The sequence below is a fragment of the Enterococcus sp. 5H genome (assembly GCF_028128615.1).
Taxonomy (GTDB): Bacteria; Bacillota; Bacilli; order Lactobacillales; family Enterococcaceae; genus Enterococcus_L.
This window is the reverse complement of the sequence record NZ_AMDP01000019.1, coordinates 57,672-115,342: the sequence shown is the minus strand read 5'-3', so window position 1 is coordinate 115,342 and position 57,671 is coordinate 57,672. Positions and strand designations below refer to the sequence as shown.

The window sequence follows — 57,671 nt, the reverse complement described above, 5'->3', positions numbered from 1 at the left end:
CCCAAATAAGAATAAATAAAACAAATCCAAACGTCACAAACATTGATGCTGCAGCACTTGAATCATAATACGAATCTGTAAAATTAAAAATACTCAAAGCTACTAATGTTAAAATAATATTCACTACACCGATTACTCCGGCTGCAATTAAAAAGCTTTTATCTCGTAAAAATTTAAATAACTCCATTTTAAAAATCAATTTACCAGTCATTATTGTCTGCCCCCTAATTCAATTTCTCATCTAAAATTTTAACTTTAGATAGTTCAGAAATTTCAATTGATTCGTCTGTTAAACGTTGTTTTACAAGTCCCCAACGTTCATCCGAAATGTCCAGTTTAACACCGTTTTCATCATCTATTTGATAATAGTAATTTACTTCATCTAGTATTTCCTTCAAACGATCATTATTTGTCGTGTCGACACGGCGAATTTGTTTTTCTTTTTCCACATTAATATCAATCGTTTCATTAATACGACCGCGATCAATCACATACACGATATCACATAATGCTTCCAAATCATTTTGGACATGGCTTGAGATCAATAATGTTAATCCTTGTTCTGTCAGCTGCTTCAAATATTTTTTAAACCATTTTACTGTATCGATATCTAACCCTCTAAACGGTTCATCTAAAATTAAAATTTCTGGCGTGTGCATTAAAGCGATAAGTAAAATCAATTTCTTTTGCATTCCATATGAATAACTTTTAACTTTTTGATCTAAAACCGCGTATAAATCTAACTCTCTTGCAAGTTCTTTCGCTTTTTCTTCGTTAAAGCTACCACGCAATCCAGAAAAATATTCAATGTTAAACCAACCTGTACGATTTGTATAGACAGACATTCCATCTAACACAATTCCGACATTCAGCAGAACTTCGTTATGTCGTTTAACTGAAATATCATTGATTAAAACATCCCCTTGATAATCAGAGATGATATTAGTCATACACTTAAATAGTGTTGTTTTACCAGCACCATTGTGACCAACTAAACCATACGAAGTACCTTTTTCAAAATCTAATGAACGAATATTCAACACTTCTGCACGACCATAGCGCATAATTAGATCTCTTACTTTAATTTCCATAGTAAACTCCTTTTATTTTTTTATTATCCTCTTCAATAATACCAGCACCTTAAATAGTAAAAAGGACTAATAACAATAGTTTATCATGTTTCTTAATATATATGGGAAAATTTTCAAAATACAGACTAGCTTAAGGGTTACTTAAATGTTAGCTGCAAATAAAAAAGCAGATAAACGACAACTTTGCCGCACCTGCTTTAATTAGCTTTGTTACTGTTCCAATCTATCTTGTCTGGCAAGATAAATCTCCAAGTACTCACTTAAAAGCTTGTACCCTTCCATTTTTTGTTCTACTTCTTTGGGACAGTAAATCCATTTTCCCATAACTTTACGTTTCTGAGATAAAATGCTGATTTCTTCCAAAAAATCTTTCAAACCATCAATCAGTTGTTGACAGCTTAATTCATTACCTAACAAAATATCTTTTCTTTCTCGTTCAAAAACAGATGCCCAAAGATAAGGTAAAACTTCTATTTGTCGAATATTAGTATAAAAATCATCTTTCGACATCATTCCTTTGTGACCCAGTCCTCTTCCTTTTTGGAAATAAGAATGAATCTCCCATTCTAATTTTTTCAAGCGGCGTAATGATGCCCCTTGCATATCCTCATTTTGGTTGTAATTTTCCTCTACTGCCCAAGCTTTTTTTCCATCCTCCGCGGTCTGTGGATGTTTTTCTGAAACTCGATCAAGCATCTCTTCAATTGCCAATGTGACAGTTGGTCTTTCTTCTTCTGTTTCTGTTGTAGCTCGGATTGGTCTAGAAGCTTGTAAGAAAGTCTCCTTTGTAGGAAAATCTCTACTTGCTGTTATTGTCGGATTTGGTGGTGCTGTAGGTTTAACGACTGTTTCTTGTGATTCAACCATTTTATAATTCGAACGAGTCATTGGTACTGTCTCTTTAACAGCCACTGGTTCTTGTTCTTGTTTTTTTGGTACAGCTGATTGACGCATTTTTTGCTCTAATTCAGCGATTTTCTGATGAGCTTTAATTAACTGAACATCTACTTTGCTAACTGTTTGTGTCAATTTTTTGATTTCAGTAGCATTAAATCTTAACTGTTCTTGATCTTTTTGATGTGCTTCAAGCAAATTTTGTGTTGCTTTGCTCTTAGTTAATTTTACTACTGGGATTTTTTTCTTGGTTTCTTTAGTTTTTTCCAGTTCACTTTCAACAGATTCAAGCTTCAATGTTAGTTGATTGATGACTTGAGTTAATTTTACGGTTTCTGAAACTGTCTCTTGCAATTGACCTCGATCTTTCTCAATTCTTGCGATAGCTTCCAGATCTGGTTTTGTTTCATTTATATTTGTTTCAACGGCATTGAGCTTTTTATCAAATTGTTCCAGCTTTTCAGCAATAGATGTGACTTCTTCATTGGTCGTTGTAAGTTTATTCGCCAGTAAAGTTTGCTCCTGATTGACTTTTTTAGCAATTGAAAAATTTAATTTTGGTCTTTTCTCTGGTTTACTCTTCTCAACTTTTTCATTTAGGTTAGCTATTTGTTGATTAGAGTTAGTAATCTGTTTGTTTAGCGAATCTATATTTTTTAAAGCTTCTTCCAGACGTTCTTCCACAGTCGGACCCGAATCTACGCCTGTCCCAAGTACAATTTTAAACTTAGGCGGTTTTTTAGCTTTTGGCAGATTAGACAATTTTTCATCTATTTGTATTTTGAATTGAGAAAAACTTTCTGCTAATTGTTCAATTTTTTCATTAGCAGTTTGGATTTTTTGAGCATTTTCAGCTTCTTGGGCTTGTTTAGCTGCTGCTTTGCTCTGAACAACTTTAACAACAGGTGGTGTTTTTTTCCCTTTTACCGCTTGAACTTCTTGGTAGATATCATTTAGATTTTCACTAAATTGATTCATCATCTCTGTTAAAAGCAATACTTCTCCGTTTGTTTCTTGAAGCCCTCTTGCCATATCAAAGGAAGCATCATTTGAAAAATGGGATATATGCTCTAATGGTAACTCCGACACCTCTAGTCCGCTAATCCAAGTCCGTAAGTCACTGATTTGTAATTTACTAAGTGGATGTGCCAAAGCAAGGAATAATGTGATATAAACTGCTTTTTGAGTCACACGTAAATAGACATTCCTAACAATACAATCCTCAAATTCATGATTAAATTGTTCTGGAAGGTCCACCAAAAGCTCTTCAAATTGTTCTGGCTGCTCATAATCTTCAGATAGTTCAAATTTTCTTAGTAAATAAACAGAGTACTGGCTTAAAACATCTTCAGAATAAAGTTCTTCTCCTAGTCTGCTTTCATCCATTTCCTTTCTAAAGAAAACTTTTTTACTCGCTATTATATTTTTTGTAAGATTCAACTTATCCATATACTTTAACTGCCCCTTTTTACTTGTATCTTACCTTTTTATTTAGAAAACTCCATTTTAAACAATCATTATCCATTCTACACTAAAACAAACTAGAGTTTCTTTCATAAAATGATTAAATATATAAAAAAATTGATAATATCAGCGAAAAAATATTTGCTAAGAATTGAAATTAACCTATTTTTAATTTTTTTTACAAAAAAATAAAAAGAAGAACTAAACTAGCCCTCCTTTTATTTACTCTTTATATTGTTCTTCGATTCGCTGATCTGGAATAATCCACATGATTAAAATACCAATATTTACAATTAAAACTAAGTACGGATGAATCAAATATCCAAGTACTAGTCCCAAAATATTTAGAAAAATTGATAGGTAGGACTTATTGTACCGATGAAAAAGTTCATTTAAAGTCGATTCTTTCCCGTTTGCACGTATTAACTCTTTTGTTAATAGTAAATAGGCAATATTGGCAAGCAACGTCATGACACCATATGTCAACTGTGGAATTAAGCTATCAATAAAATCACCAACCCAAGCTGTAGCAAATGGCACTAACGTTAATGTAAAAATAAAAAAATTATTTGCCCATAAAACACGTCCGTTGATTCTATCAACTAGTTGAAACATATGATGATGATTATTCCAATAAATCGCCAGCATAACAAAACTGACAATATAGATAAATAATTTATGTTCAATTGCTCCTAAGCCAGCTAATGTATCTGTTTTAGGTTGATGTAACTCTAATACTAAAACGGTCATCACAATGGCAATGATTGCATCTGTAAAAGCTTCAAGTCTAGATTTTGACATAGTCCCCATCCTCTCAATGTTATTTTACGTTCTTTTTAGCCAAATGCAATGAATATGCCCGTCTTAAGGATGATGGAAAATCAGCCTCAAGGTGGATTCTTCCAGTAAAAATTCTTGCTATACTCTATTCATAGAGAACAAGAAAAAAATGGAGGGTTTAAAAATGAGACAACAGTCAATGGTAATGAATATATTAATGGTAATTGGGTTATTTTTTGTAGGTAGTATTATTTTAAGTATCGTACTTGGGATTCTCGGTGGTCTTTTGTGGTTTGCGATCAAAATTTTGATACCTGTTGCAATCGCTGTTTGGCTGGTTCGTATGATTTCAGGACCTTCAAATCGTCGTAGATATTATTAATTCAGTATTTTTGCTCACCAAGACATGTCCTTTTCAAGATTTTCCTTTTTTATACTTAGACGTGAAAAAATTCGTGTTAAACTACAATTTTTTATTATAATAAAATAGAAAAGAGAGCTATGCGCTAACATACCTCTCTTTTGTAGACCGTTTAAGACGGTGACTTAGTTTAATTACTTATAAAAAATAACCGAACTAGCCAAAGTTGACGGTTATTTTTTTGTCGTTTTTAAACATATCTACAATCAGTTTAGTCAATGTTTTGGGAAATCTAATATTTAAAAAAACCGAAATACTATTTTGTATCTTTTTTATTTTCGTTAATTTTGATAGTAACTTTTGACAACCTGATATCCTGATTCTAGCTACTCGATTATATTCGATCGATACTTATAAGTTTTGATAGTTTGAAATATGTAAAAAAATTGCTAACGAATATATAACAACTTTTTTACTATTAAACAACCAATTTATTCTCAGGTATCGAATCACTTAGACTTTAGTCAGCCCTTAGAATATCGTAGTTTATTTCTCCTTCAGATTTCGCAACTACCAGAGCTGTACTTGTATCCCCCATTACATTTAACAGTGTTCGAAACATCCCTGAAAACCAATCTATACCAGCTAATAAAGCTACACTTTCTAAGGGGAAACCTAATGCTGGAACAACTACTGTTAGAGCAACTAACCCTCCCCCTGGAACAACTACTGTTCCTAATGTCGCTAATGTACATAATAAGATAGATTGAATAATCGTTGCGAAGCTAGTTTCAACATTATAAATCTGAGAGAAAGTAATACTTGAAATAGAGAGAAACATCGCTAATCCGTTACTATTTAGCGCTAATCCTAACGGTAAAACTAAATCTGTAACCTTTTCTGATATTCCTAAATTCCTCTTCGCATTGTCCATTGCGACAGGCAATGTAATTGCAGAACTTGTTGTTGTGAATGCAACTAGCATAACATTCCAACTTTTTTTGACCAATTCAAATACACTTATTTTTGTATAAATTGAAACAACAATAAACCACAGTAATAAAAATAATAGTGAAGCAATTCCAAATGTTAATAAGAACTTAGTTAATGGTATTAGTACCTCTATACCAATCTCTCCAGTAACACCAGCCATTAATGCAAAAATCCCTATAGGAGCTAATTTCATAACTAATGTCACCAATTGAATGATTACCTGGTTCAATTCATCAATGAACTTAACCACCGTTTGAATTGTTTCTCGTTTCTTATTCGTACTGATTGCTAACCCAAATAAAATAGAAAAAAGAATTACTTGAATCATATTTCCTTCAGCCATCGATCCAACAATATTTGTGGGGAAAAATTCTAGCAACATATCACTCCAAGAAGAATTAGCTACAGAGTTAATAGTTTCATTCGGAATTGGGATATTAAGATTTAAACCTGGCTTAATCCATAAGGCAAATCCTACTCCAAAAAATGCTGCTATAACCGAGGAAACAAGAAATAATGAAAATGTTTTTGTCCCTAATTTTCCTAAATCTTTGGGATTTAAATTCCCCACCGCTTTAATAACTGCCGTCATTATAAGTAAGATTATAGGCATTTGAATCAGACGCAAAAAGATATCTCCTATAATTTTTACTTCTGTTATGTTTTCACCAAATAGAACACCAATAAATATACCTAAGATAGTTGCTAACATAATTTGATTTGTCATTGAAATTTTTCTCACTTGCTTTTCGCCTCCCTTTTACCTATTCATTTCTTATTTTTCATTTTACCATACTTGATTATAATAACTTACTAATTATAGATAATTAATATTACTACGTTATATTATGTTATTTTTGTAGTGTTCTTCCTTGTTATGCACCTAAAACGAATGTTTTTGGAATAAGAAAAAAAGGAACTGATTTAAGTATCAATTCCTTCATTAACGTTATGGTTTTAAAACCCAGTACCCTGGGATAACTTGTTCTGGTTTGTCAACAATCCATGTTTTGATTTCTTCGTAACTACCTTGATCTTCAGTATGTGTTACAGCTGGGTAGGTAACATCTCCCATATATTCTTGACCCGTAATGGTATATGGAATCCCATTATCCAACAAATATTGTTCGTACTCCATATACGCTTGCACACCAGGATCTGAAAGAAAATCTGGTGAACCTGGTCTACTATTTATTGTAAATGTAGTGCCATCACTAAAAGAGATTATTACATGGCTCCATTCTGAGGCAGTCCGCTCTGGTTCGTCAACAATCGTGACAATATTAGGTACCCAAACTGTTTCGTATTCCCAGTGACCTTCATCTGGAATAACTTGTTCTGCTACCCAACTATATTGGTTCGAATCCGTTGGAGTAGCGGGTGCTTCTGTAACTGGATTGGTTGAATTTACTGGGGTATTAGGTGTTCCTGCAGCCTCGTTCCTCACAATAGGTTCTCCAACATTTTTTGAAGGATCTACTTTATTCGCATCTGTAATGGTTGTTTCATTTATGATTGATCCATCTGCTTCTGCAACAGTCACTTTTTCCCCCCTGAAGTATATTATTCTTCCTACAGGAAGTTGATACTGCTCTCCTGATAATAAATTGATGTTGTTGATTTCAGCAATTGTCGAAACCGTCAAATTAATACGTTGGGAAATCGCCCATAAAGTATCTCCCGAAACCATAGTGTAGCTAGATTGATCACTCGTAATATTAATACTTTCCGGATTATTGGCCCTCCATTCGTCAGCATGAGCTGTAGCCGCACCTCCAACAAATAAAACGACTAACGTTGACAACGCACTGATCCCTAATAACATTTTTTTCATACTTATCTCCTCTTTCTTTTTAAGTTTTTTTATCATTTCAGTCTCTCCGTTATGTACTTTTTTGTCGGGTAATTTTCTTTTTTATATCTTGTATATATCTTTGTTATATCTTTATTATATCGTTAAGATCCTCGTTTGTTTTTCTATAGTCTGTCCAGAGAACAGACAAATTATACAATTACAGTCCAGCAAAACGTCCCTCCCTATGAAGACGTGCTTGTACACACCTACTACCATTGTCAGAAAGAATATCATACTATTTTTTAAATACACTAGCCAGATTTTTTCTTACATGCTTTATGTTGCTATTAAATGAACACGGTCTTCTTTGGGTCCAATAACTTAGAATGATACAAAAATGGTATTTTACCTACACAAAATGGTTTTCTCCTTTTCTTATTTTAAGAAAAGTATAGTAAAACAAAGGAACCCACACAATTCTATTCTTACTCAACATCTATAATAGTGGATTTTTCAGCCATAATTCACAACAAAAAAGTGATCTCTGTTCAGCTACTCAAGATCACTTTTGACCATTCTTAAATTTTGCATAGAAAGGATAAAATAAAAAGATCGTTCTATTCTCTCTCCTCTTTCATCCCATTCATATTCATAACTTTCGTTATTAACAAAATAGGAAAATTCGCTAGAAACATATCTAAACCACTTCGTCTCAAAAGTGTGTCTAGCTCATACTCATTACCTTCTGTAACAAAGTATAGGTAGTGAGTATTTTTGACAAAATCTTCAATCAATCGCAATGCTGAAATATTTCTATAAATGAATTTGTCTTGATCTTCATCGTAACCTTTAGACATCATAATACTTTTTCCATTTTTTGTTGTTTTAAGAATTAAGTAAATAAAAAAGAGGATCACCTTTTGGGTCATCCTCTGTTTAATTTAACTAAATCAACTAGCCTAACTCATCTGTTTTTTTAACAATTTTTTTGATTTCATGAATAGCTTTCTTTTGTTCTAGATAGCTTTTGACTTTATTTTCGTCACCATCAATTTTTCCTAATGTTGTATCTAATTTTGCAATTTCTTCGTTGATTTGATAAACGAGTGATGCTTGATCGTCCATCCAATTCTCAACATCTGCTACTGCTTCATCGTGTGCTTTTTGCTCAGTTTGTTCGATTTTATTTTCTTTACGGATAATGGATTTTACTTCATGCAAAGCTTTTTCTTGTTCGTAGAAGTGTTTGATTTTACTGTCTGTATCCTCCATCTTTTCAAGAGTAACATCCAATTTTTCCATTTCTTTCCCAATTTTTTCTACTAATTTTGCTTCTTTTTTTGCGTAATCTGTCATAGCTTATTCCTCCTTAATCTTATCTAAATGCATAAACAATATGCGTGATACCAAAAAGCATGAAATAAAAACCAACTAGAAAACTTAATGTTAATGCAGAAGATAGTGGATTAAATAAAAGTATGACACCTAAAATAATCCCCAATACATCAACAATTGCTGTAAACCAGAAGTACCCTGTACCAACTGATTTAGCTAAATCTAAAGCAAACAAACCAAATACTGAATCTAAAATAAACCAAATCGCAAAGATAAATGGTAGAGCTGCTACACCAACATTTAGGTTAAATAAGAAATAAATCCCGATAATAATATCAATTACCCCTAAAACAATTGGTCCATAAGATTTATATCCAGTCAATTCTTTCATTCTATTACGTGCAAAGATTTCAAAAATTCCTTTCAAAATCGCAAAAACAGCAAAAACCATTACAATCGCAATTAAATTACCAGCTGGATCTTGGAATGATATTAAGGCTGTTAATACAAATAAAATTCCTAAAAGTAAAGAACCCCAATCGACACCATTTCTTTTTGCTTCATTCATAATTTACCCACTTCTTTCTTAATAAATTCCCTTATGATTTTATGGTACTCCTAAAAATTGTTTCAGTCAAAAATATGCATCGCTACAAAAAATTATAAGGAAATAAATACAAAAAACAGAATAATACGAATTAGATATTACTCTGTTAAAAAATTATGCAGTTCTATTTTTTCTTGCCAATTGATTTAAATGCTCGTTTAATCACATCAAAAAAGCCTAACGACTGGACCATACGATCCGGTTCTACATATTCTTGAATTGCCCGTAAAACTTTTTTAGGTTCTTTTGAAGCAAATGTAAACGTCCCGTTTTTCTTTGTTTGCACTGCGTAACGAGGAATCCATTTCCCTTTAAACATCACAGAAGCGATAATATAATCTACTTCTTCCCACGGAATTTGTATATACTTTCGAGAATCACGAGAGTTATAAAATTCAAAACCTAGATCCCCAATCATAATTTGTCCGTAATCTGTAAGCCCTGTAAAAGCAGTGGCATCTATTACTAAGTCTACTTTTGTATTCAGTGATTGAACCATCGCGTGTGCTCCATTTCCATTATTCTATCTTACTCAATTATACGTTTCTTCTTAGGATTAAGCTATAAAAAAGGTGCTGAGACAAAACTAAGAATAGTTTTATCCCAAGCACCAAATCAGAGTCGACATCAGGATAGAAGTGATCTCTCTTCTAATTTTAATATGAATAAATTATAACAATCCAATTACGTGACCAAGTACACCGACTACGAATAAGCCAAGGATGATAACGATTGGAGAAACTTTTTTCTTCAATAACCACATACATAAGAAAGTAAGTAGCAACGCTGCTAATCCAGGGATCAATTGATCCAAGTTATCTTGTAATGTTGTGACTTTATCAGATGAAAGTGCCATACCAGAGTTAACTTGTTCGAAGGCTTTTTGCATACCTTCGCCGCCGCTTGGTAATTTATCCCATTCAATATAAGCGCCTTTGTCTAATTTAACCGTTGAAACGACTGGCAGGAACTTGATGGATACCCACCGCTGAACGAGGGCTGCCAGTACGAACATCCCAAGAATTGATGCACCTTTTGTAACATCTTGCAACAAACCGCCTGAAAGGTCATCGGTAATTTTAGATCCAGCTTTGTAACCGAATTCTTGTGTATACCACATAAATGACCAACGGATAATATTCCAAGCTAAGAAGAAAATAATTGGACCAAGGATATTTCCGCCAATCGCTAGAGAAGCACCTAATGCTCCTAACATTGGACGAATTGTAAACCAGAATACTGGATCACCAACACCGGCTAATGGACCCATCATCCCAACTTTAACCCCTTGAATTGCTACATCATCAACAGGTGCGCCATTCGCACGTTCTTCTTCCAACGCTAATGTTACACCAAGGATTGGTGAAGCAATATATGGATGTGTATTAAAGAATTCTAAGTGACGTTTTAACGCCGCAGAACGATCTTCTTTTGATTTATATAATTTCTTGATCGCTGGGATCATTGAAAATGCCCAACCACCATTTTGCATACGTTCGTAATTCCAAGATCCCTGAATGAATGTAGAGCGCCATGCAACGGCTAAACGATCTTTTTTTGATAATTCAATTTTTTCTGCCATTTCTCTTCTCCTCCTTCAGGATTAATAATCGTTTAAGATATCGCCAAGCGGATCACCAGTTGATGAAGAACCGCCTCCGCCATTTGAAGAACCGCCCATTTTTGAAAGGTTCAAGTAAATTAATGCTAGTGCGACACCTAAAGCACCTAGTGCGATTAAAGTTAATTGAGAAATCGCAGCTACAACGAAACCAATAACGAAGAATGGCCATACTTCTTTTGTTGCCATCATGTTGATTACTAATGCGTAACCTACGGCAACAACCATTCCTCCACCAATAGCCATTCCTTCAGTTAACCAAGCAGGCATTGATTCTAATGCTGATTGAACTGTTTCTGCTGGAATGAATAAAAGTGCTGCTGCTGGAATTGCAATACGGATACCTTGCATACATACCGCTAAGATATGCAATGCTTCGATTTTTCTAATGTCGCCTTTTTCAGCTGCTGCATCCATCATATGAACGATTGGTACAGCTAATGTACGAACGATCATTGTTAAGAATAAACCTGCAACTGCAAGTGGCACAGCAATCGCGATTGCTGATGGAACACCTTTAACACCTTGACCACCTAAAACTAAAATAATTGCTGATGCAACGGATGCTAATGCAGCATCTGGTGCTACGGCTGCGCCGATATTCGCCCAACCAAGTGCGATCATTTGTAATGTTCCGCCAAGCACGATGCCGGCTTCCAAATTCCCTGTAACTAAACCGATCAATGTACACGCTACTAGTGGTTGATGGAACTGGAATTCATCTAAAATCCCTTCCATACCAGCTAGAAAGGCAACAAAAATTACTAAAATAATTGATATTATAGACATGATAAGCCTCCTATTTTAAGTTGATTTTTTATTATTTTGAGTGTGCTTGTGCTAACTCATGTTTTGCTTTTTTAAGGATGTCATCCATATGAGCTTTAGAATCATTCGGTACTTTACGTACATCGAACTTAACTCCCATACTTTCCAATTTTTCAAAAGCGTCAACGTCTTCTTGTCCCATAGATAAAACTTTACTTACTACTACTTTACCCACAGAGTGAGCCATTGAACCAACGTTAACTTCTTTGATATCAACGCCGCCTTCTACTGCTTTTACAACATCTTCAGGATTTTCAAACAATAATAATGCTTTTGTATTCCCGAAACGTGGGTCTTTGGCAATTTCAATCATTTTACTAATTGGAATAACGTTCGCTTTTACCCCTGGAGGAGCTGCTTGTTCGATTAATTTTTTACGTAACTCATCTTTGGAAACTGCATCTGAAACAACAATAATACGATTTGGTAAAACTGATTTTGTCCATGCTGTCGCTACTTGACCATGCAATAGGCGAGAGTCTACACGAGCTAAAACATATTTGATTTTACCATCGCCAACGACAGTACCTTCAGGTAATGCCCCTTTTGGTTGCGAATCTTCAGCAGCTGGTTTTGTTGCTTCTGCCGGTTCAAGTTCTTCCGGTCTGATTCTGACACCTTCTTTAGCTGTCTCTAAAACATGTGCTGCAATTTCTTGCGCAGAGTTCATTGAGAAACGTGAAGCATAAGCTTCAATCAACATTGGCAAGTTCAAACCACTGACGATAGCCCACTTGTCTTTGTGATCTTCAAAAAGTGTATTGGCTTGATTAAATGGTGTTCCTCCCCAAAGATCGACTAAAAATAGTACTTCGTCTTCTTCGTCAAATGTTGCGATTGCCTGATTTAATTTTGCTTTTAAATCGTCCGGACCTTCGCTAGGCATCAATACAACTGCTTGTACTTTTTCCTGTTCACCAAAAATCATGGAACCGGATTGTAAAATGCCTTGAGCAAATTCTCCATGGCTAGCAAGAATAATTCCTACCATAATTTGATACCTCCTATAATTTATAGATACTTTTTAGATACTTGATTATTTCCACCTGAATAGCTGCTTCCACCAATTAAAAACGAATTACTTACATAAAAATTAAAATAAAAAAATGCATGACTCATTTGTTGTTTTCAACTACTTTTCTTGCGCTACCCTTAGGTTTGATTAATCAGTTACTACACATGATTAATGTCACTGCGTTTTTTCTATACCATCACCCCTTCCAATATACTGATAAATCTGTATCTATATAGAACCTGCAAAAGAAAACGATTAAGCTAATTGTTCCTTTTTCAGTAATTCCATCAAATCTACTTGGTTATCTGCAACCACTTTTCGAATTTCTAACTTAATTCCTTGTTCATGCAAATACTTAAACGCATTAATATCTTGTTCATTAACCGCTACTGCATTCGTAATCATTCGTTTACCACCAGTAAAGCTCATTCCGCCAATATTAACAGAATTGAATTTAACATTCCCAGCTACTACTCGTTTTACATCTTCCGGATTTGTGAAAAGCAGCATCGCTTTGACTCCATCGAAACGCTCATCAGCAAAAATAGTAATCATTTTTTCAACAGTAATAACATTGACTTTTACACCTGGCGGGGCCGCCTGCACTAGTAAAGCTTTTCTTAATGTATCGTGAGCTACTGCATCGCTAATCACTAAGATCCGATTTACATTTGTACTTTTGGTCCAAACGGTTGCAACTTGTCCATGTATTAAACGATCATCAATCCGAACTAAACGAATGTCCATTTTTCACTGGTCCTTTCCAAATTCCACACTTACTGCTGTAAAGAAAATTACTGATTCCATTTATCAGGTTAAATTACGTCGTGTTACTAAAATACTACGCTTAGTTAAATATTGCCAAAATAACGACTAATAAAATTTGCCTCACTATGATTATTAAAGCAAGTTTCGTGCCAACTTTAGTGTATTGCCAAAAAAAGACGTAAAATTAAGGATTTATTTTATAAATACACAAAACCGATACACTGTTTTAGTGTATCGGTTTTGTGTATTCCTTATAGTGTATCGTTTGTATTATTCACTTGAGTATTATTAATGAGTTGAATAATATAGTAAACCTCTTCTTTTGGCAGCATTAAATTAAACGTCTGTTCCAAGAATTGATTTGCTTTCATTACGACTTCATAGCTTGGATCTGCTTCAATATCAGCTAAATCTTGTTGAGGAACACTTAATACATCGTCTCTTAAAATTCTTTCCAGCACACCTGCTAAATGCATTACTAAATTCACATAGAAAGAATAGCTTATCTGTAAATCAAGTTTTGTTTTAATAATATCAGTAAATTCCCATAAAGGATCAATGACCTTTTTAGGATTTATAAAAGTAAAACTTTGTTCCATATAATCTATGCAGATTTTTTTTGCGGTGTTTTCATCCATTTCTTCTGTTTCGATATGGTTTTCATTATCCTGTAATAATTGTTCAATCGTCGACTCAGATTCACCAGCAAAAAAAGTTTCCATTGGAATAAACGGCACAGCAATTTTAGGATCTGTTATTCCTGTTGCCGCGATCACATGATAGTCATTTTGTATCTCCGTTAAACGATCTTTCATATCTATGATAGATAGTGGTAGAACTTCCAATTCCAGACCTAATTGTATCGGAACTGAAGACTCAATCATTTCTTTCATTCGTCGAGCAGTACCTTCACCTGAAGCACAAATTGCAACGATTACTCGTTTTTTCCATGGTTCAAAAAGTTCACTTTCTTTTTCTTGACGAATTTCAGCGTAGCCTTGGAAATTTTTTAACGACTCATACAATGTATCTAGTTGCGTATCGATTAAGGTAGTTTTTCTAGCTGTCTCTAAAACAATTGGTGTCGTCACCATATCAACTGTACGAACTTCAATATTCGTTTGCCTTGTAATTTCATCGGAAAATGTTGCTAGAGAGCCCATATCTACTAGCAAAATCACACCGCTGTCTTCATTCACTTCTTTTACTGCATTGATGATTTGGTTTAACGCAGCTTTTGGTTGCATTTCTAAAGGCATATCGACCGCTCTTAAATTATCTACATTAAGTAATTGGGAAACAACTTGTACCATACTCGTAGCTGTACTTTTCCCATGAGCTGCCACAACGACGCCAATTCTGCCTGCATCTTTATTTTCTCGTAAAGAAATTAACAATACCGCTAAATAATACGTTTCAAACTCTGGAATATTCATTTGATAATTGGTTTCAATAATCCGTTTTATCTCTTGAGCTGTTTCAAATTCTACTGGATAATCCAGCACCATATCCCGAATATTTTCATTTAATTGATGTTGCCGTTCTTCACCATTTTGAATTCGTTTCAAAAATGAACTAATGTGTAAACTCATCGCATAAATAAAATTAGATTGGAAATTATAGTTTAGTTTGTTCTTAGCAAACGTGTAGATCTCTTTAGTTACATCAATAATCCGTTGATCCACGATTTCGGCTAACTTATTTTCTGTATCAAACGTAAAACCATGATCCTTATAAAAAGATTTCAAATGAACGTTTATGTCTGTTGTAATAAAGTTATTAATAACTTCTTGCTCTAGTCCATCTGCTTTTAATAAAGCTGCTTTATCACCAATAATTTCATATAGATTATAAGGCAATTCATAAGAGTCTGATTGAATCGTAACTATAGGTTCATCAGGCGTAACAAGCATTTGTGGTTCTAAGTATTTAGAAAGTTCTGCTAGAGATTCTCGGTTGCTGGCTAACTGCATCATCCCATCTTTTATACTATCCGTCAGTTCATCAATCGTTATCGTTAACTCATCTTGATCGATATGATTTAAAAAACCACGCGCCGTCACCAATTGAACATTTGATTTTAACTGTCCGACATTCCCATATGAAACACTGCCGATCAGAGCTTTGACTACATCTTCCGACAAAGAAATTTTTCGCTGAATTCGCGAAGCTTCCATTGAGATCATTACTCTTAATAGATCAATTTTTTCTTTTGCAGGCCGATCGACAAAATTAGGTAGCTGAATAATAATTGGAATTCTTCGCACAAAAGTATTCAATAAAGATGACGTTGGGTTTTCCGTTGTAGCACAGATAATTCGCACGTCGGCATGCCGATTTTTTACCGTTTCCCCTAATCTTGAATATGTACCGTGATCCATAAAGTAGAACACCATTTCTTGTCCCTCAGGCGGTAAGCGATGAACTTCATCTAGAAATAAAATACTCCCATCTGCTTCATGTATAATCCCATCTTTAGCTTTCGTCGCTCCAGTAAAAGCACCTTCTGCATAACCAAAAAGATGCGACATTAATAATTCAGGATTATGAGCATAGTCAGCACAATTAAAAACAACCAGCTTCCTATCTGCATCAATGACTTGGTTCAATAAAGCAAATTGAAACATTGCATGAGCAAAATATGTTTTCCCAGAACCCGTTGGACCCGTAATTAGACAATTTAATCCTTTAGGTGGATATAAAATCGCTGCTTTGGCTTGCTCAACTGGGGTTCTCATGCTACCAGTAGCACCAATCATCTTCTTAAAGATATCTTCTACGGCAAATTTCTTTGCACCTTTTTCCATTGAAGCAGTATTTGACGTTTGTTCTTTAAGGAGACTATGTTCCCGATAACTTTTTACGGGTCTTGTTAACGGCTGATATTTAAAAACAGCTTTATCTACATACTTTACTGGTCGACTTTCTGTTTTTTCCAATAATCCTTCGCGAACCAATTGATTCAAATCTTTACTTGTGTTTGTTCTCTGGATAGCCAATGCTTCTGAAACATCCGCTGTGCTTAAACCTTTTCCCATAGAGACTTCACTAGGAGTTAAGTTTTCTGTTTGTTCTTTTACATAAAGATAAATTCGTTCAATCCGTTTCATCTTGATTTCTCCTCAAAAAAGATACACTAATTTTATGTGTATGATACAGTGTGTCGCTTTAAAAGTACACTAATAACCTCTATATTAGAATGTTTCACATGAAACACTCTTTTTATTTCTACAAAAACAAAGATAGATTTCTGAAAAAGTCTGAAATTCCTTGAAAAAAGCGACTTTCCTCGCTATAATGCAGAGAGGTTTAACAATTATAAACGAAGCGAGGAAAACAATTGATTACTGTAAATGATGTAAGTTTGCTATTTTCAGACCGCAAACTTTTCGATGATGTAAATATTAAATTCACACCTGGTAACTGTTATGGTTTAATTGGTGCCAATGGTGCTGGTAAATCAACATTTCTTAAAATTTTATCTGGTGATATCCAACCGACTACAGGAACTGTTACGATGGGACCTGACGAACGTATGGCTATCTTGAAACAGAACCATTTTGATTATGAAGAAAATACTGTTTTAGAAACTGTGATTATGGGACATAAACGTCTTTATGAAGTAATGAAAGAAAAAGATGCAATCTATATGAAAGAAGATTTTTCTGACGAAGATGGTATCAAAGCCGCTGAACTTGAAGGGGAATTTGCTGAACTTGATGGTTGGGAAGCTGAACCAGAAGCTGCTGTTCTACTACAGGGATTAAACATTCCTGAAAGTCTACACGATCAAAAAATGAGTGAGTTAACTGCGGGTCAAAAAGTGAAGGTGTTACTTGCTCAATCTCTATTTGGTAAACCTGATGTTTTACTATTAGATGAGCCGACTAACGGACTTGATACTCGTTCAATTAACTGGTTGGAAGAATTTTTAATCAATTTTGAAAACACTGTTATCGTTGTTTCCCATGACCGTCATTTCTTAAACAAAGTATGTACACACATGGCTGACCTTGATTTCGGTAAAATTAAATTATTTGTTGGTAACTATGATTTCTGGTTAGAATCTAGTCAGTTAGCAACAAAACTACAAGCAAATGCGAATGCGAAAAAAGAAGAACAAATCAAAGAGCTTCAGGACTTTATCGCTCGTTTCAGCGCAAATGCGTCTAAATCAAAACAGGCAACTTCTCGTAAAAAAATGCTGGATAAAATCACTTTAGATGACATCCAACCATCATCACGCCGTTATCCATTTGTTGGGTTTACACCTGAAAGAGAAATCGGTAATGATTTACTGCATGTAGAGAATGTATCTGTCACAATTGATGGTAAAAAAGTATTGGATAATATTTCATTCTCTTTAAATAGTGAAGATAAAGTAGCTTTTATTGCTGATAACGATATCGTTACAACAACTTTATTTAAAGTTATTATGGGTGAAATTACTCCTGATACTGGTAGCGTACGCTGGGGTGTTACTACTTCTCAAGCTTATTTGCCAAAAGATAATAGTAAAGATTTTGACACTGATTTAACTATCTTAGATTGGTTACGTCAATTTGCCAGCAAAGAAGAAGACGATAATACGTTCTTGCGTGGTTTCTTAGGTAGAATGTTATTCTCTGGTGAAGATGTATTAAAATCAGTAAACGTTCTTTCCGGAGGCGAAAAAGTTCGTGTTATGTTATCTAAACTGATGCTATCTAAATCAAATGTTCTTGTCTTGGATGATCCAACAAACCATTTAGATTTAGAGTCTATTACCGCTTTAAATGATGGTTTAATGGCCTTTACAGGTGCGATTCTATTTGCTTCACATGACCATCAATTCATTCAAACTTTAGCTAACCGTATCATTGCTGTATCTGACAAAGGTGTTGTCGATCGTGCAGATACTACGTATGATGATTTCTTGGAAAATAAAGATGTTCAGAAACAATTAGATACTTTATTTTCTGGCGAGTATTAAATAACAAGAAAAAATCATATTTAATCATTTGAAAAACAGAGTAGATTTTTTCTGCTCTGTTTTTTTTGAAAAAAATTTTATATTATTCGAAATAAAATAAGTTTTTATATCATTATATCAACTGCTAGTTCCGTACCAATCTCCGTAGAAATTTTTCTTCCTTTCTTCTCAAATCTATAACAAATATCATCAGCATATTTTTTAGCAGTTACAAAAGAAGTATCAAAATTCACTTGCATAGTTTGGATTAAGCGCTTATATAAAATATTTTCTGGTGTACTGAAATGGTCAGATAATTGCTGGATACTCCAGCCCTTTTTCAAATAATGAATAAAAATAACTTCAGGAATTAAAACAGCCGCTGCACCTATATTAGCTTGGAACTCCTGTAAAATTTCTTGAGAAGAATAGCAAAAGTTTTTTGGTGTATCAGTAAAAATAGCGTTTTCACTATTCATATGAAACAAATAATGAATAATTTCATGACTGATCGTAAAAATTTTACTTTTTTCATCTAGTTTCTGGTTAACTCCAATTGTTGTTTCAAGGTAATCACACACTAGCATTCCTGAAATACGTTCACTAGCGATACCTTCAAAACAGAATTCTCTAAATACCACACCCTGTAATTTTACTAAATCCCATATGTATGAATAATTGTATTCATCATATGAAATCCCTTTGTCTGTCATCTTTACTGAAATATAGTTATTTATTGTAGAAGAAAAATGGGTATACTCTTGCGACTGCTTTAACATCTGTTTCACAACTCCTTTTTTATACTACTATTATTTTTTTAAAATTCCTAAAAAATATAAATATTTTTGTGTTTATTTCAATTCTTTATGTAACGTAATTGTAATGTCCAGGTAACATTTTTGTAATCAGGCTTAAGACCTATTTTTCTATTAAAATAACAAAAACCACTTTTTACATGATTAATGCAAAAAGTGGTTTTTGTTATTTTATTAATAGATTTCTATCTTTTCTTTCCCCTAGAAAATACCGCAATACAACCATTTCCAGTATGGCTTGTAATTGTTGGTCCGAGAGGATGCAGTCTAATTTCTTTGACTTGAATTTGTTCCTCAATCAATATTTTTACTTTTTCAGCGCTTTCCAAGTCACCTGCGTATGCAATAAATAGTGTTTGAGTCAAAGGTTCTACGATTCCGTTAACTGTTTCATCTGCTAATTTTTTAAGTGCTTTACTACGACCTCGTACCTTACCAATATTTTTTAATTTACCTTCTTCATCCACTACAATAATTGGCTTCACATTCATTAAACCACCAATTGCTGCTGCTGCTTTTGAGATTCTGCCGCCACGCTCCAAGTGTTTTAGATCATCTACCGTTACCCACGAATGAACAGTCATTTTATTTTCAGCTAACCATAGTAAGCTATCCTCTAAGCTATGTCCATCTGCCTTTAGCTGAATAATTTCACTAACTAATAAGCCTTCGCCCAAACTAGCCGCTTTCGTATCAACAACATAAATTTCCGCATCCGCGTACTCTTCTTTCAAGATATCAACCGCCTGCATAGCACTTTGGTATGATCCACTTAAACCAGAAGAAAAAGCGAGATAAAGGATAGGAATGTTCTTCATCACATATGGTCTAAAAAACTCAATATAGCGTCCTACGTTGACTTGAGATGTTGTCGGCATACCGCCACTCTTTATTTCTTGTAAAAACCAATCATAGTCAAACGTTCTACCTAAATCATCAATCAATTCTTTTCCGTTTAACTGAATCGTCATACTAATAAAATCAACATCATTCGCTTCTAAATATGTATATGGTAAATCACAACATGAATCTGTCATTAATTTGAATGTCATTTTTAATCCTCCTAGCTGTTTTTCTATTTTAACACATATTATATGGATACTCATGCTTTATTAGGTAGGAAAATAACCAAAAAAACGAGAGACCCATTTACGCTTAGTCTCTCGCTTACTTTAAAATTAGATTTGTGCCCAAACACTTTCTAATACATTTGTTTGATTACGGTCAGGACCTACTGAGAATGTTGAAATACGTACACCTACTAATTCTGAAATACGGTGAACATAGTTTCTCGCATTCGCTGGTAGTTCTTCCAATGTTTTGCATCCTGTAATATCTTCTGACCAGCCTGGTAATTCTTCATAGACTGGTTTACAACGGCTTAATTCTTTCAAGCTTGCTGGATAATGATAGATTTTCTCTCCATCTAATTCGTATGCTGTACAGATTTTTACCGTATCTAAACCACTTAATACGTCAATAGAATTTAAAGATAGATTAGTAATCCCTGATACACGTTTAGAATGACGCATTACAACTGTGTCAAACCAACCAACACGGCGTGGACGGCCTGTTGTTGTCCCATATTCTTTACCGACTCTACGAATAGTTTCTCCTGTTTCATCGAATAATTCTGTTGGGAATGGTCCATCACCCACACGTGAAGTATAAGCTTTACATACACCTACAACTTTATTAATCTTAGAAGGGCCAACACCACTTCCGATTGTGACACCGCCAGCAACTGGATTTGATGAAGTAACAAATGGATAGGTACCTTGATCGATATCCAACATAACACCTTGTGCACCTTCAAATAACACGCGCTTACCAGCATCTAATGCATCATTCAAAATAACAGAAGTATCTGTTACGTATTTTTTAATTTGTTGTCCGTATTCATAATATTCCTCAAAAATGTCTTCAAAAGCAATCGGTTCACTATCAAACATTTTAACAAATTGACGATTTTTTTCTTCTAAATTGATTTTTAAACGTTCTTCAAAAATTTCTTTGTCTAACAAATCAGCAACACGGATACCTACACGAGCTGCTTTATCCATGTAAGCTGGCCCAATTCCTTTGATCGTTGTACCGATTTTATTTTCACCTTTAGCATCTTCTTGTAATTGATCTAATTGAATATGGTAAGGTAAAATGACATGTGCACGATCAGAAATACGTAAATTATCTGTTGTGACATTATTATCTTTTAAGTACGCTAATTCTTTTACTAATGATTTTGGATTGACTACAACGCCATTTCCAATCACGCTGATTTTTTCTTTATAAAAGATACCTGAAGGAATCAAATGTAGTTTATAAGTAACACCATCAAATTTAATGGTATGACCTGCATTATCTCCGCCTTGATAGCGTGCAATGACTTCAGCATTTTCACTTAAAAAGTCTGTGATTTTTCCTTTACCTTCATCGCCCCACTGCGTTCCGACTACTACAACTGATGACATTCGAACACCTCGTTCTAAATTATTTTGTCCTGATTCATTGTACCAATAAAACAGAACGCTTTCAACAAAAAAATCGAATGTTATTGTTTTTAGGAAATAAAAAAGGTGTAAAACACGAACTTTATTTTGTAATTGAATTCTATTATTTCAAAAAAACGAAAATTAATGGACGGCATTGTATGTTTACACTTCTATGTTATTATACAGAAAAAATAATACAAGATGTGTCTGGAACAAAATAGAAAGTGAGATCTTAAGCAATCTCTTAACTGAAAAACAGACATAAAAAACGATTCTTCGATCTAAATTAGGTAAATAAAAAGACAGGTAGACTTTTTCAAGCTCCTGCCCTTTTAAATGGATAAATCTAGAACTCTTCTCTAAGTGATAAAGAAGAAAATTTGTTGTATTCTTTGATAAATAGTAGCTCAACCGTTCCTCTGGCTCCACTCCTATTTTTCTCAATTATCACTTCAATCACGTTGTCAATTTCCGGTGGCTCATGGTCACCATCTTCGCCATCTTCACCACGATCGTAATAGTCATCACGATAAAGGAACGCAACGATATCTGCATCCTGCTCAATCGATCCAGACTCACGAATATCGCTCAAAACTGGACGTTTATCTTGACGTTGCTCCACACCACGGGATAGCTGCGACAAAGCGATTACTGGAACTTTTAATTCTTTCGCTAATTTTTTTAACTGTCGGGAAATTTCAGAAACCTCTTGTTGACGGCTTTCTCGACCAGTACCTTCAATTAATTGTAAGTAGTCAATTAAAATTAGTCCAAGATTGCCTCTTTCTTGCGCTAGTTTCCGACATTTTGCACGGATTTCTGTAATTTTAATACCTGGCGTATCATCAATATAAATCTGCGCTCTAGACAAGCTGCCCATCGCAATAATTAAGTTCTGCCACTCTTCTTCTGATAACTGACCTGTCCGTAAATGTCCCGCTTCTATTGAACCCTCCGCGCAAAGCATTCGGTTAACTAGTGATTCCGCACCCATTTCTAAACTAAAGATTGCAACAGAACGGTCTGTCTTCGTGCCAATATTTTGGGCAATATTTAAGGCAAATGCCGTTTTTCCCACGGCTGGACGAGCAGCTAAAATAATTAATTCTTCCGCTTGCAGACCTGCAGTCATTTTATCCAATGCTGGATATCCTGTTGGAAGTCCAGTAATTTCTTCATCATTTTGATACAATTGGTCAATATTAGCAATTGATGTATTTAGGACATCTGCAATTGACAGGAAGCCGCTACGATTTCTTTTTTCAGAAACCTCTAGAATGCTTCGTTCAGCATCGTCTAAAATAGTCTCAACATCTTCACCTTGTTCAAACCCTTTAGTAACAATCTCTGTCGCTGTTTGAATCAAATTACGAAGTAATGACTTTTGTTCAACAATTTTAGCATAGTAAACAATATTAGCTGCTGTTGGAACAGCTAATGCTAAATCAGAAAGATAACTTAACCCGCCTACATCTTCCAATAAATTTTCTTGTTCCAAACGATCTTTGACTGTAATCACATCAATCGCTTCATTTCGATCGTTCAAGGTAAGCATAGTTTGAAAAATCAATTGATGATTACGGCGATAAAAATCTTTTGGTTCTATGTATTCTAAAGCATCGATAATAACCTCAGCATCTAAAAAAACCGACCCTAAAACGGCCTGTTCTGCTTCCATACTTTGTGGTGGTACTCGATCTTGCCATACTTCATTCATCTTTTTCTCTCCTATATTCTCGAGATAGCAACAATTAATTCCTTAAAATATTCTATTAAAAAAGTAAAATTGATACAATTTTTGGTCTGCTCAGTCTTTCTATTTTAACAAGAAATGGCTTAAATGTACACTGGCAAAGATGGACCATTCTCTCTTAGCATAAACAAAAAACAGAGGAGCTCCTCTGCTTTTTATTGCTATTCTGCTACTACATGTACTTTAATTTTCGCAGTTACTTCGTGATGTAGCTTCACAGGAACATTAGTATAACCTAACGAACGAATTGGTTGTGATAGTTCTATCTTACGTTTGTCTAATTTGACCTTATATTGCTTGTTTAAGGCCTCTGCGATTTGTTTTGAAGGAATAGATCCAAATAATCTTCCGTCTTCTCCAGCCTTCGCTTTAAGCTCTACAACGGTCTCTTCTTTTTCTAAAAATTCTTGCATTACTTTAGCATCAGCTAAAATTTCTGCATCATGTTTATCTTGCGCTTTCTTTTGACCAGCAAGTGCGCTGATACTACCTTTATTTGCTTCTTGTGCATAACCATTTTTAATAAGGAAGTTTTGGGCGTAGCCTGTCGGTACTTCTTTCACATCGCCTTTTTTCCCTTTTCCTTTAACATCTTGTAAAAAAATAACTTTCATACCTTTTACTCCTCCTCATACATCACATCTATATTTTGATGAATTACTTTTAATAGTTGTTCTTTTACTTCAGTTACCGTTACATTAGATAATTGTACCGCAGCATTAGTAAAATGACCACCTCCGCCCAAGTTTTCCATAATCAGTTGGACGTTTATAGACCCGTTACTTCGAGCACTAATTCCGATTTGCTTATCTGTACGTTTAGTTATTACAAAAGCCGCATTAATTCCTACCATTGATAACAATGTATCGGCTGTTTTAGCTGCAGTAACGCTATCGTATTCTTTATCTTCTCTGCCCGTCACAATAACTGTATCTGGTGTAACATATTCACTTTTGGCGATTAGACTATTCATTTCTAAATAGCTATCTAAATCTGAACTTAATAAATATTGTACTAAAGACGAATCTGCGCCACAAGTCCTTAAATAACTTGCAACATCAAATGTCCGCGCAGTTGTACGCACACTAAAACTTTTTGTATCAACAACTATCCCAGCCAACAATAATGTCGACTCAAATCTATCTAGTTTTCTTTGGGTATTGCTCTGATATTCAATTAATTCTGTCACCAATTCAGATGCAGATGAAGCAGATGACTCAATATACGCAAGCAATGGCTTGGCAGGAAATTCATCGCCCCGACGATGATGATCAATAATAACGACTTTATCAAACTGTTCATAAAGCTCTTGAGAAATTGATAATGAGGGTTTGTGATAATCTACCATAATCAATAAACTACTATCTGTTTTCTTTCTCATTGCTTCTTTAGGTGAAATAATTTGTTTTCCTAATTCTGGATACTTCTCCAATTCTGACATTACACGATCTACATCTGGAATACTTTCATTTTTTTCTAGAACTATCCATGGTTCTTTTCCATTAAATTTAGCTAATCGTGCCATCCCAAAAGCAGAACCAATCGCATCCATATCAGGAAAGCGATGCCCCATGATATAAACATCCGCAGACTCCGATAAAATCCCTTGAATTGCAGTGCTCATAGCTCTAGATCGAACACGCGTTCTCTTCGCTACTGAAGCTGTTCTGCCGCCATAAAAAATTGGCTTTGCATTGTCTTTAGCTTCTTTGACAACTACTTGATCTCCACCTCTCACTAAAGCTGTGTCAAGATTCGTTTGAGCTGTGTTCCCTGTCTGATTTAATGTTTCTCCACCATAGGAAATACCCATGCTTAAAGTAATAGCAATTTCTCTAGTATTTGACTCTTTTCTAATATTATCCAAAATTTGAAACTTAGAGTCCATCATCTTTTTAATGTCTTCTAGTTGAGCAATAAAGAAATAGCGTTCAGCATTTAACCTCTTATAGAAAACGTGGTACTCATCCATCCAATCCGAAACCATTGTAGTAATAAAACTATTTAAATATGAAATTTGTTTATCATCCATACTATCAGTTACATCGTCATAGTTATCCACCGACACAATTCCAATAGCTGTTTGCATTCCAATTTTTTCTTGATACAGATTACTTTCTTCAGTAATATCTTTAAACGTAATTGTATTTTGTTCCGTATCAACATTAAAGCGATAGACATGGTCAGCCACTTTGAATATATCTTTGCCTTTCTCAGCTAAGGTAACATATGTCTGTATTAATTCTGGACTAATTAATTCTTGTCCATCTTTTCTAAAAATATCATCAGCAAATGGGTTTAGCCATTTCGCTTCTTTTGTAACAGGATCATAGTTTATTATCCCAACAGATACTTCATTAAATGCATAATCTAATGATTTCTCTGCAATTGAACTTGCCTCTCTAATTCTTTCTGAATTAGAGATTTCTAGCTGTTTAATTAAATAGAAAATTCGATTAATTAAAAATAAGTTAAGAACCAATAACCCAGCTATTAGGAGATAGTTATTAGAAATGTAGAAAAACAATAATACCTCTATTAAAAAGAGAACGAATACAGAACCCAAAATCCGTTTCATTCTAATCTTTTTCATTTTTAGAATTCCTCCGTTATTCTTACAGATAACGTTATTTTAGCATAAAAACAAAATTTCTGCGAATCTGCAAAATGTTTCACGTGAAACATTCTATAGAGATAAAACTTACAGATTATTGCTGAATAAGTATGTTACATTATAGTGCTTAAAATGCAAAAAAAGAACCAAAGAAACTAGTCTTTGATCCTTTTGAAAATTTCAAATTATTGCTCTTCACCAACAAATGGTAATAAGCCCATGATACGTGCACGTTTAATCGCAACTGTTAATTTACGTTGGTTTTTAGCGCCTGTACCTGTTACACGACGTGGCAAAATTTTTCCACGTTCAGAAATGAATTTTTTTAGTAATTCGATATCTTTATAGTCAATATATTCAATATGGTTTGCTGCAATATAGTCGACTTTACGACGTTTACGTCCGCCTCTTCTTTGTTGTGCCATTCTTATTCCCTCCTATCAAATTCGTTTAGAATGGTAAATCATCATCTGAAATGTCAATAGTAGAACCTGTTCCACCAAATGGATCAGAATCTCTATCAAAATCAGGCATACCGTTGTTGCTAGACTGAGAGGATGATTGATTAAAATTGTTTTGTCCTGCAAAATTATTGTTTTGTGATTGTGGTTGGAAACTTCCGCCACCACTATTAGCTCCAGAATTATATGTTGAACCAGAACCTTCTTGTGTTTGTCTTTGTTCTGATGCAGAACGAGACTCTAACAATTGGAAATTTTCACATACGACTTCTGTTACATATACACGCTGACCTTGTTGATTTTCATACGATCTCGTTTGGATTCGTCCAACGACACCCAACAATGTCCCTTTACGCGCATAGTTTGCCATTGTTTCAGCAGGTTTACGCCAAATCACACAGTTAATAAAATCTGCCTCACGATTTCCATTTTGATTCGTAAAGTTACGATTTACAGCTAAAGTAAACGTCGCAACAGCTGAACCACTTGATGTATATCGTAAATCTGGATCTTTTGTTAGTCTTCCAACTAATGTAACATTGTTAATCATTTAAACATCTCCTTTCGTCTATAAATGTTTCACGTGAAACATTTATTATGCTTCTTCCTTAATAATCATATGACGAATAATATCATCATTGATTTTAGCAAGACGATCAAATTCATTGATTGCTCCTGCAGTTGATGGAGAAGACACTTTAACGATATGATAGATGCCTTCACGGAATCCGTTCATTTCATATGCTAAGCGGCGTTTTTCCCAATCTTTTGATTCGATGACTTCTGCACCGTTATCTTTTAAGATTGTGTCGAAACGTTCTACTAAAGCAGTTTTTGCTTCTTCATCAATGTTCGGACGAATAATGTACATAATTTCATAATTCGTAGCTTGACTCATTGACTTTCACCTCCCTATGGACTTTAAGGCTCTTAGATTGCTAAGAGCAAGGAGAGCTATCTATAAAAATATAGACTACTCACAATTTTTCATTATACAGCTAAAAGCTTATAAAATCAAGCGTTCTTACGAATTTATTGTCATTTTTTTATACTCAATTTATTCGTTTCTTGCTTCTCATATTTAATATACGCTGAAGTTTCATTTTATCATTTCGTTTTATCAAATTTATTTGGGATATTTGGATTTCATGTTATACTGTCCTTGTTCGTTTTTACACAATCTTTTTATACAAAATTACTTTAGAAGGAGTGCACTTATATTGAACCCACTGTTAGAATATCAACCACTCAACTTATATACAAACTATCGAGATGCTGCACTTAAAACACCAGAATCGGCTATTATTCAAGATGAACTCTTGCCAGCTTTTCCTGAACTTGGCACTAGTCATAACTATCAGTTAAGTCATGAAGCGGTTTTAAATCGCGCTTATCAATTAGCTAGTTTAGGTGTAAAAGCTGAAGATAAAATTATTATTTTTAAGAGTTCAAAATTCGATACTTACTTGTTAGCAGTTGCAGCTTCTTATTTAGGCGCTGTTCCAGCAATGATTTCTTATCATTTCCCTGCCGAAACTATTGAAGTTTTTGTAGATCGTTTAGAAAATCCGTTTATTTTATTCGATGATGAAACAGCAGCGAAAGTAGCTGAAGTAAAAAATAGTTCACCTGAAAAACAAATTTCCGTAGAAAAATTGTTACAAGCACCTACTAAAGAAGTTCCCCAAGTTGAGCTTCCTAAAGATCAAATCGCTTATATGACACATACTTCTGGGACTACAGGTATTCCAAAATTAATCTGTCACTCAGCTAACTCAATGGGGTGGCGAACAAAATGGCAAAAAACAATTTTCACAAAAATTGCAGAAAACAAACTGGTTGGTTTTCATATTTCACCTGTTCACTCTCGTTTTAATATTGGTATATCTTCTTTAATGGCAATGGGCTTTCCAATGATGCCATTATCGATTTCAAATAGTGATTCTGTTGCAAAAATGCTGCTAGAATATCAACCAATTGCACTAGAGACTCATCCAAATAATTTTGTTCAGTGGACATCTTTGGCAAAAAATCAACCTGAAGCATTTGCTAGTGTGCGCTATTATCATTCTACTTTTGATGCAATTAATAACGCGACTATGGCTAGTTTCCTAAAAGCTTCTGAAAAAAATGATCCGATTTTCCTACAAGTTTATGGACAAAGTGAATGTGGTCCTATGATATTAAAAGCACATACGTTGGATTCTCTGAAAACATCGGATGCTCGTGACATGGGTGTTGGACTGGCTGGTTTGACTGAAGCTAGAATCGCAGACAAAGACGGCAATGTTCTGCCTGCAATGACAGACGGACATATTCAATTCTTGTCTAAAGGTCGCGCTTTAACTTACTACAAAGAAGATGACCGCTTCCAAGCAACGGTTTTTGGTCCTTGGTGGGATAGCGGTGATTATGGTTTTATTGATAATGATGGGCATTTATTCTTGAAGGACCGTCAAGTAGATTTAATTGAAAAAATTGATAGTAACCTAGCTATTGAAGATCACTTATTGGATGCACTTGATTTTCTGCAAGAAGTAATTATTGTCAGAGCTAAAGACGATTCTCCACAACCAATTTTAGCCGTTGATCCTAAACAAGGAATGAATTGGGATGCTTGGTGGGAGCAAGTGGCCGATTTACCACGCATAAATGAACCGATTATTATGGAATGGGATGAAATTCCTCGTACAGCTACGATGAAAGTTCAACGATTACAAATTGAGAAAGTTTTAAAAGAAGGCTAATTTAAAAACATAGAGGGCGGGACAGAAGAAATTGTACTATACTCCCGCCATTTATTATGGTGTAGTGTGTTATAGGACAAAACTGAGTTTTAGTTTTGTCCCATAACACACTTTTTTACCGAATGAATATTGTTTCATGGAGTCCATATTTTAATAGCTTCTTCTCGGATAATGTTACGCCAATTCCTAAACCTTCTGGTACGTGTATTTCACCATGCTGAATTTCAATTGGTTGTTCTAAGATATCCTCATAATAATAACGATCTGATGCAGAAATATCACCAGGAAAGGTAAAAATTTTTTGAGAAGCAAATTGAAGATTTAAAGCTCTGCCTACACCTGATTCAAACATACCACCTAGCCATACTAGTAGACCTTTTTCTTGGCAGAATTCCACTATTTTCATAGCTTCAGTGATACCACCTACTCTTGGAATTTTTAGATTAATACTTTGACAACTACCTAAAGAAAAAGCCAATTCACAATCTTTTAACGATCGGATGTTTTCATCTAAACAGATTTTTGTCTTTAGCTCACCTTGCAGCTGGGCATGATCTAGAAAATCATTAGCCGCAAATGGTTGTTCAATCATTGCTAAATCGTATATATCTAATTTTTTAAGATGTTGCATATCCTCAATCGCATAGGCTGAATTCGCATCTACCATTAGCGCTAAGTTGGGAAATTTACGCCGTATTTCCTGAACAGGTTCCAAGTCATAGCCTGGACGAATTTTCAATTTTACTCTTTGATATCCTTGTTCTACATAACTAGTGATTTGGTTGAGCAATTCATCTAAATTTGTTTGAATCCCGATACTTACACCAACAGGAATCTGCAGTCTCGTTTTATTAAAATAATTTTTTAAGCTTTGGTTATGTCGCTTGGCATATAAATCCCAGATCGCAGTCTCCAAGCTTGATTTTGCCATTTGATTCCCTTTGACTTCATAAAATAAATCTGCTACTTCTTTTGGATGAGTAATTTCTTTGTTTGTTAATAAAGGAATCAAATGATTTTGGCTGATAATTCTGGCAGTCTCTATCGTTTCCTCTATGTAATCTGGTTGTTCAAACGGAACTAGTTCCCCAATTCCTTGATTCCCTAACTCATCTGTCACCAACAAAATATCAAACGCTTTTTCCGTCAGTCGACCATAGCTTGTTTCAAAAGGAATTCGTAGTGGTAAACGAACACGATAACGTTCAATTCGACTAATCATCATCCCTGACTTCCTCCTTTTAAAAAGTTCAAGCTAGCTTTTGCAAATTCTTCAGGCTTTTCTAAATGAACACAATGTCCAGCTCCGGCTATAATTTCAACTGAAAAACTAGGTTGTCTTTTCTTCATTTCACGGGCTAATTGTATAAACTTGAAGTCTAACTCTCCTACAATTAACTGTACTGGTACCTTTATATTCGTTAGTTTATCCCAAAAACTAGGCTGCACACCAGTTCCCATATACCACAAGCTACACGCAAGTCCAAAACGTGATTGAGATAGCCGCTCTTGACGAACCATCTCTTGAATTGAGGTAGGCAAACTTCTTTGGCTAGAGAATAGTGGTAAACTCTCCCATTTTTTTACAAATTCCTTAATTGAGTGATTCAAAAGGTATCCAGCAAGATGTTCATCCGATCGTTGACGTATTAACCGTTCTGAAACATCATTTAAACCTGGAGAACCGCTCTCTAAGACTAATTGTTGAACTTTACTAGGAAATAGGCACGTAATACCTAAAGCAGCTCTAGCCCCCATAGAATAGCCTAATAGATAAAACTGCTTCAAACCTAAATTTTCTGTCAACAAAACAATATCTTGGCATAAACAATCCAGCTGATAACGGTATGGGTGAACAGCATAATCTGTTTTCCCATGACCAATTAAATCAATGCCTAAAATATTAAGCTCCCTGTCATCTTGAAATACAGAAGCAAATGTTTGGCTAGTTCCAGTAAAACCATGGAGACATACCAATGTTGGTCGATCTGCTTGATAACTTGAAAACCACTCATAATAATAATTTACGCCATTTATGTTGATTTTCATTTATTTACTCCTTAATTTATCTCGTAAACCTGCCAAGACCGCTTCATAAAGTTCAACATTTTCCTGCCTATCACCGACAACTTCGATAATCTGGAACTTTTGTTGTTTTTGAGTTGCTTCTAGCAATATACTTAACTGTTCTAAATTTTCTGCTTTCACATAATCTGCACCATATAATTGGGCAACCAAAGAAAAATCTAAATCAATCGGTGTTCCAAAGATTGGTTCAAAATCTTCAGGTGTTAATTGACGTTGCGAAAGAAAAGAGAAAATACCTCCACCATTATTGTTTAATAAAACTATTGTTAATGGTAAGTCGTACTGTTTTGCCAACATTAAACCATTCATATCATGATACATAGCTAAATCACCAATCAATAACACATTCTGGCGGTCATGATTTACAGCACACATACCTAAAGCAGTTGAGACAATCCCATCAATTCCATTAATCCCACGATTGCCAAATAAATGATAGCGATTGTTTTCAACTGCAGCAAAACGGTCTAAGAATCGAATTGCATTACTATTGGAAACAAAAAATTGGCCATTATCTGTCATCATTTTATGAACAAGCAAACTTGCAGATGTTTCATTTAAACTACTTAACTCGGAAATTTCATCCAATTGTTGTTCCGTAATTTTTTGCCAGTTGATCCACTGTTTCATCCAAATATCCGAAGATTTTACATTAATTTTATTCAAGATTGATTGGATAAATAATTGTTCTTCTGCTTGAATGGCTACTTGTGTTTGTTTTAGCTGATCTTGCCATTCACCTGTTTCATCAACAAAATAAACCGTTGTTTCACTTTCTTCAAGAGATTGGAGCCAAAACATTGTATTTTTTGAAATAGGCAACATGCCAAAACGAACAACCACTTCTGGTTTCAAGCTCATTTCAACTTCTTGAATAAATAAATCAGCATAACTCATAATCAAGTGACTATTATGACCAACAGAAGTAAGATTTGCCAATGGATCACTAATAATCGGCCAATTTAAGGTTTCCGCTAAGGTAATAAATTGTTCAGCTTCTTCTGGAGAATGCGTTCCGCCAACGACCAAAACACCGTTTTTCCCTTGCCATTCGGCTGCACAGTTGCTAAGCTGTTCATCCGAAAGTTGTTGTTTTCCTGTCAAAATCTGGGTTTTTCGTTCTGATTCTAATTTAAAGGTTAAATCAGGCAGTAGTGGCTCTCTTAGCGGAAAATTCAAATGAACGGGGCCTTTGGGCGTTTGGGAAGCGGTGTCTGTTGCCCGCATTCCTTGCCAATAAGCATAATCTAACATTGCTTTTGACTCTTCAGGAATTGCCATTTCTACAAACATTTTCACATGACTTTGGAATAAATGAATTTGATCCATTGCTTGCGGCGCGCCTACTTGTCGTAATTCATGTGGGCGATCCGTTGTTAAGATAATCAAAGGTATATGACTGGCTTTTGCCTCACAGATTGCCGGGTAATAATTAGCTGCAGCTGTGCCCGATGTACATAATAAAACAACTGGTTTACCGCTTGCTTTACTTAAACCCAATCCAAAAAATGCCGCTGAACGTTCATCTACTTCAATAAATGTCTCAATATTTTTTTGCCGATGTAAAAGGAGTGCCAATGGTGTCGAACGTGAACCAGGACTGATAACGGCTTGCGCTACACCACTACTAATTAAACCTTCAATAAAATTTTGTAAATAATTAGTCATTTCTTTTTGATTCGTCATGAATATCCCCGCCTATCCCTCTTAACATCGGTTGAAATTTAATTTTTGTCTCTACTCGTTCTGATGCTGCCTCGGAGTCTTTAACAATCCCGCAACCAGCGTACAAATAGCCTTGATTCTCTGAAAAAATAGCTGAGCGAATACCAACAGCAAATTCTCCTATATCTTCTTTCAACGCAATCCAGCCGATCGGCGCGCCATATAGACCTCGATCTAATTTTTCATGTACTCTAAGCCACTCTAATGCTAACTCTTTTGGTTCTCCTCCTAAGGCTGGTGTTGGATGTAATTGCTGAATTCCTGTTAAAAATCGAAAAGCTGCGCGTCTTTTGCCTTCAATCGGCAAAAATAAATGCTGAATATCACGATTTTTCAATAATTGAGGTTGTTGAACATGAACCATATCTTCAGTCATTCGTTCCAACTCTTTCACAATACGATCCACAACAATTTTATGTTCTTGCCGATTTTTCATATCATTCAGTAGATGACTTCCTAATTCGATATCTTCTGCTTCAGTTGTTCCACGTGAAACAGACCCTGCCACACTTGCAGTTGAAAACGTTGTGGTAGAAGCTTTCAATAATCGCTCTGGTGTCGCACCGATAAACACATGATGCTCAGCTTCTAATACAAAAAAGTATGTGTTAGTTTGCTGTTCTTCAAGGTTCTTCAAAATTACTTCTGATTGAAAAGGCTGACTACTACTTATCTTCATTCGTCTAGCTAAAACAACTTTTTCCAGAGGTCCTACTTCTTTTAATTTGGCTACTGTTTCATCCACAAGAGTCATCCATTGGGTAACTGCGACTTCCTCTGCTTCAACTTGATCACATTTGATCTGTTGTTCACTTTCCGTATTCATAATATCAACAAATTGTTTGTTTACAGACACCCATTTTTGCTGTAATTCGCTTTTAGTTTCGGTACTAAAGTTGATAGTCAAAAACTGTTCGTTCATCTTTTGAGTGATCAGAAAAGTCGGCAGATAAAATAATCCTTGCTCCATTTTTCCCCAATCATTTTGCTTTAGAATAGTATCATCAAAGGAGAAACCGCCAAATAAAATCGCACCAGTTCCTGTAATTGACAAATTTTGGTAAATCTTATCTTGTTCTTTCAAAATAAATGAATCGACTTGTTTAAAACTTGCTTGTTCATGTGTTAATTCAATTTCCTTACCAAAACCTGCTAAGGTAAACTCTTTTTCTGGTGTTTGCCAATAGAATCGTTCCCCGTGAAATGCTTTTTGGCCCTTCTCAAAATAAGTACGCAAAGAAATAGAGTTTTCATTTAATTTCTGAACCCAACTGAATTTTCGATAACCTTGTTCATATGCTTCTTCTAGTTCTTTAGGAATGCTCATTACTTAAAAAAGCCTCCCTTTCTATTGTTGTTAAGCGGTGTTTTGCTAATTTTCCACTTGCTGTTTTTGGAAGTGTATCGCACAAATAAACCTTTTTAGGCAGTTTGAATTTTGCCAAATAGGTTTGAGCAAATGCGTTTATTTTTTCTACCGTGATTGTTGCATCACCGACAATGTAAGCAACAGGAATGGAGCCCCATTTCTTGTCAGGTTCACCAACCACAGCGACTTCTTTTATTTCAGGCATTTCTTGTAATACATGCTCAACTTCTGTTGGATAAATATTTTCTCCGCCAGAAATAATCAGTTCACTTAAACGGCTAACCAAATAAAGATAGCCTTCATCGTCTAAATAGCCCATATCACCTGTTTTAAACCAGCCATCTGCTGTCCATTTAGTTGTCTGCCACTGTTCGCCATTTAAATAGTGCTGAATAACATTTTTACCTTTTAACAGAACTTCTCCTACTTGATTTGCGGAAATTTCCTGATTTTTTTCATCGACAACTTTAACTGCCATCCCCATCAATGGCTTACCGACAGAGCCCATCTTCTTCGAAGCATCTTTAAAGCTCAAAGCGACTACTTGAGAGCATGTTTCTGTCATTCCGTATGATTGGATCACTGGAATACCGAAGTTTTCGCACGTTTCCAATGCTTTTTTAGAAATTGGTCCACCACCAAGAAGCATTGCCTTAAATCGATGATCGTAACCTTCTTTAGGATACTCTTCCAATAATTCCTGCAACATAAGCGTCACTACCGAAATAATTGTACCTTTTCCTTGCGTTAAATCAGCTGTCACCATTTTTCCATCAAAGCGATCATACAAGCGAAAACTACAACCTAAAACTAATTGACGAATCACGATAGATAAACCACTAATATGAAACAGAGGTACAGGACAAAGCCAACAATCCTCCGTTGTAACCTGCATGTTTTCTTGTGTAGCCATGGCACTCGCAAAATGATTACTGAAACACTGAACTACACCTTTAGGATTCCCCGTAGTACCTGATGTATACATGATTGAAGCTGTTGAATTTAGCTGATAGGCAGATGTTGAAACAATAATTTTTTCTGTATGATTCGAACGTGTCATTTCAAGCAATTTTACTTGTTTCAGCTTAGACAGATTCGCTAAAGATTCATTATCTGCTACTACCCAATTTACATTTGCATCTGTCAGCTGATATTCTAATTCTTTTACACTCAAATGGCTGTTCAAAAAAACAATTTCTTTTCCTATTTCCCACAATGCCAGAATAGAAAAATACATTTCTTTTGAGTTACGTCCAAATAGTGCAATTCGTTTTTCAGTTTGCGGGATTTTTTTTGCGAATTCTGTCATCCATTGTTGAACTTCTTGCTCCACATCAGCAAACGACCAAACGTCATCCTGCCAATAAAAAGCAGGATGATTCGGTCTTTCCTTCACTTGTTTTTGTAGCCAACTGCTCATGTTTCTCACCCTTTATGGAAATTTAGGAAATTGATCGAAGTCAGGTTCACGTTTTTCTTTAAATGAGTCACGGCCTTCTTTAGCTTCATCCATTGTGTAGTATAGCAATGTTGCGTCTCCAGCTAATTGTTGGATACCAGCCAATCCGTCAGTATCGGCATTTAATGATGCTTTAATCATACGCAATGCAAGTGGACTTTTCTTCAACATTTCTTCTGCCCATTCCATTGTGACATCTTCCACTTTATCTAATGGTGCAATTGTATTGATCCAGCCCATATCCAAGGCTTCTTCTGCTGAATATTGTTTACATAAGAACCAAACTTCTTTGGCTTTTTTATGACCAATCACACGTGCTAAATAACCAGATCCATATCCTCCATCAAAACTACCTACGTTAGGTCCTGTTTGTCCAAATTTAGCATTATCAGCAGCAATCGTTAAATCACAGACAAGCTGCAATACATTTCCACCACCGATTGAGTAGCCTTTAACCATTGCAATAACTGGTTTGGGAATCACACGAATCAAACGTTGTAAATCAAGCACATTCAAACGAGGAACACTATCGTCACCTACATAGCCGCCATGTCCGCGAACCTTTTGGTCACCACCGGAACAAAAAGCCAGATCTCCAGCACCTGTTAAAATAATTACGCCAATATCTTGTTTATCGCGGCTGATATTAAATGCATCAATCATTTCCATGACCGTTTTTGGTGTAAATGCGTTATGAACATGAGGACGATTGATCGTGATTTTTGCTACTTTTCCTTCTTGTTCAAATAAAATCTCTTCATATTCTTTGATTGTTGTCCAGTTTCTCATGAGGAAACCTCCTTATAATTTAAAAGCAGAACAAGTCATTCAGCTCAATTAGTTTTCAATGCTTCTATTATACACAAAAATGGAAGTTTTAGAATGACAGAGGGTTTAGAGGATGGTGAATTTGTTCATTTTATATACCAAGTGAATAGCAAAAAACTGTCTGATACAAACGCCACAAAAAGCTTGTATCAAACAGTTTTACTTTACCTTTAATCTATAGTTAGCTGTTACCCCAACTATAAACGACCTTTCGGAAGGGTCTTTCATCTAACAACTATGTTACCATCCCAATCTGCTTGGGTCAATACAAAACTCTGTCATAATTCTCCCACAAATCAATATTCTTCAATCATTTTATTAAACATAGCATATTTTTCACACAACCAAGGTTGATTGATATATAAATATTCATTACGTTTACATCTATCCATCAATTTTTTTAACTCAGCTTTCCTGTTATCTCTAATCCCAGAAGATTCTACATACATATCATGAAGATATAATACAGAAGCTAAATCATGTACCCTCATATTCGTTAGATTGGGATAAACACGATTATTGCTAAAACTAGTTCTTTTTAGATAATCTGTTAATTTTTTATGAGGATATCTTGGTAGTTTTTCTTTATCAGCAAATTGAAATTCTTGTTTTAAATATAATAAAATAGGTCGACTATGAGCAGCACAGTTCCTAACATTTTTGGCGTATGGTAGGAAAATTTTTGCCGATCCATACTTGCTTGATTCGAACAAATTATGTTCACAATAAAACTTGATAAATGATGACAACTGTCCAAAAGTCATCAATTCTAAAAGTACCCAAATTGAGGGGTTTTTAATCCTTTTACAATACAAATCATAATCATAGCTTTTAGTATTATTTCGCTCATTCATTATTTTATCCACTATATCTACATACCTTAATTTCCGCTCTGTTTTTTCATCTTCAGAAATTTGCTCTTTATCAATCCATGAATTAAATTTCTTTTGTTGATAATCATTGTATGCTTTGACAATTGAATAACCATCGTCATCACCATCTGTAATAGAAGCTATAATTTTTGTTTTCAATGAATGCTCAATATCTAATGTTAATTTCATGAGTATATATCTTAGATGCATATCAATAGTTGCTAAATCAGATAAATGTTTAAAGTCTAAATTTTGATATTTTCCATCGGAATCTCGCTCAAAATTTTTTCTAAATGCAGTCATTTTATAATAATATGTATTTTCAGATAGTGTTTTTATCGCAGATTGTTCACTAATTTCATTAAATTTTATGCCTTTAAAGCGCATGTATTTAATCTGCTCTTCTACATTTATCTTCTGTAAACGTTCAATCTTCTCAAGTATTGTCGCAACCTCGTTGTCCATCTCTATTCTCCTAAATATATTTATACTCATTATACTTCTTAAAAAGATATTTAACAATATGACTTATTTTTCATTTTTTTGAAAATTAGCTAAATAAAAACAAGCATCCAAAACCTGAAAACAGATTTTGAATACTTGTTTTTAATCTTACTTATTTTTCGTTCATCAATGTGCCAGCATCTCTTGCGCAATTTCAAAGCCAGTCAAACCTACAGGATAGTATGTTGGCCAATTATCCATTTCTTCTAATAATTTTTCCTGACTTTCATTTCCAAAATAAATATGAAAATGAGCGGCTTTACTCGGTGCAATACCATGATCTGAGAATTGAACGTATTTATATGGAGTGTCTTCTGTTGCTTCAAACAAGAAGCGTACGCCGCGATTGCCAGCGGCATAGGTTAAAATTTCTTTTCCTACATATTTGTATGTTGACTTATATTCTTTATCACCAACGATAAATGTCATTGTGTTATCATCAATCACGATCCGATCAACATCCGTCTGATAACCTATTTGATAGTACTCTTTATATTCTTCAGCGGTCATTTTTTTCGTCTGTTTTTCTTTATAGTCAAATACTTGGTCGAATGTACCATCTTCTAAATAAGGGAAAACGGATTGCCAGTCGCCAGCATAATCGGAAAGTGTGCGGTCTTTAACATCTTTATCGTCAAAATAACCATTATAAACTGTCTTTTCTTTCGTTTGTTCCGCTATGTCCCTTTTAGGTTCAACTTCTGTAGATTTTAATAAAGAATCTAAGTTATCCTTCATTACACTAATATATGTTTTACCATCTTCCATATCTTGCTTCGTTAGGCCTTCCAAAGGATTCAACACAAGCAATTCTACGCCAGCTTCATTAGCTAATGTTCTTGCTACTCGATCGTTCGCATTCTCTTCAAAGTAAATATAGCTGATTCCTGTTTCATCTACTAAATTTTTAAGCTCTGCAATGCGTGATGGCTGCGGTTCTTGATCTGGAGAAATACCTGCAATTGGAATCTGTTTTAAATCATAATCTAACGCTAAATAAGAAAAAGCCGTGTGCTGAGTGATAAAATTCTTTTGTTTGGCATCCAGTAATTTTTCCTCGTATAGCTGATGCAGTTCTGTTAATTGCTCGATATAATCAGCGGCATTTTCAGTGAATACAGTTTTTTGTTCAGGAAAATTTTCAATTAGACCATCTCTAATAATCTCTACGGCTTTAATCGCTCTGTATGGGCTTAACCAAATATGAGGATCATAATCGTGCGAGTGATCGTCATGACCATCACCATGTGAATGATCGTGATCGTCGCTACCCGGAAGTAACAACATCCCTTCTGTTGCTTTAATACTTTTGACTTCTTTCAAAGATTTTTCTGTTTTTGGTACCCACGTTTCCATATACTCACTATTATAAACAAACGCATCCGCATCTTGCAGGTTTGCAATTTCTTTGGCAGAAGGTTCATAATCATGTGCTTCTGTTCCAGCTGGAATCATTAATGAGACTTCCCCAGCATCACCAACAATATTTCTGGTAAATTCATACATTGGATAAAAAGAAGTCACAATATTTAACTGCTCATCATCTGCATTTACCTCACTTTTATCGTTTGAATTTGTGCAGGCAGTTAAAAAAGCGACCATTAATAATAAACTTAGTGTGATAGACTTTAGATTTTTTTTCATTATTTTCCCCTTACGTAGTTTAATTTCCTAGCTTCATTCCGATTTCCGCCCAACAAAACGTAATCGTTACGTTTTAGGCACAAGAAAATATACCAAGTTTGGTTTCTGTTGTCAAGAAATTATAAAAAAAAATTCGAAACAAAACTAAAAACTAGTCTTGTTTCGAACTTAAAAATCCGCTAATAATACATGATTATTCCATATACACACTATTAGTTGGCACTACTTGCGCACCAAAAGGCATTAATGCCAACTTAGCTAATTTGAACGACTGCAGCCCAAAAGGGAAACCAATAATTGTTACACATAAAATAATGCCGCTAGCACAATGAGCAATCGCTAAAGGTAATCCACTAACAATCAGCCAGATAATGTTTACGATAAAGGAAACATTACTCGTACTATAAACAACTTTTTTACCAAACGGCCAAAAACTCAAGCCAGCCAATTTAAAACATTGCAATCCAATCGGAATTCCCACAATCGTAATACACCAAAGAATTCCTGCTATTACCCATGTTAATCCACCAATAAACCCGCCAAAAATAAACCATATAATATTACCTAAGCAGCCCATATTTGATCCCTCAGCTTTCTATGTCTTACTTGTAAATCTTAAAATAATTATATAACAAAATCATTCCAAGCGTATTCATCCTATCCATAAGATTTAATTAAATTTTTGTCCCAACTCATTCTCATGTATAATAAATTTTATAAACTAACAAGTAAATGAACTTAAAAAAGGAGAGATTTTTTGAATACAGCAATCGTTGTTTATCAAAGCACACCGATGTTTGGTAGAAATATGCTGCCGAATAACGCCGTTATAGGGAATTTTAATCAAACTAAACTCGTTACACAATTGAATACCGAACTGTTAGAAAGAAACCTTCCTTGGGAAGCTGTATTAGACGATTCTATTGCTGATATTGAAGTAATCGCTCAAGAAGCGGATGCTATTATTTGTGTCCCTGGATTGCAAAAGCTATTTGACATTGGTAACTATCCTAAAGAAAAGGTGTTCTATCTTGATTCTTTAGACTACCACAATTTACAACTGGATAAAGTACTTACTTTTTTGGAAGCAATACAGCATTAACCTCGGGCTAAAAGAAAGGATATCATTCAATGCATCTATTAGACTATTTAAATATTGAAACAACTGAACTATCTAAAGAAAAAGTAGTATTATCAATGAAAATAGAAGAATTTCATAAACAACCTTATGGGATTTTACATGGTGGTATGAATGGCGTTTTAATCGAAACAGCTTGCAGTTTGGGGGCAAATGAACATTTGGCTGAAGGTTCTTATGCTGCAGGTATTGATCTTCAAATTAATCATTTAAAAAGCATCGTTGGTGGAACTTTGACCGTGATTGCTACCGCAGATCGTATAGGTCGATCTCTTCAAGTATGGGAAGGAAAAATTTTTAATGATAATGGGGAACTGACCGCAGTCGGACGCTGTACATTGATGAATCAGAAAATAAAAATGTACTAAGATTAGAGGTTAAACTCATCCGTCGATAAGTTTAACCTCTATTTACTTATTTTTAGATTTATAGTAGTAAGTGAAGCAAAGCTGGTCTTTAGTTTTGTCCCACTCACCCACTTAGAATTAATTAGATGTTTTTTTCGCTTTCTGAAATTTCCACAAAGTATATCCCAGCGCTGCTGCTAATGCCAAAATAATGATTCCCATAATTGTAACGATAAGCCGCCAAGAAAACTGTTTAGGTGTTTGATCAACTGATGTTTCATTTAAATCTCTAGCTTGTTTTTGTTTGATTGAAAAATCTTGACTAAACGTCCAGTCCCCTTCAGCATTTTTCAGGTTTACTGTATACGTATATTCACCAGATTTAAATTTATCATTCAGCATGGTAAATAAAGAAAATTCACTATTTGGAGCTATACTCATGGCACTTCGTTTTTCTTCAACAATCGCTGCATTCTGCCCTTTTTTCTTAATGGTGAATGTCCCTTCAACTTGCTTTAAAAGCTTTGGTTGGGGGTTTTTTATTGTCATTTGAACAGCATTTCTTTTGTTGATTTGTGTTAATTCAACATTTCCGCCTGTTAACTCTGAGTCAACCTCTTTGTCATTATTTGAAAGCTGGACCGCTATAGCATATTGAAATTCATTTTTAATAGTATTCTTAGCTTTGTTTTGCTCATTTTGCTTTTTAGCAACTATTATTCCGCCTAGAATAATACCGTCAAATGAATTTTTCGGCATTGTTAGAGTGATGTTTACAATTTTTTCTGCTCCGCCGGGGATTGAGACTGTTTGTTCCCGTTTTTCAACGAGGTTCGTAAGTTGGTATTCTGTTTCAATTAATTTAGTATCCTGTTGACTATAATCGATAATGCCGTTTATATTTGTTGTTGCTGTATTTACATTAACTATGTATGTGACTTCAGCTTGTGAATGATTCGTAATTTTAATCGGTAACGTTTCTTTTTTATCAGAATCAGAACGAAGGTTAAAATAGCTGTCATTATCACCAATTTGACTACTCGTCATTTGAGGTTTCACCGAAAAATCAATTCCCTCTTCTGCCATGCTCACCAGTGGATTTACCACACTGAAAAAAATACTTAGAAACAATATAATCATTACTTTTTTCATATTTTTAATTCCTTTACCTAATTTTAGAGCCCGAAACAAAACGAATAAAATCATTTTGCTTCAGACTCTTACTGCGCTTTTCTAGTTGCCTTCTGGTCCGCTTGTTAACGTCCAAGTTAAGGTTGTGCTGTAATCTCCGGCATTTACACTATTTGGAACACTCAATGTTGCGTCAAATGGTTTTTCTTGAACTAAATCATAGCTCTCTGCTTTGGCTTGTGCTGCGAAGTTTTGTGGCGCTGTATTTACTGCATTATCAACATTAGTAATATCGATCAGCATTGCATTATCCCAAGTTCCAACATCCGCTTTAGCAATTTTTACATCCCATCCTACATAAGTTCCCCGGTAATCAGAAACAGTGATTTCGCCTGTTTTTTTAATTGTAGTTAACGCCTCTGTTCCTAATGTTAGGGCACCAAAATTAAGTTCATTAGTAGCTGAAATTAACAGCTCCCCACCTTCAATACTTGTTTTAGCAATAGTTTCGCCTTTTAACACATCCGCATATGCTGGCATTGCTACCTGTACAGTTCCAAACAACATTCCTGTTACTAACCCATTAATTAAAACTTTTTTCATTTTATATTCTCCTTTTTATTTCACCTTTATTTCTTCATTGGTTGTTGAATTTTATAGCAAGCCATTATTAAATGAAATAGATCACAATACTGTTGAAAAAAATGCTTCTTTTCTTTTTTATGATGGTCCGGCAGTCAAGGTCCATTTTAATGTCCCTGTATATGTTTGTGCTTTTAATGGTTCATCAGCTGGAATACTTAAAAATAATCCTCTTTCAGTATCCCACGTATGCAACGGTGTGTTTTCAGATGGTGAATCCGGGTTTTCTTCAAGGCTGGAGGTAAATATTTGAATCGATGAGTGATTCAAGAATTGTTCCTGTCCGTTAGCTGAGTCTTTGTAAACAAGATATTGCCCCAATAAACTATTATCATCCATTCCCAAATTTAGCGTATAATTTCCCTGTAATCCAGCTCCACGGCTATCTTGTATAGCTAATTCTAAAGCGCCATTGTTTCGACCAACTAACTGTTTCTCTGATTGAAGTGTAAAGTCACTAAAAGTAATAAATTGCGGTACGGATAAATTAAGTTCCCCTTCTTCCACATACACATTAATGACGTAATCATATTGGATTTTTTTTCCCGAACTCATTGTTTGTTCAACTCTGATTACTGCTTCTTTTTCCCCAGAGCTAGTAGTATCAGGATAGACTAAAAATTCTTTTGATATATTTAAAAGTCCTTCAACATTAATAAATTCGTCAATATGGTCATTAAAGTAGGCATTGTTTGTGTAAATCGGAACAGTCAGTTCGTTCGTCGTAAAGCTATTTAATTGTACTTGTTTAAATCCTTCATCAGTTATTTCATAGTAAACCTCATTCAGACCATTTGTATTATCGAAAAAAGTTTCATTGTCAATTAAATATAGCCATGGTCTTTCATATTTTTCACCTGTTTTACGTCCATGCCAGATTTGGATAATATCACCCATTTCAACCTTGACCCGCTCGCCAATTTCACTAACCCATAATTCTTTGATTTGTTTTGGCGTGTCTTTAGATTTTAATGAAAACTGTTGATTTGGAGTCAAACTTAAGTTCAAGATACCTGATTCATCCGCTTGATAAAACGATACTGTTGAAAAGAACGGATTATTAAATGTTGGTAACGAACTATAATCTAAACTACTCGCTCCTTGACCAGATTCTAACGAAATACTAGGACCAGGATGAAGTGTTAGCGCAGATACAATCCTTCTTGCATCTGTTCCGGTCCATTCACCACTAATGGCAATACTTTTACCCCAGCGCACATTGACCGTAGTTTCTACTGTTGTTTGTTTTGAAGGATCTGCATTTAACAATACTTGAACGGTTACTTTTTTTTGACCCGTTACATCGGTCGCTATCGTATCTTGAAGCTGAACTGTGTATTGATCTTCTGTTAAATATTGATCGCCTAATTTCACTTCTTGAACAAATGAATATAGATCTTGTTCGTCATCTTTTGTCCCTAAAACTGTCGTTACTGTACTTGGTTTTGCTGTAAGCTTTGCCTCTTCAAACGTTACTTTAAGGTTTAGTTGAATAGAATAATCTATTTCGTTCGATAATAAAGACTGTCTGTATTTTCCAAATACAGAGTAGCTAATTTCTTGTTCATAGTCAGATGAGAAAAACTGATTGGTTATCACAATCTCAATCTGATCTTTTGCGATTAGATTATTTGATATAAGTATCTGATTGATAATTTTTTCTTTTATAAACCTCTCATCAATTACTGTACCTTCACTTACTATATATTCAGTTTCAGCATCAACTATAATCTCTAGTTTCGGATCAGATTCAGGTCGTAAGCTGTTATCTTCTGCCAACTCAGAAGGATCAGACAAGACATCTTCCGACAGACGTGGAGGAAAATTTTGCTCATCAATCAAAGTACTAAAACTAACAGGATAATCACCCTCAATATTGTCTAAAGAACTAGCGTGTACTGGAGCTAGTTGCATTAAGCTAACAATTAATAATAGGCTACTTGTTCTATATAGTATTTTTTTCATATTTCATTTCCCATTTCAAAATAAGCATCCGTAAAAAAACACTTCTTCATAAAATCCACTTTAAACTTCTATTTTTCCTAAGAAATCCAAAACTATTTCTTATGTAATGAATCAGTGTTCTGACGTACAACATTAAAAAAAAGCAAAAAAAACTATTTCTTGTTCCGTCCCATTTTGAGTCTCCTTTTCCACTAATATTTACTTGCAATAAATTATAAAACAACAATATTCAGCCTAACATATGGTTAAATAAGAATCAATAACTATTGGTAAATTATTATAAATCAACGTTTCAACTCCTTCTGTCGTTTTTTTAAAATAACATATGTGTGAAAAATAGAATTAAAAAAAATGAAATTTCCTGTTTTTAAAATAGTATTATTTTTCATTCATTTAGAATGTATTTACATTCTGACGTTTAAATTCTTTCGAAATTTATTTTTTTCATATCTGAAAAACAATGAAATTCGTATTTTTAATTAATAATATTATTCTTTGGAATATTTTTTATTTCATCAAAAAAACTGTTCCGATAATTAAATCGAAACAGTTAATTTTTTATTCTTCTGTTGTTTCTGGTGTCTCAACTGTTGTCTCCACACCTTCAGCTTCTGCTATCTCTTCAGGTTCAGGTTCAACAACCGCCATTGTTACCACTTTGGCATCTTCTTCCATTCTCATCAAACGAACACCTAATGTTGCACGTCCAGTTTGCGAAACAGAATCAACGTTGAAGCGAATAATAACCCCTTTGTTAGTGATTACTAAAATGTCTTCATCTCCACGAACTGTAGTTAATCCGGCTAATGGACCATTTTTGGCTGTAATGTTAGCTGTTTTAATCCCTTTACCGCCACGGCCTTTTACAGGATACTCAGCGGCTTTTGTTCGTTTGCCGTAACCATTTTCCGTCAACACTAGAACTTCGGTGTCAGCGTCCAATAAAGAGGCTCCTACGACGTAATCATCTTCTCTTAGACGAATACCACGTACACCAGATGCTGTACGACCCATGTCACGAACCGCTGTTTCAGCGAATGTCACAGAATAGCCGTTATGGGTTCCGATAATCATGTTTTGCTCACCATTAGTCAACACAACATTAACTAACTCATCGTCTTCTTTCAAACCAATCGCAATTAAACCATTGCTTCTGATATTAGAAAAAGCTGTTACCGCAGTTCGTTTTACTGTCCCTTTACGAGTTGTAAAGAATAAGTAATGTCCATCTTCTGCTTGTCCTTCTACAGCAATTATTGCTTGAATTTTCTCACTTGAATCAATTCCTAATAGGTTGATTACCGGAATTCCTTTAGCTGTTCTACCATATTCTGGGATTTCATACCCTTTCGCACGATACACTTTTCCGTTATTCGTAAAGAACAGTAAGGTATCATGGGTTGAACAAGATACAAGATTTTTCACGAAATCATCATCATGAACGCCCATTCCTTGAACACCACGACCGCCACGACGTTGTGCACGGAATTCGCTGTTAGCGACACGTTTGATATAGCCGTTGTTTGTAAGAGTAATGACAACTTCGGCCTCTTCTATCAAATCTTCGTCTTCTAGACTCAACACTTCACCGACTAATAATTCCGTACGGCGCGGATCACCATATCTATCACGAATATCGCCTAATTCTGTTTTGATAATTTCAATCACACGTTCTGGACGACCTAAAATATCATCTAAATCAGCAATAAGTTTTAATAATTCTTGGTATTCATTTTCGATTTTATCTCGTTGCAAACCAGTTAAGCTACGTAAACGCATATCCAAAATAGCTTGGGCTTGGCGATCAGAAAATTCAAAACGCTCGATCAATGATGCTTTGGCTTCATCGTCTGCTTTTGAGTTTCGGATAATTGAAATAATCTCATCAATATGATCTAAAGCAATACGTAAACCTTCTAAAATATGCGCACGAGATTCTGCTTTTCTCTTATCGAATTTAGTACGGCGGATAATAACTTCTTTTTGGTGTTCCACATAATTTTCAAGAATTTGTTTCAGACTTAAAATTTTCGGAACGCCTTTTTCGATTGCTAGCATATTAAACCCAAATGAGGTTTGCAGAGCAGTCATTTTATATAAGTTATTCAAAATAACAGAAGCACTGACGTCGCGACGAACATCGATAACTATACGCATTCCTTCACGAGAAGATTCATCACGTAAATCAGTAATACCTTCAATTCGCTTATCACGATGCAGTTCTGAAATTCGTTCGATTAATTTTGCTTTATTCACCATGTATGGCAATTCTGTAACTAAAATTCGTTCTTTACCATTCGGCATGTCAGTGATATCTACTTTTGCGCGAACTGTAATCGAGCCTTTACCAGTTTCATAAGCACGACGAATACCAGATTTACCCATTACTAAACCACCCGTTGGGAAATCAGGTCCTGGTAAAACTTCCATCAATTCTTGCGTTGTAACTTCTGGATTATCCATCAAAAGACCAGTAGCTTCAATAACTTCGGATAAATTATGAGGCGGAATATTGGTTGCCATTCCGACTGCAATACCTGTTGTACCATTGACTAAAAGGTTAGGAAAGCGAGCAGGCAATACATCAGGCTCTTGCTCAGAATCATCGTAGTTTCCATGGAAATTTACGGTATCTTTGTTAATATCACGAAGCATTTCTGACGCTATTTTACTCATTCTTGCTTCGGTATAACGCATTGCAGCAGCTCCATCGCCATCGACAGAACCAAAGTTTCCGTGACCGTCTACTAACATACTGCGGTAACTAAACGGCTGTGCCATCCGTACCATTGATTCATAAATCGCACTGTCACCATGCGGGTGATACTTACCCATAACATCCCCAACAATACGGGCAGATTTTTTATGCGGTTTGTCAGGTGTAACACCCAACTCATTCATTCCATATAAAATACGGCGGTGAACAGGTTTTAGCCCGTCACGTACATCCGGCAATGCCCGAGCCACAATAACACTCATCGCATAGTCAATGAAGGATTCTTTCATTTCACTGGTCAGATTGACGTCTTGAATGTTTTCTTTCATTTCTTCACTCATGAACTTGTCTCCTTTAAATTTCTAAGTCCGACCTTCAACTTTTAAACCTTAAAAATAGTTAGAAGTTGATAAGATCAAAACGTTAATGTAGTATCTCATTCACTTGGCTCAAAGGATAAAGATTCTCCTTCTTAACTAAATGTCCAGATTTTTCACGTAATGGGCATTTTCTTCAATAAATGCTCGGCGTGGTTCAACTCTGTCACCCATCAGCATTTCAAAAATTTGATCGGCTTCAATTGCATCATCAACACTAACACGAGCCATCATACGTTTTTCAGGGTCCATTGTGGTTTCCCATAATTGATGGTCATCCATTTCTCCAAGACCTTTATAACGCTGAACACTTGGTTTTGGACTTGCTGGTAATGATTCCAGAACTTTCGCTAATTCTTCTTCAGCATTTTTCCCAGGTTGAACATAGGTGATATTTTTTCCTTGTTTCACCCCATATAATGGTGGTTGAGCGATATAAACATAGCCTGCTTCAACAACTGGGCGCATGAAACGGTAGAAAAGTGTCAGTAATAACGTACGGATATGAGCACCATCGACATCGGCATCGGTCATAATAACTAATTTATGGTAACGTGCTTTAGATACATCAAAATCAGCACCAAAACCTGTTCCCATGGCAGTAAATAATGAACGAATTTCTTCATTTGCCAAAATTTTATCCATGCTGGCTTTTTCAACGTTCAAAATCTTCCCGCGAATTGGTAAGATTGCTTGGAATTCACGGCTGCGGCCTTGTTTAGCTGAACCGCCGGCTGAATCTCCTTCGACGATGAAAATTTCACATTTTTCCGGATCTTTACTTGAACAATCGGCTAATTTACCAGGTAAGTTGCTGATTTCAAGTGCGCCTTTACGACGAGTAACTTCACGGGCTCTTTTAGCTGCTAAACGAGCTTTAGAAGCTAATAAGCCTTTTTCAACGATTTGTTTACCCACAGTTGGGTTTTCCATCAAGAATTTATTGAAATACTCAGAGAATAAACGGTCAGTTACTGTCCGAACTTCTGAATTTCCTAATTTTGTTTTGGTTTGGCCTTCAAACTGAGGCTCCGGATGTTTAATTGAAATAACAGCTGTTAAACCTTCACGTACATCTTCACCCGTTAAGTTTTCATCGTTTTCTTTCATAATTTTTTGCTTACGAGCGTAATCATTAATCACACGAGTCAATGATGTTTTAAACCCTGATTCATGGGTTCCGCCTTCATAGGTATGAATATTGTTGGCAAAACTTAATAAGTTTGAGTGGTAGCCATCTGTATATTGCATTGAAACTTCTACTGTAATATCTTGTTGTTCCCCTTCAATAAAAATTGGTTCAGGGAATAGAACTTCTTTGTTCGCATTCAGATGCTCAACATAACTCTTAATACCACCTTCATAGTGATATTCTTTTAAAACTGGTTTTTCTTCACGTTTGTCTTCAATTGAGATTTTTAGTCCACGATTTAAGAAAGCTAATTCTCTTACACGAGTTGCCAATTTATCAAAACTAAAAACAGTTGTCTCTGTAAAAATTTCTGGATCTGGTATAAAGTGAACCGTAGTTCCGTGGCGATCTGTTTCTTCAATGACTTTCAGATCATTCACAACTGCACCACGATGGAACTCTTGATAGTAAACTTTACCTTCTTTGTAGACTTTTACATCTAGCGTAGTTGATAAGGCATTTACTACAGAAGAACCCACACCATGCAAACCGCCAGACACTTTGTATCCGCCGCCGCCGAATTTACCGCCGGCATGTAGAACTGTAAAGACGGTTTCCACGGCTGGACGTCCAGTTTTCACTTGAATATCAACCGGAATTCCTCGACCATCATCGATAACCGTAATACTATTATCTGGTTCAATTACAACTTGGATACTTGAGGCGAAACCTGCTAGGGCTTCATCAATTGAATTATCTACGATCTCCCAAACTAAATGGTGTAACCCTTCTGAACTAGTAGAACCTATGTACATACCAGGACGTTTACGAACCGCTTCAAGACCTTCTAGTACCTGAATCTGACTGGCATCATATTCTTGGGCGCGTTCTTTCATATTTTTTTCTTCTTCTGTCATATAGATGCTTCCCTCTCTATCTCTCCCTGATGAACATTAAATATATCCGGTTCAACAGTTAATTTATTGTTTAAATGATCCAAACTTGTCGTTGTTAAAAAAGTCTGAACCTTTCCTTCAATCGTTTCTAGTAGGTGTAATTGTCGTTCATTGTCTAACTCACTCATGACATCATCCAATAACAAGACAGGATATTCTCCTGTTTCTGAATACATTAAATCAATTTCCGCCAGCTTTACGCTTAATGCAGTGGTTCTTTGTTGACCTTGTGATCCGTAAGTTTGTACATTTTGACCATTCACATTAAAAATCAGATCATCTCGATGAGGACCTAAAAATGTATTAGCTTTAAATAGTTCACGCTTACGGTTGGCAAAAAGACTTTCCTGCAGCTGCTTTTGGATCTCTTCTAGTGAAAAATTTTCTTTATCTAATGGGATACTTGAAAAATAATCAATCGATAATTCTTCTTTTTCATGGCTAATTTTCTTATGCAGTAAATTGGCCCAATGTTCTAACTTTTTGATGAACTCCAAGCGGGCAAATAAAACTTTTCCGCCAAATTCAGCTAGTTGCTCAGTCAGAATATCAAGATAAACAAGATCTGATTGCTTTTTTTCAGCTAGTTGCTTCAAATATTGATTCCGCTGTTTCAATACAGACTGGTACTGAACTAAATCATAGAGATAAATCGGGTTCACTTGACCTAACTCCATGTCGATAAACTTGCGGCGCAATTGTGGTGAACCTTTTACCAAAGAAAGATCCTCCGGTGCAAATAAAATGACATTTAATTGACCAATATAAGAACTCAAGCGTTTCTGTTCAATATGATTAACTTTTGTTTTGCGTCCTTTATTAGAAATAATGATCTCTAATGGAACTGTTCCAGTCTTTTTTTCAACAACTCCGCTGATTTTTGCCGAGTCTGAATCCCAATGAACCAATTCTTTCTCGTTACTCGTTCGATGGCTGCGGGTCATCGCTAAAACATAAATACTTTCAAGAAGATTTGTCTTTCCTTGGGCATTTTCTCCTAAAAAAATATTTAAGGTTTTAGGAAAATCTAACGTTAATTTATCGTAATTACGATAATGCTGAACACTGATCTCATTCAGTCTCATCAGTCGGCTCGCCTTTTTTTACCATAAAAAAAGTACCTTCTTCAGGTATCTCGATCATCATGCCGGCATATAATTTTCTTCCGCGGCGATTCTCTATCTCCCCATCTACGAAAACACTATTCTCAGCTAAGTACCATTTGGCCTGACCGCCGCTGCTAATTACATTGACTTCTTTCAAGACTTGACCCAGTGTCATATAATCAGTTTCTAAAACAAGCGTCTTTTTCAATATGCATCCCTCTTTTTTATTTTCACTTTTACTCTAATATTATACTCTTTTTTACCTCAGAAAACAAATTTATCCGTCTAATTTTCTTTCTAAGCACTTTTGATGAGAATCGATAAAAAATATTCTAATGATAAAAAGAGGCTTAAAATGCATTTTAAGAAGAAATTTATAAGTTGAGGTATTGAAACAAATTTTCAATAGTTTTCATTTTCTAGAACCTTATAACGAGGCAATTGTTGGAAGTGTATTTTATGAAGAAAAGCAAAAAAACCTGCGTCAAAGCTTGTATTTAGCTCTATCGCAGGTTTTTCTTTGCTTTTTTAGTTTGTACGTACAGGCGTGATTAATTGAATAAAGTCTAAATCTGTTTCTGTTGGTTCTAATGTAAATGGACGAATAGCAGAGATAAATTTAACTGTAATATTCATATCACCAAACGCACGTAAAGCATCTTTCATATAATCTGGGTTGAAAGAAATTTCTAATGGATCACCCGTTACTTTTTCATAATTTAGTGGTTCTTCAACTTTCCCAATTTCTGGTGAGTTTCCGTAAAGAACAACAGAATCCGATGCAATCGCCAAACGAACAATATTGTTACGACCTTCATGAGATAGTAATGATGCACGATCAATCGCTGATAATAGTTCTGGAACATAAAAGTCAATTTCTGTATTGAAGCTTGTTGGAATTAGACGATTAGTATCAGGATAATTACCTTCTAGCAAACGAGAATAGAAATACATATTTTGAGTTTTAAATAATACTTGGTTTTCCATGATGCTAATTTCAACCATTTCTTCTTCGTTAGTAAACGAGCGAGAAAGTTCAGTTAAGCTTTTTCCTGGGATAACAATATTAAAATTTTCAGCTGCTTGTTCAATTGGAATGATTCTTTGGCTTAGACGATGTGAGTCTGTTGCAACAGCTAATAATTTTTGATTTTCCAAAATAAAATGAACCCCAGTTAAAATTGGACGGCTTTCATGAAGAGAAACCGCAAATCCTGTTTCATTAATAATTTTTGTTAACAGGTGAACGGGTAATTGAATTTGATTTTTAGCGTCGATTACAGGAAGATGTGGATAATTTTCTGCATCCAAACCATTTACAGTAAAATCAGCTTTTCCGGAAGTAATTGCTACTTGGTTATTTTCTAAAACTTCTAATGTAAACATATCTTCAGGTAATTTACGAATAATTTCTCCAAAAAAACGAGCTTGTAAAACAATACTTCCTGTTGATTCAATGTTCATCTGTGCTTTTTCGTCATCTTGACTTAAAAAACTTTCAATAGAAATATCTGCATTACTCCCTGTTAAAGATAAACCTTCGTCTGTTAAGACAATTTTTACCCCTGTTAAAATAGGAATAGTTGTTTTAGAGGAAATGGCTCTTTGAACAGTTTGTAGTTCTTGTAAGAATGTATTTCTTTTTAAAGTTACTTTCATAATGATTGAACTCCTTTTTTAAATAGATTTTAAAAGCATAAATTTTGCTAAGACTGTTTTGTATTTATATATAAATAAATAATAAAAGTAGTAGGTCCTGTTAATTCTGTGGAAAAGTCTGGAAATGAAATAATAGCAAAGTTTTCCACCTGTGTATAAGCTGTGGAAAACTTTTTTGTTTTTGGCTTTTTTATCCACAAGCTAGGAATTAAGTAAGTTTTTGATTTCGCCCACTTCTTTTTGAATCGCAGGGTCTTTTTCCATTAGTTGTTGAATTTTTTCATGGGCATGAATTACAGTTGTGTGATCTTTTCCGCCGAACTCTGCACCAATTTTTGGTAACGAGTTATCGGTCATTTCCCTAGAAAGATACATAGAAATTTGTCGGGGAACAACAATTGATTTTACTCGTTTCTTGCCTTTTAGGTCTTTTAGTTGAATATGATAATACTTTGCCACTTCCTCTTGAATTTGTAAAATCGATAAGTGGTTTTTAGAACCGACAGATTTCAATGACTTTAATGCATCAGCTGCTAGGCTTGTTGTAATATCTTCACCATTTATTGTAGCAAAAGCCTGTACTCGAACTAAAGCACCTTCTAATTCCCGGATGTTGGAATCAATCTGACCAGCAATGTAGCTCAAGGTATCATCTGGGATTTCAAGACGTTCTGCATCAGCTTTTTTCCGTAAAATAGCAATCCGAGTTTCTAAATCAGGCGGTGTAATGTCAACAGATAACCCCCAAGCAAAACGAGAAACTAAACGCTCCGGCAATTTAGGAATATCGTTAGGCGGTCGATCACTCGTCAATACGATTTGTTTGTTTTCATTATACAAATCATTGAAGGTATGGAAAAATTCTTCCAAAGTTGCTTCTTTTTCAGCCAAAAATTGAATATCATCTACTAAAAGTAAATCAACATTACGATATTCTTTTCTGAATTGCTCCGAATTCTTCGTTTGAATCGAATTGATGAACTCATTAGTAAAAGTTTCACTGCTGACATATTTAACTTTAGCATCTGGTCGATTTTGCAACATCTGATGACCAATTGCGTGCATCAAATGGGTTTTACCTAAACCAACACCACCGTAAAAGAATAGCGGATTGTAGATGGAACCGGGATCTTCTGCAACAACTAAAGCGGCAGCGTGAGCCATTTGATTTCCTTTACCTATCACGAAAGTGTCAAAAGAATACTTAGGATTTAATAGAGCTTTTTTACCGTGCTCTGCAATTTTCTCTTGTGTAACAGGTTCTTTTTCCTCTTGTTGAACCATCATAGGTTCTTTTTCACCAGTTACAACAAAGTGAGGCATTACTTCAGCGCCAGTCAATTTAAAACCAGTTTCGACGATTTTCGCAGCTAAATTTTTTTCCCAATAGTCTTTATGAACAGCAGAAGGAACTTCTAACCATAATTGATTATTTTCCAATTTTAGTGGTTGTGTTGTTTTTATCCAAGCATCAAAACTCGGTGCAGACAAAGCTGATTGGTAAGCATCTTCCAGATCTCTCCAGAAACTTTCCATATCGGGCATGAGGCGGCCTCCTTAAAAAAATTTTTCTATATAAAAAAGCAGAACGAATATAAATAGATACGCAAATAGAATTTTAGCATTTTTTCGCAGCTTTTTCCACAGGCAAATTGTGAATTGTGGAAAAAAAATTCACAAATGTCGATAAACTTATCCACAGAGCGGAAAGAAGTGGTGGATTACTTAGTCATTTTTTGTTTATCCACAAGCAACTCTGTAAAACAAATGCAGAAAACATAAGCTTTTTTTAAAGTTATGCACAAAACAAAAATGAGATGTGCATAACTTTTTAACAACCTGTTTTTTTGTGTAAAAGTGAGGATTTAATTAAAAATGAGTTGAGAACTTAAAAATAACTATCCACAGCTTTTCCCAGTTTTTTTATTTTTGTGGATAACTTTCTGATGATTTCAACAAAATTAATTCCTGAAATTTTATTGACAAACCTACCCATTACTAGGTATACTATCAAAGTATGTCTATGTATTGATGGATAGTTACAATTTCAGGAGGTGGAACAAAGATGAAAAGAACGTATCAACCAAACAAACGCAAACGTCAAAAAGTTCACGGATTCCGTAAACGCATGAGCACTAAAAACGGTCGTCGTGTATTAGCTAGCAGACGTCGTAAAGGCAGAAAAGTTATCTCTGCTTAATTTATGGTAATGCCAATTAATGAATTAGAATAAGAACCCTTTATTATCTTCACAACATTTCTGTGAACATAATAAAGGGTTCTTTTATTGAGACCCATATGATTTGGTCTGACAGAACTTAGCGGTTACTCACTAGATCGGAATAAATGACGAGAAAAGTAACTGCACCACTTCTCTCCGATCACATTACTTTCTTGGAGCTAAACACTTTTATCTTGGTCTCAAGTATAATTCATTTATCCTAAATCGTTTAGAAGAAAGCCAAAACTACCTTAGTATACAAGAAATAAAGTGAAAAAAAGATGAAAGAATGATAATATATGAAACTAGGGTCATAATTCTCGAAATCTCTGGATATTTTCCCTGAAATTTGGAAAAAAATGACTTAAATATGCTATTATTGTAGAGTGAGTAAAATAGAAAGACAGAAAGAAACAAAGGGATGCAGATGAAGAAATCCTATAGAGTAAAAAAAGAAAAAGATTTTCAAAAGGTGTTTCAGCATAAACAGTCATGTGCCAATCGAAGATTTATTGTCTACGTATTGGAAAAACCGGAACAAAAGCATTTTCGTGTAGGAATTTCCGTAGGTAAAAAAATTGGGAATGCTGTTAATCGAAATGCTGTGAAGCGTAAAGTCCGGACATCGATTTATCAATTGAAAAATTCAATTGAACCGACTTGTGATTTTATCATAATTGCTAGACCGGGAGTAGAAGCTTTAACATCAGAAGAAATTCATCGTAATGTAACACATGTTTTAAAACTTGCAAAAATTTTGAAATAAGAGAGGAACAGTTTTGTGAAGAAGTATAAACGCTTATTATTGATGGCAGGTTTGGTAACGCTTGTTTTTGTTTTATCAGCCTGTGGAACAGCCCCTATCAATCAGGATAGTACAGGAATTTGGGATCGTTATATTGTCTATTACTTTGCTGAAGCGATTAAGTTTTTATCCATTTCAGCGAATACAGGTGTTGGGATTATCCTATTTACATTAGTGATTCGGATTATTTTATTACCACTTATGCATTTTCAAACGAAAAGCATGCGCAAAACACAAGAGTTACAACCAAAATTAAAAGCACTTCAAAAAGAATATTCATCAAAAGACCCGGAAACACAACGTCTATTTAGAGAAGAGCAACAAAAATTATATGCCGAAAACAATGTAAATCCTTATGCAGGATGTTTACCGTTATTAATTCAAATGCCAATCATGATGGCACTGTATCAATCTATTTCTCGGGTACCGGAATTAAAACAAGGAAGCTTTTTATGGTTGAATTTAGGTCAGCCTGACCCGTATTTAATTTTACCGATTCTAGCAGCAGCATTTACTTTTGCCAGCAGCTACTTAACAAGTATGAGTCAAATCGAATCAAATGCTTCATTAAAAATTATGAACTTCGTTATGCCTGTAATGATTTTTGTAATGGGGATGAACTTAGCCAGTGGTTTGTCACTTTACTGGGTAGTTTCAAATGCATTCCAAGTAGGACAAACATTATTGCTGAATAATCCATTCAAAATTCGCAGAGAACGTGCTGAAGCAGAACAACGTGTAAAAGATCGCGAAAAAGCGTTGAAAAAAGCACAAAATCCTAAGAAAAAGAATAAGAAAAAATAAAAGGAGGTTTTCCAGATGCCGGTTTATGAGGGAAACACAATCGAAGAAGCAACAACTAAGGGCTTACGTACACTAAATTTATCCAGAGAAGATGTAGAGATCAAGGTGATTGCTGATGCTAAGAAAGGATTCTTAGGGTTTGGCAAAAAGCTTGCAAAAGTCTCCATTGAGCCTACAGTTAGTGAACAAATTTCAGAAGCAGTTGAAGAAACAGTCGAAGAGATCATTGTGTCAGATGAGGAAGTTAAAGCAGAAGCAGCCGTTGAAGAGTTGATTTCTGTTAATGTAACCGATTCTGAACCTTCCGAAGCGAGAGTCTTGGAAAATCTGGAAGACGAAGAAGCAATCACGGAATTAGCTCTTTACTTGACTAATATTTCAAAAGAACTAAACGCACCTGCATTTGTTCGATTAGAGCGTAAAGATGGGCTTTTAATTTTCCATTTGGATACGGAGAAACAAGGAATATTGATAGGTAAACATGGAAAAGTCTTGAATGCTCTTCAATATTTAGCACAAGTATTTGTTCACCGTGTGGCAACTAATAAATTGTCAGTTGTTGTTAATGTTGGCGATTACCGTGAAAAACGCCAAGCTATTTTACAACGTTTAGCAGAAAGAACAGCTGAAAAAGTTAAACAAACAGGTCGTCCGGTTTTTCTTGAACCAATGCCTGCATTTGAAAGAAAGCAAATTCATTTTACTTTAAGCAAAGATGAATATATTCAAACGCATTCAGAAGGTGACGAGCCATATCGCTACTTGGTGATTGAACCAGCGAAAAAACGTTTTTAATTA

General features: G+C 34.9%; 51 protein-coding genes (1 of these 51 only partly in view). 9 read left to right on the top strand and 42 right to left on the bottom strand.

What is annotated here, in order from left to right; translation table 11 throughout:
- The 4 genes from C240_RS06620 to C240_RS06605 form a co-directional block, all read right to left on the bottom strand.
- Positions 1-211 carry the beginning of an ABC transporter permease gene (locus tag C240_RS06620; protein WP_271492952.1) on the bottom strand. The gene continues 548 nt to the left of window position 1, outside the view, so the window shows 211 of its 759 coding nt (coding positions 1-211); its start codon is at positions 209-211; its stop codon lies off the left edge, out of view.
- A gap of 13 nt (positions 212-224) precedes the next feature.
- Positions 225-1,091 carry an ABC transporter ATP-binding protein gene (locus C240_RS06615; protein ID WP_271492949.1) on the bottom strand — a complete coding sequence of 289 codons (867 nt, stop codon included), beginning with the start codon at positions 1,089-1,091 and terminating at the stop codon, positions 225-227.
- Positions 1,092-1,301: 210 nt separating this feature from the next.
- Positions 1,302-3,434, bottom strand: a complete 2,133-nt coding sequence (locus C240_RS06610) for a hypothetical protein (protein ID WP_271492946.1) — start codon at positions 3,432-3,434, stop codon at positions 1,302-1,304.
- Between the two features lie 237 nt (positions 3,435-3,671).
- Positions 3,672-4,250, bottom strand: a complete 579-nt coding sequence (locus tag C240_RS06605; protein ID WP_271492943.1) for a TMEM175 family protein — start codon at positions 4,248-4,250, stop codon at positions 3,672-3,674.
- 163 nt (positions 4,251-4,413) lie between these two features.
- Between C240_RS06605 and C240_RS06600 the strand changes: the two genes are divergently transcribed.
- A complete protein-coding gene (locus C240_RS06600; protein WP_271492940.1) occupies positions 4,414-4,611 on the top strand; it encodes a hypothetical protein in 198 nt (65 codons plus the stop codon).
- A 499-nt stretch (positions 4,612-5,110) separates the two neighbouring features.
- Here the strand turns inward: C240_RS06600 and C240_RS06595 are convergent, their stop codons facing one another.
- From C240_RS06595 to C240_RS06545, 11 genes are all read right to left on the bottom strand, one after another.
- Complete coding sequence (locus tag C240_RS06595) at positions 5,111-6,325, bottom strand: dicarboxylate/amino acid:cation symporter (RefSeq protein WP_271492938.1); 1,215 nt, start codon at positions 6,323-6,325, stop codon at positions 5,111-5,113.
- Positions 6,326-6,532: 207 nt separating this feature from the next.
- Positions 6,533-7,417 (bottom strand): LysM peptidoglycan-binding domain-containing protein, encoded by an 885-nt coding sequence (locus C240_RS06590; protein WP_271492935.1) that lies wholly within the window; start codon positions 7,415-7,417, stop codon positions 6,533-6,535.
- A 578-nt stretch (positions 7,418-7,995) separates the two neighbouring features.
- Positions 7,996-8,238, bottom strand: a complete 243-nt coding sequence (locus C240_RS06585) for a hypothetical protein (RefSeq protein WP_271492932.1) — start codon at positions 8,236-8,238, stop codon at positions 7,996-7,998.
- A 94-nt stretch (positions 8,239-8,332) separates the two neighbouring features.
- Entirely contained in the window at positions 8,333-8,734 is a 402-nt protein-coding gene (locus tag C240_RS06580) for a hypothetical protein (RefSeq protein ID WP_271492929.1), read from the bottom strand.
- Between the two features lie 19 nt (positions 8,735-8,753).
- Positions 8,754-9,281 (bottom strand): HdeD family acid-resistance protein, encoded by a 528-nt coding sequence (locus C240_RS06575; RefSeq protein ID WP_271492926.1) that lies wholly within the window; start codon positions 9,279-9,281, stop codon positions 8,754-8,756.
- Between the two features lie 163 nt (positions 9,282-9,444).
- The gene (locus tag C240_RS06570) at positions 9,445-9,819 is read right to left on the bottom strand and encodes a DUF956 family protein (protein WP_271492924.1); all 375 of its coding nucleotides are present in this window, start codon (positions 9,817-9,819) and stop codon (positions 9,445-9,447) included.
- A 171-nt stretch (positions 9,820-9,990) separates the two neighbouring features.
- Entirely contained in the window at positions 9,991-10,902 is a 912-nt protein-coding gene (locus C240_RS06565) for a PTS system mannose/fructose/sorbose family transporter subunit IID (RefSeq protein ID WP_271492920.1), read from the bottom strand.
- A gap of 21 nt (positions 10,903-10,923) precedes the next feature.
- Entirely contained in the window at positions 10,924-11,730 is an 807-nt protein-coding gene (locus tag C240_RS06560) for a PTS mannose/fructose/sorbose transporter subunit IIC (RefSeq protein WP_271492916.1), read from the bottom strand.
- 31 nt (positions 11,731-11,761) lie between these two features.
- Entirely contained in the window at positions 11,762-12,760 is a 999-nt protein-coding gene (locus C240_RS06555) for a mannose/fructose/sorbose PTS transporter subunit IIA (protein ID WP_271492913.1), read from the bottom strand.
- Between the two features lie 279 nt (positions 12,761-13,039).
- Positions 13,040-13,531 (bottom strand): mannose/fructose/sorbose PTS transporter subunit IIB, encoded by a 492-nt coding sequence (locus tag C240_RS06550; protein WP_271492910.1) that lies wholly within the window; start codon positions 13,529-13,531, stop codon positions 13,040-13,042.
- Positions 13,532-13,803: 272 nt separating this feature from the next.
- Positions 13,804-16,662: a sigma-54-dependent transcriptional regulator gene (locus tag C240_RS06545; RefSeq protein ID WP_271492907.1), complete on the bottom strand. Its 2,859-nt coding sequence runs from the start codon at positions 16,660-16,662 to the stop codon at positions 13,804-13,806.
- Between the two features lie 230 nt (positions 16,663-16,892).
- On the opposite strand from C240_RS06545, the gene C240_RS06540 reads away from it, so the two are divergent.
- Positions 16,893-18,524, top strand: a complete 1,632-nt coding sequence (locus tag C240_RS06540) for an ABC-F family ATP-binding cassette domain-containing protein (RefSeq protein WP_271492904.1) — start codon at positions 16,893-16,895, stop codon at positions 18,522-18,524.
- Between the two features lie 104 nt (positions 18,525-18,628).
- Here C240_RS06540 and C240_RS06535 read toward each other — a convergent pair whose 3' ends face one another.
- The 9 genes from C240_RS06535 to rpsF form a co-directional block, all read right to left on the bottom strand.
- A complete protein-coding gene (locus C240_RS06535; RefSeq protein ID WP_271494183.1) occupies positions 18,629-19,282 on the bottom strand; it encodes an ImmA/IrrE family metallo-endopeptidase in 654 nt (217 codons plus the stop codon).
- Positions 19,283-19,503: 221 nt separating this feature from the next.
- Positions 19,504-20,370, bottom strand: coding sequence for a DegV family protein (locus tag C240_RS06530; protein ID WP_271492901.1), 867 nt, complete (start codon positions 20,368-20,370; stop codon positions 19,504-19,506).
- A gap of 126 nt (positions 20,371-20,496) precedes the next feature.
- Positions 20,497-21,789, bottom strand: coding sequence for an adenylosuccinate synthase (locus tag C240_RS06525; protein WP_271492898.1), 1,293 nt, complete (start codon positions 21,787-21,789; stop codon positions 20,497-20,499).
- A gap of 367 nt (positions 21,790-22,156) precedes the next feature.
- Positions 22,157-23,527: a replicative DNA helicase gene (gene dnaB, locus C240_RS06520; RefSeq protein WP_271492895.1), complete on the bottom strand. Its 1,371-nt coding sequence runs from the start codon at positions 23,525-23,527 to the stop codon at positions 22,157-22,159.
- Positions 23,528-23,724: 197 nt separating this feature from the next.
- Positions 23,725-24,177 carry a 50S ribosomal protein L9 gene (gene rplI, locus C240_RS06515; RefSeq protein ID WP_271492892.1) on the bottom strand — a complete coding sequence of 151 codons (453 nt, stop codon included), beginning with the start codon at positions 24,175-24,177 and terminating at the stop codon, positions 23,725-23,727.
- Positions 24,178-24,182: 5 nt separating this feature from the next.
- Positions 24,183-26,156, bottom strand: coding sequence for a DHH family phosphoesterase (locus C240_RS06510; protein ID WP_271492890.1), 1,974 nt, complete (start codon positions 26,154-26,156; stop codon positions 24,183-24,185).
- 206 nt (positions 26,157-26,362) lie between these two features.
- Positions 26,363-26,602 (bottom strand): 30S ribosomal protein S18, encoded by a 240-nt coding sequence (rpsR, locus tag C240_RS06505; protein WP_271492888.1) that lies wholly within the window; start codon positions 26,600-26,602, stop codon positions 26,363-26,365.
- Positions 26,603-26,627: 25 nt separating this feature from the next.
- Positions 26,628-27,188 carry a single-stranded DNA-binding protein gene (ssb, locus tag C240_RS06500; RefSeq protein ID WP_271492886.1) on the bottom strand — a complete coding sequence of 187 codons (561 nt, stop codon included), beginning with the start codon at positions 27,186-27,188 and terminating at the stop codon, positions 26,628-26,630.
- 45 nt (positions 27,189-27,233) lie between these two features.
- Complete coding sequence (gene rpsF / locus C240_RS06495) at positions 27,234-27,536, bottom strand: 30S ribosomal protein S6 (RefSeq protein ID WP_069663270.1); 303 nt, start codon at positions 27,534-27,536, stop codon at positions 27,234-27,236.
- A gap of 322 nt (positions 27,537-27,858) precedes the next feature.
- Between rpsF and C240_RS06490 the strand changes: the two genes are divergently transcribed.
- Positions 27,859-29,385, top strand: a complete 1,527-nt coding sequence (locus tag C240_RS06490; protein ID WP_271492876.1) for an acyl-CoA synthetase — start codon at positions 27,859-27,861, stop codon at positions 29,383-29,385.
- Positions 29,386-29,500: 115 nt separating this feature from the next.
- On the opposite strand, the gene menC is transcribed toward C240_RS06490, so the two are convergent.
- The 9 genes from menC to C240_RS06445 all read right to left on the bottom strand — a co-directional run bounded on the left by menC (position 29,501) and on the right by C240_RS06445 (position 40,451).
- On the bottom strand, positions 29,501-30,610 hold the full coding sequence (gene menC / locus C240_RS06485; RefSeq protein WP_271492874.1) for an o-succinylbenzoate synthase: 1,110 nt from the start codon (positions 30,608-30,610) through the stop codon (positions 29,501-29,503).
- Positions 30,607-31,434 carry a 2-succinyl-6-hydroxy-2,4-cyclohexadiene-1-carboxylate synthase gene (gene menH, locus C240_RS06480; protein WP_271492871.1) on the bottom strand — a complete coding sequence of 276 codons (828 nt, stop codon included), beginning with the start codon at positions 31,432-31,434 and terminating at the stop codon, positions 30,607-30,609. The genes menC and menH overlap by 4 nt, the downstream gene beginning before the upstream one ends.
- On the bottom strand, positions 31,435-33,159 hold the full coding sequence (menD, locus tag C240_RS06475; RefSeq protein WP_271492868.1) for a 2-succinyl-5-enolpyruvyl-6-hydroxy-3-cyclohexene-1-carboxylic-acid synthase: 1,725 nt from the start codon (positions 33,157-33,159) through the stop codon (positions 31,435-31,437). It lies immediately after the preceding gene.
- The gene (locus C240_RS06470; RefSeq protein WP_271492865.1) at positions 33,134-34,525 is read right to left on the bottom strand and encodes an isochorismate synthase; all 1,392 of its coding nucleotides are present in this window, start codon (positions 34,523-34,525) and stop codon (positions 33,134-33,136) included. Before C240_RS06470 ends, menD begins: the two co-directional genes overlap by 26 nt.
- Positions 34,512-35,987, bottom strand: coding sequence for an o-succinylbenzoate--CoA ligase (locus C240_RS06465; RefSeq protein WP_271492863.1), 1,476 nt, complete (start codon positions 35,985-35,987; stop codon positions 34,512-34,514). Before C240_RS06465 ends, C240_RS06470 begins: the two co-directional genes overlap by 14 nt.
- Positions 35,988-35,999: 12 nt before the next feature.
- Complete coding sequence (gene menB, locus C240_RS06460; RefSeq protein ID WP_271492861.1) at positions 36,000-36,815, bottom strand: 1,4-dihydroxy-2-naphthoyl-CoA synthase; 816 nt, start codon at positions 36,813-36,815, stop codon at positions 36,000-36,002.
- A 335-nt stretch (positions 36,816-37,150) separates the two neighbouring features.
- Positions 37,151-38,191 (bottom strand): Abi family protein, encoded by a 1,041-nt coding sequence (locus C240_RS06455; protein WP_271492858.1) that lies wholly within the window; start codon positions 38,189-38,191, stop codon positions 37,151-37,153.
- 165 nt (positions 38,192-38,356) lie between these two features.
- Positions 38,357-39,874 (bottom strand): zinc ABC transporter substrate-binding protein AdcA, encoded by a 1,518-nt coding sequence (locus C240_RS06450; protein WP_271492855.1) that lies wholly within the window; start codon positions 39,872-39,874, stop codon positions 38,357-38,359.
- A 193-nt stretch (positions 39,875-40,067) separates the two neighbouring features.
- A complete protein-coding gene (locus C240_RS06445) occupies positions 40,068-40,451 on the bottom strand; it encodes a YccF domain-containing protein (protein WP_271492852.1) in 384 nt (127 codons plus the stop codon).
- A 180-nt stretch (positions 40,452-40,631) separates the two neighbouring features.
- On the opposite strand from C240_RS06445, the gene C240_RS06440 reads away from it, so the two are divergent.
- Together C240_RS06440 and C240_RS06435 are read left to right on the top strand one after the other, a co-directional pair.
- Positions 40,632-40,976 (top strand): hypothetical protein, encoded by a 345-nt coding sequence (locus C240_RS06440; RefSeq protein ID WP_271492849.1) that lies wholly within the window; start codon positions 40,632-40,634, stop codon positions 40,974-40,976.
- Between the two features lie 29 nt (positions 40,977-41,005).
- Positions 41,006-41,380, top strand: coding sequence for a PaaI family thioesterase (locus tag C240_RS06435; RefSeq protein ID WP_271492846.1), 375 nt, complete (start codon positions 41,006-41,008; stop codon positions 41,378-41,380).
- Positions 41,381-41,497: 117 nt separating this feature from the next.
- Here the strand turns inward: C240_RS06435 and C240_RS06430 are convergent, their stop codons facing one another.
- From C240_RS06430 to dnaA, 9 genes are all read right to left on the bottom strand, one after another.
- Complete coding sequence (locus C240_RS06430; RefSeq protein ID WP_271492844.1) at positions 41,498-42,511, bottom strand: DUF916 and DUF3324 domain-containing protein; 1,014 nt, start codon at positions 42,509-42,511, stop codon at positions 41,498-41,500.
- Positions 42,512-42,592: 81 nt separating this feature from the next.
- Positions 42,593-43,093 (bottom strand): hypothetical protein, encoded by a 501-nt coding sequence (locus tag C240_RS06425; RefSeq protein WP_271492842.1) that lies wholly within the window; start codon positions 43,091-43,093, stop codon positions 42,593-42,595.
- 117 nt (positions 43,094-43,210) lie between these two features.
- Positions 43,211-45,097, bottom strand: a complete 1,887-nt coding sequence (locus C240_RS06420) for a hypothetical protein (protein ID WP_271492839.1) — start codon at positions 45,095-45,097, stop codon at positions 43,211-43,213.
- 558 nt (positions 45,098-45,655) lie between these two features.
- Positions 45,656-48,154, bottom strand: coding sequence for a DNA gyrase subunit A (gyrA, locus tag C240_RS06415; RefSeq protein WP_271492836.1), 2,499 nt, complete (start codon positions 48,152-48,154; stop codon positions 45,656-45,658).
- Between the two features lie 135 nt (positions 48,155-48,289).
- Complete coding sequence (gyrB, locus tag C240_RS06410) at positions 48,290-50,239, bottom strand: DNA topoisomerase (ATP-hydrolyzing) subunit B (RefSeq protein ID WP_271492833.1); 1,950 nt, start codon at positions 50,237-50,239, stop codon at positions 48,290-48,292.
- A complete protein-coding gene (gene recF / locus C240_RS06405) occupies positions 50,236-51,363 on the bottom strand; it encodes a DNA replication/repair protein RecF (protein ID WP_271492831.1) in 1,128 nt (375 codons plus the stop codon). The genes gyrB and recF overlap by 4 nt, the downstream gene beginning before the upstream one ends.
- Positions 51,350-51,592, bottom strand: coding sequence for a S4 domain-containing protein YaaA (gene yaaA / locus C240_RS06400; protein WP_271492828.1), 243 nt, complete (start codon positions 51,590-51,592; stop codon positions 51,350-51,352). Before yaaA ends, recF begins: the two co-directional genes overlap by 14 nt.
- A gap of 320 nt (positions 51,593-51,912) precedes the next feature.
- On the bottom strand, positions 51,913-53,043 hold the full coding sequence (gene dnaN, locus C240_RS06395) for a DNA polymerase III subunit beta (RefSeq protein ID WP_271492824.1): 1,131 nt from the start codon (positions 53,041-53,043) through the stop codon (positions 51,913-51,915).
- 201 nt (positions 53,044-53,244) lie between these two features.
- A complete protein-coding gene (gene dnaA / locus C240_RS06390) occupies positions 53,245-54,588 on the bottom strand; it encodes a chromosomal replication initiator protein DnaA (RefSeq protein WP_271492821.1) in 1,344 nt (447 codons plus the stop codon).
- A 520-nt stretch (positions 54,589-55,108) separates the two neighbouring features.
- On the opposite strand from dnaA, the gene rpmH reads away from it, so the two are divergent.
- The 4 genes from rpmH (at position 55,109) to jag (ending at position 57,668) form a co-directional block, all read left to right on the top strand.
- The gene (gene rpmH / locus C240_RS06385; protein ID WP_002356012.1) at positions 55,109-55,243 is read left to right on the top strand and encodes a 50S ribosomal protein L34; all 135 of its coding nucleotides are present in this window, start codon (positions 55,109-55,111) and stop codon (positions 55,241-55,243) included.
- A gap of 448 nt (positions 55,244-55,691) precedes the next feature.
- On the top strand, positions 55,692-56,030 hold the full coding sequence (gene rnpA / locus C240_RS06380) for a ribonuclease P protein component (protein ID WP_271492460.1): 339 nt from the start codon (positions 55,692-55,694) through the stop codon (positions 56,028-56,030).
- Between the two features lie 15 nt (positions 56,031-56,045).
- Positions 56,046-56,873: a YidC/Oxa1 family membrane protein insertase gene (locus C240_RS06375; RefSeq protein ID WP_271492458.1), complete on the top strand. Its 828-nt coding sequence runs from the start codon at positions 56,046-56,048 to the stop codon at positions 56,871-56,873.
- A gap of 15 nt (positions 56,874-56,888) precedes the next feature.
- Positions 56,889-57,668, top strand: a complete 780-nt coding sequence (gene jag / locus C240_RS06370; protein WP_271492456.1) for an RNA-binding cell elongation regulator Jag/EloR — start codon at positions 56,889-56,891, stop codon at positions 57,666-57,668.
- The last annotated feature ends 3 nt before the right edge of the window (positions 57,669-57,671 follow it).

What these genes read in the sequence shown, in the direction of transcription:
- C240_RS06615 (WP_271492949.1), bottom strand. Translation starts at nt 1,091, where the DNA reads ATGGAAATTAAAGTAAGAGATCTAATTATGCGCTATGGTCGTGCAGAA.
- C240_RS06610 (WP_271492946.1), bottom strand. Translation starts at nt 3,434, where the DNA reads ATGGATAAGTTGAATCTTACAAAAAATATAATAGCGAGTAAAAAAGTT.
- C240_RS06605 (WP_271492943.1), bottom strand. Translation starts at nt 4,250, where the DNA reads ATGTCAAAATCTAGACTTGAAGCTTTTACAGATGCAATCATTGCCATT.
- C240_RS06600 (WP_271492940.1), top strand. Translation starts at nt 4,414, where the DNA reads ATGAGACAACAGTCAATGGTAATGAATATATTAATGGTAATTGGGTTA.
- C240_RS06590 (WP_271492935.1), bottom strand. Translation starts at nt 7,417, where the DNA reads ATGAAAAAAATGTTATTAGGGATCAGTGCGTTGTCAACGTTAGTCGTT.
- C240_RS06585 (WP_271492932.1), bottom strand. Translation starts at nt 8,238, where the DNA reads ATGATGTCTAAAGGTTACGATGAAGATCAAGACAAATTCATTTATAGA.
- C240_RS06580 (WP_271492929.1), bottom strand. Translation starts at nt 8,734, where the DNA reads ATGACAGATTACGCAAAAAAAGAAGCAAAATTAGTAGAAAAAATTGGG.
- C240_RS06575 (WP_271492926.1), bottom strand. Translation starts at nt 9,281, where the DNA reads ATGAATGAAGCAAAAAGAAATGGTGTCGATTGGGGTTCTTTACTTTTA.
- C240_RS06570 (WP_271492924.1), bottom strand. Translation starts at nt 9,819, where the DNA reads ATGGTTCAATCACTGAATACAAAAGTAGACTTAGTAATAGATGCCACT.
- C240_RS06565 (WP_271492920.1), bottom strand. Translation starts at nt 10,902, where the DNA reads ATGGCAGAAAAAATTGAATTATCAAAAAAAGATCGTTTAGCCGTTGCA.
- C240_RS06560 (WP_271492916.1), bottom strand. Translation starts at nt 11,730, where the DNA reads ATGTCTATAATATCAATTATTTTAGTAATTTTTGTTGCCTTTCTAGCT.
- C240_RS06555 (WP_271492913.1), bottom strand. Translation starts at nt 12,760, where the DNA reads ATGGTAGGAATTATTCTTGCTAGCCATGGAGAATTTGCTCAAGGCATT.
- C240_RS06550 (WP_271492910.1), bottom strand. Translation starts at nt 13,531, where the DNA reads ATGGACATTCGTTTAGTTCGGATTGATGATCGTTTAATACATGGACAA.
- C240_RS06545 (WP_271492907.1), bottom strand. Translation starts at nt 16,662, where the DNA reads ATGAAACGGATTGAACGAATTTATCTTTATGTAAAAGAACAAACAGAA.
- C240_RS06535 (WP_271494183.1), bottom strand. Translation starts at nt 19,282, where the DNA reads ATGTTAAAGCAGTCGCAAGAGTATACCCATTTTTCTTCTACAATAAAT.
- C240_RS06530 (WP_271492901.1), bottom strand. Translation starts at nt 20,370, where the DNA reads ATGACATTCAAATTAATGACAGATTCATGTTGTGATTTACCATATACA.
- C240_RS06525 (WP_271492898.1), bottom strand. Translation starts at nt 21,789, where the DNA reads ATGTCATCAGTTGTAGTAGTCGGAACGCAGTGGGGCGATGAAGGTAAA.
- dnaB (WP_271492895.1), bottom strand. Translation starts at nt 23,527, where the DNA reads ATGAATGAAGTATGGCAAGATCGAGTACCACCACAAAGTATGGAAGCA.
- rplI (WP_271492892.1), bottom strand. Translation starts at nt 24,177, where the DNA reads ATGAAAGTTATTTTTTTACAAGATGTTAAAGGAAAAGGGAAAAAAGGC.
- C240_RS06510 (WP_271492890.1), bottom strand. Translation starts at nt 26,156, where the DNA reads ATGAAAAAGATTAGAATGAAACGGATTTTGGGTTCTGTATTCGTTCTC.
- rpsR (WP_271492888.1), bottom strand. Translation starts at nt 26,602, where the DNA reads ATGGCACAACAAAGAAGAGGCGGACGTAAACGTCGTAAAGTCGACTAT.
- ssb (WP_271492886.1), bottom strand. Translation starts at nt 27,188, where the DNA reads ATGATTAACAATGTTACATTAGTTGGAAGACTAACAAAAGATCCAGAT.
- rpsF (WP_069663270.1), bottom strand. Translation starts at nt 27,536, where the DNA reads ATGAGTCAAGCTACGAATTATGAAATTATGTACATTATTCGTCCGAAC.
- menC (WP_271492874.1), bottom strand. Translation starts at nt 30,610, where the DNA reads ATGATGATTAGTCGAATTGAACGTTATCGTGTTCGTTTACCACTACGA.
- menH (WP_271492871.1), bottom strand. Translation starts at nt 31,434, where the DNA reads ATGAAAATCAACATAAATGGCGTAAATTATTATTATGAGTGGTTTTCA.
- menD (WP_271492868.1), bottom strand. Translation starts at nt 33,159, where the DNA reads ATGACGAATCAAAAAGAAATGACTAATTATTTACAAAATTTTATTGAA.
- C240_RS06470 (WP_271492865.1), bottom strand. Translation starts at nt 34,525, where the DNA reads ATGAGCATTCCTAAAGAACTAGAAGAAGCATATGAACAAGGTTATCGA.
- C240_RS06465 (WP_271492863.1), bottom strand. Translation starts at nt 35,987, where the DNA reads ATGAGCAGTTGGCTACAAAAACAAGTGAAGGAAAGACCGAATCATCCT.
- menB (WP_271492861.1), bottom strand. Translation starts at nt 36,815, where the DNA reads ATGAGAAACTGGACAACAATCAAAGAATATGAAGAGATTTTATTTGAA.
- C240_RS06455 (WP_271492858.1), bottom strand. Translation starts at nt 38,191, where the DNA reads ATGGACAACGAGGTTGCGACAATACTTGAGAAGATTGAACGTTTACAG.
- C240_RS06450 (WP_271492855.1), bottom strand. Translation starts at nt 39,874, where the DNA reads ATGAAAAAAAATCTAAAGTCTATCACACTAAGTTTATTATTAATGGTC.
- C240_RS06445 (WP_271492852.1), bottom strand. Translation starts at nt 40,451, where the DNA reads ATGGGCTGCTTAGGTAATATTATATGGTTTATTTTTGGCGGGTTTATT.
- C240_RS06435 (WP_271492846.1), top strand. Translation starts at nt 41,006, where the DNA reads ATGCATCTATTAGACTATTTAAATATTGAAACAACTGAACTATCTAAA.
- C240_RS06430 (WP_271492844.1), bottom strand. Translation starts at nt 42,511, where the DNA reads ATGAAAAAAGTAATGATTATATTGTTTCTAAGTATTTTTTTCAGTGTG.
- C240_RS06425 (WP_271492842.1), bottom strand. Translation starts at nt 43,093, where the DNA reads ATGAAAAAAGTTTTAATTAATGGGTTAGTAACAGGAATGTTGTTTGGA.
- C240_RS06420 (WP_271492839.1), bottom strand. Translation starts at nt 45,097, where the DNA reads ATGAAAAAAATACTATATAGAACAAGTAGCCTATTATTAATTGTTAGC.
- gyrA (WP_271492836.1), bottom strand. Translation starts at nt 48,154, where the DNA reads ATGAGTGAAGAAATGAAAGAAAACATTCAAGACGTCAATCTGACCAGT.
- gyrB (WP_271492833.1), bottom strand. Translation starts at nt 50,239, where the DNA reads ATGACAGAAGAAGAAAAAAATATGAAAGAACGCGCCCAAGAATATGAT.
- recF (WP_271492831.1), bottom strand. Translation starts at nt 51,363, where the DNA reads ATGAGACTGAATGAGATCAGTGTTCAGCATTATCGTAATTACGATAAA.
- dnaN (WP_271492824.1), bottom strand. Translation starts at nt 53,043, where the DNA reads ATGAAAGTAACTTTAAAAAGAAATACATTCTTACAAGAACTACAAACT.
- dnaA (WP_271492821.1), bottom strand. Translation starts at nt 54,588, where the DNA reads ATGCCCGATATGGAAAGTTTCTGGAGAGATCTGGAAGATGCTTACCAA.
- rpmH (WP_002356012.1), top strand. Translation starts at nt 55,109, where the DNA reads ATGAAAAGAACGTATCAACCAAACAAACGCAAACGTCAAAAAGTTCAC.
- rnpA (WP_271492460.1), top strand. Translation starts at nt 55,692, where the DNA reads ATGAAGAAATCCTATAGAGTAAAAAAAGAAAAAGATTTTCAAAAGGTG.
- jag (WP_271492456.1), top strand. Translation starts at nt 56,889, where the DNA reads ATGCCGGTTTATGAGGGAAACACAATCGAAGAAGCAACAACTAAGGGC.